Source organism: Chloroflexota bacterium (genome assembly GCA_026710945.1).
In the GTDB taxonomy this organism is placed as follows: domain Bacteria; phylum Chloroflexota; class UBA11872; order VXOZ01; family VXOZ01; genus VXOZ01.
On the sequence record JAPOQA010000022.1, the window covers coordinates 1 to 47,587 of the forward strand.

Genomic DNA, 47,587 nt, shown 5'->3' on the forward strand with positions numbered 1-47,587 from the left:
AGACGGCTCCGTGTGGGCAGGGCCTTCACCCACCAACAGGTCGCCCTTAGACCCACCCCAACCGACGGCGTTTGGAATGTATACTTCTCAATACAACGCATAAAATCCATAGACCTCAGAGAACAAAATGTGTAACCTATCTACCCGAACACCTGTTACCTATGTCCCCGGTCTGTACACTCCCAAGGAGAGGGAGAATTTCTCGCGCCGTTTGCCAACGTTAAGCCGTTGGCAAACGTTTCAAGGAAGTCGCCTGGGGAGTAGGATTGGGTAAGAGGTGATTCCTTGTCGATGCTGCCTGTCCCGCCAGCTTGGCGGAATTGCGCACAGGCCACATATCTTTGGGAGAAGCTAACAAATGTCCATAGCCAAGACTACGGCAGAGAAAGTCGAGACCGGTCACTTCCGCATCCTCGAGCGCCCGATCACGGCTGACGAACTCATCCCCCATGTGCTCACCGACGCCTACGGCGCCGTGGCGACGTTCTCCGGCACGGTGCGCAACCACGCCCGCGGCAAGCATGTCACCTGCCTGACCTACGAGGCCTATCCGGAGATGGCAGAGGCCGAGATGCGCAAGATCGCGGTGGAGGTCTATGCGCAGTGGCCGGAATGCAAAGTGGCCATGCTGCATCGCATCGGCAAGCTGGAGATCGGCGACGTCTCGGTTGCGATCGCGGTGGCAACACCTCACCGCAAGGAGTCGTTTGAGGCTTGTGAATTTGCCATCAACCGGCTCAAAGAGACCGTACCCATCTGGAAGAAAGAGGCCTACGCCGACGGCGAGGTGTGGGTGGAAGGCGTCTCCCCCGGCGCAGACGGCAACGCGGGCTAAGTCTCACGCGCCTTAAACTACTGCATTGCGGAACTAAATCATCAACGCCTTGGCGTGCACACCCACGCTACGCTTCTGCCGCACGTTACGAGCCTACCGCGCTTGGCTCCCGCATCGGGACCATGTTTTCCTTGTGCGGCGCGATATCCGCGTAGGCGCGGGCGTAGAGATCGGCGCGATTCTGGCGCAGCATGGTTCGCCGGTGGTCGTACTTCGTGCACCAGCTCGTCCAGCGCTCTTCGTCCAGGTCGAGCGTCGCGGTCGCGTGGCCGGCGCGGTGTCCGGTCTCAGCCAGGGTAAAGCCGTTGTAGTCATAGATCGTCGCATGACTCTGGCGGTACTGCCACCCGAGCGGCCTGTCCTGGAGAAACGTAGACGTGACCAAGAAGCAGGAGGCATCGTGGGCACGGGTGCGCAGCATCTCCGAGCGAATGGTCTCGGTCGGCCCGGCAGCTTGGGTGGGATGGAGCAGCACGTCCGTGCCCTTCAAGCCGTAAATCTGGCAAACCTCCGGGAATGCTTGATCGTTGCAGATGAAGACGCCGTAGCGGACGCCGTCCACTTCGATGGGCTCGATCGCGTCCCCAGGCGTGATTCCCTTCACTTCGTACTCGTTCTCGGTGGGTTGTACCTTCCGATAGCGTCCCAGGATGTGGCCCTGCCTGCCGTAGAAGGTCGCCTGGTTGTACAGGGCTGCGCCATCTCGGGTCAGATTGTTTGAGACCACAGTAACATTGTGGCGCGCGGCAAACTCCAGGAAGCGCGCCGCAACCGGACCATCTTCCGTCATGGCGAGTTCAAGCGCCCCGGCGAAGCGCGCCTCCGGTTCGCTCCGCTCCTGAATGTGCCGCCACTCCATGCACCCCATGGTCTCGAACATTTCCGGCAGGAGGATCACGTCGGGTTGGTCTGCCAACGCCGCTTCCAGGTAGCGAAACGCCTGATCGTAGCGAGCGGCCTGGGTAGCCGCTTCGCTGCCGAGAAGAAAGGAAATGGTGGAAATTCTCACGCGCCGCGCCATGGCTGCCTCACTTTCCCAAGTTAACAGAATCCATCGTTTGCCAATGCTCTTGCAGCTTCTACCTTCCCCGGGGAGAACTTTGCAAAACCCTCGTCGGAATCGCAAGATCGACCCACTCTCCTAAAGGCTTTCCCCTGCTCCTAAGACTTTCTCCTTCTCCCTGGGAGGCCTTTGCGTACCTAGAACCTGAGGGAAATGCAGTACTCCCTCTCCTCGGGGTGAGGGGAATCTTCGCCAATTCTACCCAGTCCCGCCAGTTTGGTCGGGCTTATCCGCAGTCCCCAGCCACGTGAAATCCGTGGCGCAACGTTCGCCTAGAGTACCGCGAGGTGGGCGTCCTGCAGGTCCGTCAGAAACATGTGACCCGCCGCGTGGGTGATCATCAGGGGCGGTTTGCTAGCCAGCGCCACTGCCTGCGGGGTGACGCCGCAGGCCCAGAAGACGGGCACTTCGCCGTCGTGCACGTCGGTGCGCGCCCCCCACTGCGGTTCGTCGAGGTCTGTGATGCCGATTTCCCCTGGGTCGCCGATGTGTACCGGCGCGCCGTGGACGCCTGGAAAGCGCGAGGTCGTCTGTACCGCGCGCACGACTTGCGTGTGGTGGATCGGGCGCATGCTCACTACCAGCGGCCCGGAGAAGGCTCCCGCAGGCGTCGTGTCTCGATTGGTCACGTACACGGGCACGTCGTTGCCCGCCTGCAAGTGGCGCAGCGGTATGCCGGCGGCGAGCATGGCGGATTCGAAACTAAAGCTGCACCCGAGCAGGAACGAGACGAAATCATCCTGCCAACGGTCCGCGATATCTGTGACTTCAGCCGCGAGCTCGCCGTTCTCATAGATGCGGTAGCGGGGCACGTCGGTGCGAATGTCCGCGCCGGGCGCCGTCTCGCGGGGCTCATAGGAGCCCGGTTCCATGACCTCCAACACCGGACACGGCTGGGAATTGCGCTGGCAGAAGAGGAGAAAGTCAAACGCCAGATCTTTAGGCACAATGGCGAGATTCGCCTGCACGTAGCCGGGCGCCAGACCCTCCGTCGTGGTCTGCCACTCTCCGGCGCGTATGATCTCCCGTAACGCGTGCGGCTGTTTCGGTAACGCTGCTCTATCCATGTTCTGTTTCCTTACCTCGCGATTCTCAGCAGCCTTACGGCAAAGTTTACTAGAATCCTTTTGGATGCAGTGTAGCAGAACCCAATTGGTAAGAGGCTATCCACCCACGGACGTCAGCGCCAAGCTCTCTGGTCTGCATCAAACCTCGTTTGCGCTCCACTCTTGCAGCACGTCTATGGCCGTGAGCAACGACTCGCATGCGGCATCGGCTGCCGCGATCATCGTTTCGCCTTCCGGCACGGCGATACACCGCATGCCGGCCGCTTTCGCCGACCTCACGCCGCGGGGGCTATCTTCCAGCGCCACACACTCGCCCGGCTCCACACCCAACCGCGCCGCCGCCAGCAGATAGAGCGCCGGGTCCGGCTTACCCTCTACGACCTCATCTCCTGTCGCCACAGCCTGGAAATAGGTGCGGATACCCAGCACCTCGAGCACCACGTCAATGTAGACCTTGTCTCCGGATGAGGCCGACCCGCAGCACCATCCCCGGTCGCGCACCCACTCCAAGGCCTCTCGGAGACCGGGCTTCGGCCCCAGACGTTCTCGGATGAGCGCGATCAGGATTGCGTGGTAGCGGTCCAGCATCTCCTCCGGCTCTGCGGCAAACCGGCCCCGCGCATGATGCAGCCGGAAGATATCGATGCTGCGCTTCCCCAGGCTCTCTGCCGCGTCGGTAGGATAGGTTGGAAAGCCGCACTCGCGGCCGAGCTCATGCCACGCGGCGCGGTGGAGCGGTTCGCTGTCTGCCATGAGACCGTCTACGTCGAAGATGACGCCAGCAATATTCATCGGCAGCCTAGAAGTGGTCAAGGTTCCACATGTACGGATGTCCTCCTGGAAAGAGTATGTCGACAATAGCAACATCTTGCTCCGCAACACAGGACGGGAACTCCAAGCGCAACTCCCCAAGGGTGCGGTAGCCCATCAAGAGCTGCAGTAGATTTTCCTGTGGCAGGTTAATTGTGATTGTGCAGCCAGCGCCGATTTCCATCTCCGCCCGCTCGGCATCGCAGACGAATGCCACCTTGCCGAAACTACCCTCCAAACCCGATGATCGCATGCGCTCTCCCAAAGTTTCTTTGAGCGCCACGGCGAGGCCGCCCAGATCCACGATGCGGCCCATGCCTCCCTGATTGTGCGAGTACTCGATTTCCTGGCGAAAGCCGATTGACCGCAAAACTGCCAACATCGGCGCATCCGGCGGCATCTCAAGGTCGATCCACTCCGCTCGCTGCCGGACTGCCTCAGCTACAAGCGCTCGGATGAGACTTGATCCGGCAGTTGCCGCAGCTATCCCAGGCGCCACGAACTCATACGGGCGTGTATACCACATAGATGCCGAGCGCCATCCATGCTCACCCAAGGCGTATGCGACCGGTTGACCATTCTCTTCTGCGACCAGAATGCGGCTCGGCTCTTGAAACCACTCTTCCGTGGCATCACGCCAGGGCAGGAATGCACTTTCTGACCGCTTGGCGGCCCCGTTTCGCCCGCGAGTCTCCTCAGTGTAGATAGCCAGGAGCGCTTTCTCGTCAGCTTGCCTGGCTTCACGCACCGGCGACAACTCGCCTAATGCTTCAGCCGCTTGCGTTCTTACTCGTATGAGACTTTTCGCCGGCAGCACGGTTGCGTAGCCAATGCGGTGGTAGAAGCCAGGGATTCCAAAAAGAATCGAGACCAGATACCCTTCCCGGCGCATATACGCAACGGTATCTTCCATGAGCCGCCGCCCATAGCCTCTGCCACGGTGCGCAGGACTAACCCGGACGCTTGCCACTCCTCCCATGCGCACCCACGTTGATCCCAAGCGCATTTCCCGGTCCTCGATGGTTAGCCGGGCTACCTCTTCACCGTCTGCAACCAGGGCTAATTTCTGGCGATTCCCCTCTGGCGTAGACCGCAGTGACGTCTCCATGTGAGTCCTCCCAAACCTCTCCCGACCTGCGCCGGCAGCTATCTCAGCGGGAACCTCTTGGGGCAGTGCTGTCTCATGCCGGCATGCTGAGGGCACACCATAATCTCTGTACGCGGACCCTTTGCCGTATTGGACCTTGCCCTTTACGGTGCCAAGACATTTTACCCGCCTGGAAGCAAGGTTACTAGCAGGAGATTGACTTGGATTCTGGCTGAGAAAAGATAAATTAAAAGACTATAATCATCATCTTCATAAGGCCTGTTGAGAGTGGGGAAAAGGCCAGAAATCGCTGCGCTGGGGCGCTGTGGCAGGCAGGATAAGTTCATGGGAAAACAGTCTGAATTGCTGGGAAAAACCGCGAATCCAGGAGAGAGTATGGGGTATCTTTCGCAGGTGGGGAAAAGCCCCAAACTTCTCCCCAAGGTTTAGTACGGCACAGGGCGCGATTAGCGCCTTTTAACCGGAGATTGTCAGTGTTTAACTCACCAAACGGTCAAGTAGTCTGGAAGGCGGATTCTTGGCTCTAGACCTAGGATATCCCCATTTCGGCTAATTTATCCACTGGTTTAGGGCGAGTTATCCACAGCAGGGCGTTCTTGGGCGCTCATCGGCAAAGAACATTGGATTATGTAGAGGCAGTAGTCCACTTATGTCAGCACTTTCTAATTAAGTGCTGAATTCGGAGTGGGGATTGCGGACTCTTCGAAGGATTCCAGGTGGCGATACTTCTCTATATACGCATTGACGGTCATTACGACGGTAGCGTGGCTCCAGGTAAGCGGAGAGACACTGAGAGGCGCGTTTGTAAAGGGATGAACCTGTTCGGCGAGACAGCCGCTCTCAAGGCGTCGTTGCTCCACCCAAAGCAGGACTTCCTTTGCAGGCTGTAGTTCTTCAAGTGAGGTCGCTTTCGCGATGTACCACTCCGCCAGCCAGAGGGTACAAATGAACCACGGGTTCCCAGGAACGACGGCAATATTGTTGCTAATTTGATGGTAGTAGTCGTTCTCGTACCGCGCGATGCCACCCACATCGGTCTTCACCCACAAGCGCTCTCGTACCGTCTCCATCATCTTGACCACCAGCGGATCGTCAGGCTCGAGCATGCCGAAATACCAGAGGGCGTAGGTCGCGCTGTCGATGGTCGTGTCATGGCGAACGGTACCGTCGGGCAGAGGCGTTACCATGCGGGAGAAGAGGCCGGTGTCGGGATTTATCATGTGCGTGAGAGCCGCTAGCTTAAGTTCCTCCGCGGTACGGCGGTAACTGTCGGTATAGGTGCTCTCGCCAAACGCCTCCGTAAAGTTAGCCGCTGCCTGGAGACCGGCATAGACGGTGGCTACCGTATGCGCGTGAACCCCGTGGCGTTCTTCCCAGAGATCGTACGACGGTACCGGCAGGCCGGTGGTAAGGTCGCGGTAGAGGCTCATGAACTGGGCGGCGGGCTTAATGAAGGACGCATAGAACGGCTTTACAAACTCTACGTCCCAGTACTTCTCAAAGTGCTGCCACAGCGCCCAGATAACCAGGGCGGTCTCGTCCTCCTGGATCGGGTGCTGGCGGGAACCGTCCGGCGCCGCCCAGGGATGCCAGGAGGAACCGACCGATCCATCCGGATTATACTTGTGCATCATGTAGCCCTGGGGCGTGATGGTGCGCAAGCAGAAGCTGAAGAAGCGGCGCGAAATCTCGCCATAACCGGCGCGGCTCAGCGCGTACGCAACCAGCGCGCCGTCGCGCGGCCACATGTAGGAGTAGGTGTCGCGGCCGAACTGGGCAATGTCGTTATCGTTGGCGGCCAGAATCGCGCCCTCGTGGTCCGTTTGGGTCTGGATCGTGAGGAGACTCCGATTGAAGAGCGCGCCAATTTCGGGCGGCAGGTCGGCTAACGAAAAACCCTCTTTGCGCACCCAATGCCGCCAGTACTCCTGCGTGCGGTAGAGCACCGCCGCGGGCCCCACCTGGCGGATGTGGCGCTCGATGTCTTCCACAGCCATAGCATCAGAGCCGACTGCCATCCAGTAGTAGACGGTAGCGGATTCGCGCGCGGGAACGGTAACGCATATCGCGCCGGTACTATCCACAGAGCCTTGCGCGATTGGGTTTCCTTCCAGGCGGCCGTCCTCGGCATCGCGCCAGGTGCCTTCCAGCCCGCCAACGTTCTTGGTGCCGGTCGCGTATGAATCCAGGCCGATGTCGGTCCCACTCATCGCGTTCATCCAGAAGAAGGTCTTGCCCTTATAGTGAATGAGCGCACGGTGGCGCGGATCGTAATATGCCGTGTCCCCAATGCTGATACCGCCGAGAGAGAAGTTATGGTGGAAGAAGAGGCGCACCTCGCGCTCGGAATCCGCCTGGTTCTCCACCGTTATGCGCCGCAGGAAGACATTCCGGCTATAGTCAACGGCATCGTTGAGGTTGAGCTTTATGCGGAGGCGGTCGTTCTGCGCCGTGACGTCGGTGACGAGCGTATCTTCCTTGTACCGCAGCGACTTCTGCCAGGACCGGTCGTGGATCCACGCGAAAAGTCCATCCACCCAGACGCCGAATTGGAAAGGGTGCCCCTGTGCGTGGTCCTCTTGCCCGACGTGGGGGTAGTACACGTCACGGATACGGTAATCGCTATCGAAGCAGACGAGCAGGCGGCCGTTTCCTACTGGTAAGTCACGTGGCATGTTCTACAGCCTAAGCAACAGATGATGAGGCGATACCAACAAATCAAGGGTTTTCACGCAATGCCCGCGCGCCACCGTGAACGCGCCGGCAAACCCCGCCGGGAAAACGCGACTGCACCGGCGGTGAATTCGCAGAATTCGGATAGAGCGATTCTTGCCGGGGTGTTCCCAGCCTGACGACTCCCATTGTACAGACCAATGCGCCACACGCAACCTTGGCGCGTCTGCAAATGACCTGCAACCGAAATACCTCTTGCGCCATGCTATCATGGGATGGTGTTGCGTCTCGCCGGGGCGCATGGTGCGGCGCGAAACGAGGCGGGACGCGAAGAGGGCGACAGCCCTGCCTTCACCTGCGTATTCACGCAATCGACAGCCGTCGGAGCCTTGGTAGGCGGGCTAAGCGATGCTGGCAGCGCAGGCTCTGCAGCCTGCAAGCGGGATACCCTCTGGGACAAATGTACACGAAGAGAGAAGATGAATACGAGTATGGAAGCGTCCGTGCGCGGTACAAGCGTAGTGCAAGATCTCGTAGATGCGCCGGTTCTGCGCGCCCTGGCGGCGCATTTTGCGGAAGCCGGGTACGAGCTCTACCTGGTCGGCGGCTCGGTGCGGGACGCGCTGCTGCACCGCCCGACCCACGACCTGGACCTGGCTACCGATGCCCATCCTCCCGAAATTAAGCGGCTGCTTGCGCTTGCGGGGCCGGACTCCCGTTACGACGTGGGGGAGAAGTTCGGCACCATCGGCGCGACCTTTGGCGAATGGGTGGTGGAGATTACAACCTACCGCAGCGAACAATATGCCTTCGCCAGCCGCAAGCCCGCCGTTACCTTCGGCACGAATTTGGAGGACGACCTGTCGCGGCGCGACTTCACCATCAACGCGATTGCCCAGGAACCGGCTGCCGGCGGCATGCTCGATCCCTTTCACGGGCTACAGGACTTGCAGCGGGGCCTTATCCGCGCCGTGGGAGATCCTGCGGAGCGATTTCAGGAAGACCCGTTGCGCATGTTGCGGGCGGTGCGGTTTGCGGCAGAACTCGATTTTCGCATCGATCCGGCTACCCGCGAGGCACTGCAACAGCAGGCTGGCGCGCTGGAGCACGTGAGCACGGAACGTATCGCCGCCGAGATGACCCGCATGCTCACGGCGGACCAAACAGTGGTTGGACTCGAAATCCTGTGCGACTCCGGCCTGGCGTCATACGTTATCCCTGAGCTGCTGCCGCTGCGCAGTACTGGCCAGGACGGGCGCCACAAGGACGTGTTCGGCCATACACTCAAAGTCGTGGAGAACGTGCCCGCCACGCCGGTGCTGCGCTGGGCGGCGCTGCTGCACGACATCGGTAAGCCGAAGACGAAGACGGTGCAGGACGGCAAGGTGCACTTCTTCCGGCACGAGATGGTGGGCGCGCGCATGGCGCGGCGCATTCTGCGGCGGTTGCGCTTCGACCGGGAAAGCAGCGAGCGCATTCAACGTCTGGTGGCCGAACACCTGCGTCCAAACCTCTACACGCCGGAGTGGACCGACGGTGCGGTGCGCCGCTTCCTGCGGGAAACGGAAGGCGTCACGGACGATCTCTTCGCCCTCTCCCGCGCCGACATTACCAGCTACCGCCGCTCCCGCGTGGAGGCGGGCGTGGCGCGCGTTAACCACCTGGAAGCCCGCTGCCGCGAGCTCCAGGCCCAGGAAGACGTGGCGCAACTCAAGAGCCCGCTGGACGGCAACGACCTCATGACCATGTTCGATCGCAGCCCGGGGCCTTGGATCAAGCCGATCAAAGATCATCTCCTCAACCACGTCATCGACGGCGACCTGGGTCAGGACGATACGGAAACTGCTGCCAGACTAGCGAAGGAGTTCGCGGAAAAGCACCCGGAAGTACTTGCGGAATGAGGCGGTACTGCAGGCGCGTGGTAGCGTCAATGAGCACATAGCCTCCCTGGCGTGGCAACATGTACAAGCGTGTGATACATTGTACAAAGTAGTATACACACTAGGAGGGGAATGGTGGCAAGTCTCCGCACAGTCAAGGCGTCTGAAGCGCGACAAAATCTCAGTGGTCTGATCAATGAAGTCTTCGACCGGAAGAACCGGGTTATTATCGAACGAAGCGGCATCCCAGTGGCCGCTGTCGTTTCTCCAGCCGACCTTGCCTATCTTGAGAAGATGGAGGCAGAAAGAGAAGAACGATTCAGGGTGCTCTCCGAGATGCGAGAGCCTTTCGAAGGTGTGCCTAGCGAGGAGATCGAGAGTGAAGTTGAGCGCGCGATTGCGGAAGTGCGCCGAGAGAAACGGGCCAAGGCGAGTGCTGGCGAGAGCACGTGATTCTTGCCACGTTGGATACGAATGTCCTAGCGTCTGGTGCGCTTGACACACGTAGTGCCGTGGCGCAGGTAATCGAAGCGTGGTTTCGCGCTGAGTTCGTCGCCGTTCTCTCTCCTTACATACTCGGCGAGCTAGACAGCGCGCTGATGAAACCCTACTTTGCGCGACGCTTGCGCGCAGAATCTATTGCGAGATACATTGCGCTTGTGCGCCAATTTGCCAGGGAAGTTCCCGTTACAGATTCCTTTCCCAAGGTCGCTTCCCACCCAGAAGATGACCGTGTGCTTGCAACGGCGGTGAATGGGATGGTTGACTACTTGGTTACCGGCGATAAGGGCCTGCAGGTGCTAGGCAAATGTCAGGAAGTTACCGTTCTCAGCCCGCGAGAATTCCTGCGTGTCCTCATTGGGCAATCGTTGCGTTGAGATAGAGAAGCAATGGCGACTGAGTATCGAAATAGTACGACAATCGCTGTAGCAGGTATTCGGGAGAAAGTTCTGCCCGTGCTGCGCCGGCACGGCATAAAGCGCGCGGGTATCTTCGGGTCTGTCGTGCGGGGTGAGGCTACGCCGGAAAGTGACGTCGATATCCTAGTAGAGCTTGACAGTCAGGCAAGCTTATTCGACTTTATCGGGATTAAGCTTGAACTTGAAGAGGTCTTAGAACGACGGGTTGATCTAGTGCAGTACGCTGCCATAAAGCCGCTCCTGCGCGACCGCATACTTAGCGAAGAGGTGCCTCTCGTATGAGTGAGGAGCGGGACGTCGGTCTATTCGTGCAGGACATGCTGACGAGCATTGAAAAGGTAGAGAGTTACCTTGCCGGCGTGGACGCAAATGGCTTTGAAGGGGACTCTCTTCTGCAGGATGCGGTGTTCCGTCGTTTAGAGATAGTGGGTGAGGCCGCAAAGCACATTCCTCCAGCAGTCCGCGAAAGGCATCCTGACATTCCTTGGCAAAAGGTCGCTGGCTTGCGTGACGTGCTGATTCACAGGTATCACGGGATTATCGTGGCACAGGTATGGAAGATAGTCACTGTAGATCTGCCTGCTGTGAAAAAGCAGCTGGTGCAAGTGCAGACTGACTTGGAGCATTCAGAATAGAGGGTTTTGCGGGAAGCTGCCCGCGTGGCGCTTCCAGGGTACAAGTGTTGCGGGGTAAACAAAGAGTGAAGGCTTAACCGCAATGATCGCTCCGCGTTCGCGTGTCACCCCACCGTTCGTTCTCGCCGCTGTTGTGGCGCTGGTGGGGGTATGGGCGTTAGCGGCGATACTGGTTGGCAATCCGATCTTGCCGGTGCCGTGGGTGGTGGCGGAGGCCTTCTGGCGCGAGTGGACGAACGGCTTGTGGGAAGACCTGCTCGTCAGTGCCTACCGCGTGGTGCTGAGCATCATCATTGCCGTGATCCTGGCGGCGCCGGCGGGCATGGCCGTGGGCCAAGCGCCCATGATAGACCGCATTGCCAGCCCGCTCATCTACCTCATCTACCCCGTGCCCAAGATCGTGCTGCTGCCCATCATCATGCTCTTCCTGGGTATCGGCGAGACCTCCAAGATATTCATTATCAGCCTCATCCTGTACTTTCAGATTCTCGTGCTCACCCGTGACGCCGCCTACGCCGTGCGGCCCGAGCTCGTGCTCTCGGTGCGTTCGCTGGGCGCGCGCCGCCGCCATCTGCTGCGCTACGTCTACTTCCCGGCGGTGCTGCCGTCTATCCTCAGCGCGCTGCGCATCACTAGCGGTACGGCCATAGCTGTGCTGTTCTTCACCGAAACTTTCGCCACACAGAGCGGACTGGGGTACTTCATCGTGGTGCAGTCATGGGGACGCGTGGACTACCCCGCCATGTACGCGGGGATTGTGGCGATGGCCGCGCTCGGTCTCAGCCTGTACGCCGTCATCGAGTTCCTCGACCGCCGCTTCTGCGCCTGGGTGCAAGCAGGGGTATAGGGCTAACGTGGTGGGCGACGGCAAAGTATGCGGATAGTTCCTACAGAACGCCGATCGGTACTAACATTCCTGTAAGTGTTGAATAATTCGTTGACAGAATCCGCTTTCCCGTAGAAAGCGCTACAAGGCCTTGTCATTCCGAGCGTAGCGTCGAACAGGGTTCGCGGAATCTAGGGTCCCTGCTCAACGCACTTTCACGGCCTCAGCACTCTAGATTCCGCGCTAAGAGCGACACTCCGCTACGCTCCGTTCGGAATGACGTGCATGCAGGCAAGCACAGAGTTCTGCTTCCATGATTCTTCTACCAAGTCTGTCAACAAATTACCTGACATTTACAATTCAGAACGGAGCGTCGAACAGGGTTCGCTGACTTCGTCAAAGACGCGGAGTCTGGGGTCCACGCGGCATGTCGCCTAATAGGCTCAGCATCTTAGATTCCGCGCTCTTAGCGACACTTCGCTGCGCTCCGTTCGGAATGACATATGTACCAGTCTTGCATAGTACTGCGTTCAGTTACTTTTGTTTTCAATCAATCCCGGCGCAAGCCGGAATCCAGCGCCTGCGGCCGCATGATGAACAATGACGCCACCGTGCGCCTAAGCTCACTTCCTGATGATAAAGACTTCGGCCACCAGATAGGGGCGCATCGTTTCGAGCGTTTCTTCACCCGCAGGCTGCGCGCGCACCCACGTCTGAACCTCTGCCAAGATGTGGTCATACGCTCGGTCAGGCACCGCCCAGAACTCCGAATGGAGCTTTAGCCGCAGGTGTTCTAGCGCTGTCCCGTACGTGATGGTCTTTTCCCAAGTCAGGTCGTGGGTGTCGACGGCGAGCGACGTCGCACTCTTTGCAAGCAGATATTCGCCGAGTTCACTGCGGTCTTTGATACCTACGTAGAGATCGGTATAGCCCCGCTCCCGACAGCGGGTGGAAAACTGCCTTCTTACCGCATGTTTGAAGGCGCCTTTTTCGTTGATGTGCATGAACAGGCCGCCATTCCTCGTCACCCGGATAAGCTCATCAACGGCCGATTGCCAGTTGCCGACGTGTTGAAAGAGCTTGGAAACCACAACCGCATCATAGGAATCTCGTGGGTCTTCTAGTGCACGCACGTCGCCCAGCCTGAACTCTGCACTGTCACCGGGTTCCAGTTTCTGCCGGGCGATTTCCAGCATGGCCGGCGACACGTCCACACCTACCACGCTATGGCCAGTCTTTATCAGCGGAAGGGAGACTTGTGCGGTGCCGCAGCCGGCATCGAGTATGCGGCCCAGATCGGGGAAGCCAGCTTTCACGAAAATGCGTTCGAAACACGTGTGTAAGAGCCCAAAGGGAATGGTGCGCGTTGCATCATAGTGCGACGCGACCGAAGTGTAATCAGAGGTGTCTTGAAATCCCACGTGATGCCTTTCGCCGGCCTAAGCGCCTAGGCTGAGCTAGTGGTTTCTTTGGGCACCAAGAGCGGGGGACAAGCCCCCGCGCTACGACTGAGCTGCTGGCAGCGGGCGTGCAAGTTGTAAGTGAACAGCGGAGTAGCGTGGCGAACAGAATGTCGCTGCTCGCACTCACCGGGCGCCTTTTCGGACAAATATCAAATGCGGGACGATATCGCAATACGAGAAGGAGGAGCAAGGCCAAATACAGAAGGGAGAGTCTGTTCCAAGGCGGGAGCAAGAAAGGGATGAATCCCCCTGCCCTTGTTCTAGAAAGGTATGATCTCGAAAACTCTCCCTACGATCAGGAGGTTGAGGGCGAATAGGAGACCAAGTACCCACCTGTGAATGCGGAACTCACCGCGCATTTCATTAGCAATCGCGTTCACGATGCCTTCGAGCGCGCTCACTCTTGCTTCAACAGCTATCACTTTGCCCTCTACAGCAATCACTTTGCCTTGAAGCGCGACAATTTCATTCTTTGTGCCCGCTATATCTGCCTTTGTCGCTAGGTGATCGTAAACGCCTGCAAGGCGAGATAGCCGCTCCTCAGTCGTTGCCACTGCCCTCCTCCTTCTCCCTAGACTATAGCACGAATGAAACAATTACGGCAGAATGAAGTATTCGCGATACAGCGCATGGTCAGGGACTCCCTCATGGAGTTGCGTCGTGGGCGCAATGGTGCTGTTGCTAGTCTGTTTCGCCAGCACGTACGGTCAGCACCGGTTCCCACACGCCGCCTTGGCGCTCATTACCCGCGGCGTCGCGGTGGGCTTGCGGCGCGTCGTGCCAGCGGAGCACGGCCAGGTCGGCACAGGCGCCGGGCGTCAGCGCCCCAATCTCGTGCTCCAAGCCGAGGAGCGCGGCGGGACGCGATGTCACGCGGGGCCAGATGTCGGCCTCCTGCATGCCGGCGGCGCGGAGCTTGGACATCACCAGCGGCAGGTGGTGGCGCGGATTTGCGCCCACATGACGGACGTAGACGTCGCTGGAGATCGTGTCCGGCAGAAAGCCCTCGGCAATTGCGGCTGCGGCAATATCAAAGCTAAACGAGTCATAGCCGTGGCCGAGATCGAAGAGGATACCGCGCTCGCGAGCCTCCCACACGCAGTCGAGCACGCGGCCGTCAGCCACAGGACTCCCACCCCGCGCGTGAAAGCAGTAGGTCACCACGTCGCCGGGACGCAGTAAAGCGAACTGCTCCTCCAGCGACCAGTCGTCGTGGCGGCCCTGGCCGACAAGGAGGGGTTTGCCCGTGCGTTCGGCTGCCTCGAGAGCGCGGGCCATGATCTCGCGGGGATCGTTGCCGCCGCAGTTGGTGGGGCCAACATTCAGAGCAATGCCCCAGATGTTATCGGGGTCCCCAAGCACGGTCTCCACGCAGGCGTCCACGTCGGCGTCGGCCAGATCGGCAAAGCAGCCTTCTTCGTTGGATTCGCCGGAGGCCGAGAGATTGAGGGCCATGAGAATGCGGGTGCGGCTGCCGGCAATGGTCTCTTCTTTGTAACGTGCCCAGTTGTTCGCTCCCGCGTCACCCTGCGAGAGCAGCGTGGTGGAACCATACGGCAAAATGTGCGTATCGGGCGCGATTCCGTACTTGGAGCCCGAGAGCGCCGGATGCGCGTGGGCGTCCACGAGGCCAGGCAGCAAGATGCCATCGGGCAAGGAGAGCGTCTGGAGCGCCGAGTCGAGCGGCAGAGCAGCGCCCTCCGCGGCGTCCGGTGACGAAGTCGGCGTCTGCGACGAAGTCGGCGTCTGCGAGAGTAGCGATACCGCCGCGATGCGGTCGCCGCGCACCGCCACGGCGCCGGGGCCATCCCGTCCCGTGGCAGGACATAGAACGCGCCCGGCGTGGATTACCAGATCGTACGGAGTGGCGGAAGGTGTGCTCATGTTTCTCCTTGGGACCAGTGGGTGGGTGACGTGCACCCTTGAAGCTACCTGTATGATGCCGCCGCCCGGCGGAGCGGTCAATTTACGCCCTCGCCTCCATCTCAAGAATCGGGATTGCGGATTAATCTCCTTCAATCTACCCCGTTTTCACCGGTCTGGTACAGGTAGTTGCTCCCAGGGAGGGCGACAGAAGGAGCAGGGTGCCCCCTCAGCCCCGTGTAGAAATTCCAACTGATGAATAAACTAAGTCCCCGCACACCTGTAAAGTCTGTGTCAGGTCAATCAACCCTCTCCCTGGAGAGGGCGTAATTCCCGCACATTCGGCCTAAGGTATGTAGAGGTCTCCTAGCAAGAGGGATTGATTGCTGTGCCGCCGGCTGAAGTAGCGTAATGGTCTCAAGGGGAGAGGGGGCAATTGCTGCGCTGCCGGCCGAGGCTATGAAGTGGACTCATTTGGGGGAGATGGCTAGTGCCAGCCCCGTGCCCCGGAGGGCGGGGATTCCCTCTCCGGGGCATCCTCAGCGATTTGGCAATGTTTGAAAGGGTCCAACAGGCAAGAAGAGGGCAGTATAGGCAGGAATCCCCTCACCCCGGCCCTCTCCCCAGGGAGAGGGAGTAATCGGCGGGCTGCTGGTCGAATTTCCACAGCATACGCTTGGGGGAGAGGGTGTAATCGGTGGGCTGCTGGTCGAAGTTTCACAGTAGACTCTCGGGGGAGAGAGAGTAAGTGCTGCGCTGCTGGTCGAGATAATGTAGAGGTGACCGTGAGGACTCCCTGCACGTCACGCAGGGCGCGCGTCACGAGAGGTTGTTTGCAGGCTGCATGCCGCCGGCTGGAGGAAAAGCACGTTTGGAGGTGCGTGACGAATCACAGAGCACCCCGCCTGACCGACCAGTTTAGATGAAGGACCGAGCATATTCGCAGGGCGCCTTCTTTGGGATTCCCGGCAGGCCGGTCAACCTCGCTCTTGCGGGAGGTGGGCGCAGTCCGCGAACTCTGCGACGGACCGTTGGTTTTCGCAAGCTGCGAGGACATTTGAGAGAAACAATAAGGAGGAGGGTGACGGCTTCGTCATCCTCCTCCTTACGGAGTGAGAGGGTAAGAGACAGCAGGTAAAATTCTGCTTAGCGTACGCCGAACGTTCAGCGTGCGCTCTTGGCTCAACGTGCCCCGAACCAGGCGCGCTCGCGCCGGGTCTGGCACGCGACGCACAACGTAGCTTCCGGCACAAACTCCAGGCGTTCCGCAGATATGCCCTCTCCGCAGTCTTCGCAGACGCCGTAGGTGCCGGCCTCGGCTTTCTGCCAGGCCTGATCGAAGGCCCTCAGGTCGCGCCGCAGCACATCAAGCACTGCTTCACGATCCTCTTGGATGGCGACTTCCTGCGCCAAGTCCACAAAATCATCATCGTCTGCCGAAGCATCACTGCCACGTTCACGTTCCCGCAAGTCGGTTGCGATTGAGTTTGCAAGGAGCGCTGCCAGGGCGTCCCTCGCCTCTTGCAACCGCTGCACGCGGTCTACTCTATGCTCTAGCTCTCTGGCCATGGTGTACCTCCTTCACTGCACTCCGGCGGCCTTGTGGGCGGCGCCGGTGCCGTGCCACGATGTGGGCTAGGTGGGACGCGATGTAACTCCTTTGTTACGTTTCTGCGGCCCACCGGGTCGCTACGAGCTATTTCTGCCAGCATACCACCGGATTTCAAGACTGTGAAGCGATTCTAAGGAACTTCTTAGGATATTTGCCAATTATTAAGGATATTCTAAGAATCAAGCTTCTATTCTAATAACTATAGTCTTTATAGTAACGGATGTGGGGCATGGATTTGAAAGATTCTCTTAAGTTGCCACTAAAAGGGTTGCAGTCCTGATGAAGAAGGATTAAGAAAAGTGACGTTTGGCAGGAGACAAATCTCACCCACTCTGATCTTACATTCCCCGGCAGGAACACCAATCTGCGCTCGCAGGGCACTATCAGCAATGCCGTTTGGCGGCACAGAACGCAACATGGCACAATGACGTATACATAGCGAGGAGATCACCTTCAATGAGGACGCATCGGATTGCCGTTGCCGGTCTGGGTTCCTTTACGCAACGCGTCCTGCTGCCCGGCCTCTTGAGTTGTGACCGCGTACACGTGGTTGGCGCCTTCACGCGGAGTCAGGAGCGCGCCGCAGAAATGCAGTCGCAGCACTCGAGTTTGCCGATACACACAGACTTCTCGCGGATGTTGGCTGTTGCCGAGCCGGACATCGTATTAGTCGGCACCCCAAATGCCGCACACGCGCCCATGACCATCGAGGCCGCCCAACGGGGCTGTCACGTCATCTGCGAGAAACCCCTTGCGCCAACACTGCAGGGAGCCGAGGCGATGGCGGCGGCTGTAGCCAAGGCCGGCGTGCGCACGGCGGTCAACTTTACCTTTCGTTCAATTGGCGCCGCGCGCTACGCCAAGCACCTGTTGGACGAAGGTCGCGTGGGGCGGATTTCTCATGTTACCGTACTGTACCTGCAAGACATTCGGCATGGCGCGGACCGCCCCAAAGTATGGCGCATGGATGGTGAAGTAGCCGGGGCCGGCGCGCTCGGCGACGTGGGCAGCCACGCTATCGATCTGGTGCGGTGGTGGTGCGGTGAGTTTGCTAGTGTAACAGGTCACACCTTCACACACAACGTGGAGCGCGACGGCGGCGCGGTTAGCAACGACGATACGGCAGTCTCGCTCGCGCGGCTGGAATCGGGTGTGCCGGTCACGCTGCACATCAGTCAGGCGGCGGCCGGTCGCTCAAACTCGCTGCGCGTGGAAGTCTACGGCGAGGAAGGAAGTTTGATCTTCACGGCAGAACGCGGCGTGGAGCCCACGGTGCGGGTGGCTGAACCGGGTGAAATTGGCTTTATGCAGTTGCCGGTTCCTATGGAATTCACCGTGGCGTATGAGGACTTCCCTGCGTATCACGCCGCGCGGCTGGTGGGCACCATTCTCGGTACGGACTTTGTGGCAGACTTTGCCGACGGTCTGGCGGCACAGCGCGTGATTGATGCAGTGCAAAGAGCGGCCGCCGACAACACCTGGACCGATCTCCTCCTAGCCTAGTGTACGGTGCAAGACGGCTAGGTCCGTGAGGTCTTGGGATCGGATGCAGGTGTCTCTGGGGCTTCGTGGGCGGGCGCAGATTCGTCTACAGCGCTCCCTTGGCTTCTTGGTAACCCATCCCCAGTTGCATGTGTCTTCGGGTCATCTTCTGTAGCCATTTGTGCGATGAGCCAAGGCAACGCGAGGCGCATGACGAGCACCTGCATCGCTGCCACGAGCGGTACGGCAATCACAATGCCGAGTATCCCGTACAGCACGCCTCCCGCCAACACGCCAACCATTACGAGAATGGGGTGCAGACCCACGGCGCGCTCCATCACTTTGGGGACGAGTATATTGTTCTCCAACTGTTGAATGATCACGTACAGGATTGCCGTGGCCAACGCCAGCCAGGGGGAGATTATGAGCGCAACGAGTACTGCCGGAATGGCCCCCAGAAACGGTCCGATGATGGGGATGATCTCCATGAGGCTGGCCCATGTCGCCAGGGCAAGCGGATACGGCACTCCTAGCACAAAGAGGCCGACAAACGTCACGGTGCCGATGAATACCATGAGAATGACCTGGCCGCGCACCCACCCGCCGGCGCGTTGGGAGAGTTCGGCGGCCAGGTTGCGGACCGCCGTCGCGCGCTTTGGCGGCAAGAGCGCGATCACCGAACGATTGAGCCGTTCCGTGGCGCTCATCCAGAAAAAGCCAATCACGAGCACAGACACCACACCGAACAAGAACCCTAAGACCTGAAACGGTACAACAGCCAAGGTACCGATGAGCTGCGTGATTGTGCTGGTGAGATCCGAGCCAAGTTCCCGCACTTCGTCGTCGAAACCAAAGTCTACCGATATCTGGTAGAGCCTTGGGACTTCGTCCCGCGCCCAGTCGGCAAGCTCCAATGTTATGTCGTCTACTTCACGTACCTGCACCACAAGTGGAGGGACGAGAATCAGGCCCAGTCCTGTTAGTACTAACGCCAACAGGAAATAGACGATCATAACAGCAGCGCCGCGGGGGATCTTCCAGGTCCGCAGCTTGTTGGCGATCGGCCGAATTGATTCCGCCAGGAGGATGCCGAGAAACAGCAGCACCAGCACGCTGACGATGCGCGTGGCAATGATGGCGATGAAAACCACAATTAAAACCACGCCTGCGCCAAGCACAAAGCTCATAGGCGTGATGCGGATATCGCGTGATTCGGGAAGGTTGTCCATAGCAGTGAAATACAGCATAGCACGCCGCCAACTCTGTTAGCAAAGCGGCTTGTCCGGTTCTAGGGGACACTACGACGATATCCGCTTGTGTCGCCTTTAACGCTGGCCGTTAGCTTCACGGAGGGCCGCGGCTTGTCGTGAGCCGGTCGTGACGCGTAATGACCCCAAAACAATCTGATTCCAGAGGATCACTAAAGGCTATCTCATGAACAGATTCGAAATGCCGTTTCATGCTTCGACCCTTCGTCACAGCCTGTCGAAGTGCTCAGGACAGGCAAGGGTCTCGCGCAGCACTCAGCACGAGCGGATCTTTCGCTTTCCCGTTCGCCCCCGTATCAAGTACGGGGCAGGCTCTGAGCCTGTCTAAGGGCGGGTCTGCGCAGAACTATACATTTACGGACTTATGCGATGTGGGCTTATAGTGCTCCAGTTATTGCGTGTGGGACGAGTTCTTTGTATTCTTTCTTAGGGATCGTCGGTTCACTTAGCAGCGCGCCGGCGATCTCCTCTTATTGCAGTTGAATAGGCCAACACTTGTTATGCTATGGGAAGCTTTGGCTGCGCATCATGCCTACCAGCCGCGATATTAGGCGTGCTAAACCTCTTGCCTTCTAATATCTCTTCAACAGTCAATATTTGCATGCGCGGGTAATGAATCCCGTGTACATCAATGCTACCCGCTTGCGCCATTTCGCGATTGAAATTGCGCTCTTTTGCTGCACTTAGTGGTGCCATGATGATAAGCCCGGCCATGAGTGCATCATCCCTCTCAAGCACTCCCCTGAGATCACGAATGATACTGACATTAATATTCTTGCCACCTTTGACTTCCAATACCATGCTCTGAATATTGAGGTTATTTGGCAAGTAAAAGTAAAGCCGCCCATCAATTCCTCCGTCGTTAGTTCGTCGCGTGGTCACAAATCCTTCGATTTGCTCAACTGCCCACTTCTGGAAGTGATATTTGTCCCGCTCCCACAAGTCTTGAGCGCCCTCCAAGTTGCGCGGCACTCCTTCCACAGTGTAATCTCTTCCTTCTATCAGCCCGCAACGGTCGCCAAGACGGACCTGGGCAACTCGCTTGACAGCGTGTATCGCTATATCAATTCCAATCCACTGTCTTTCTAGTCTATGGGCAGCCTCAAGTGTCGTCGCGCAGCCCGCAAATGGGTCTAGTACGAGATCTCCAGGATTGCTTGACGCCTTGATTATGCGAGTCAGCAAGGCAATAGGCTTCTGCGTTGTATAACCAAGCCGTTCTTTCGATGTTCGCCCGATAGCATTGATTTCCCAAATGTCACGCATTGTTGCCATTGTGTACCAATTTCCATTTTCGTCTTGATACTCTTTTACACCCTTGAAGCGGTATGGTTTACAGTCTCGATTGTACGATTTCTCTTTTTCAACATGAAACGTCGCATGCTTGGATGCTTTCACGTAGAAGAGTATTACGTCATGTTTTCTGCCAAACCAGCGCTTGCTGACACCACCAGTACGGTACCCCCAAATGACTTCATTTCTAAAATTCCCGTGACCAAATACAGCATCCATAATCACTTTTATGTAGTGGCTCGCTGTGGGGTCGCAGTGGAAATAGATGCTCCCTGTTGGCTTCAGAATGCGTTGCATAACAATCAATCGCTCCGTCATATAAGACAGGTATGCAAGCAAGCGGGGTTGTGTATTTCGCAATGCATTCATCCAAAGTTGCCAAAGCCTTGCAGCAGAGTCATCAATCCCGGCTTCACGCATCAAGACGGGCATTGCCCGTATAACGCGCTCGCGCTCTTCATCTAGTTCCCACGCGTCACAGAACGCCTCTATTTGGTCGGGAAGAGGGTTGCCCGTTTCGTCTTTGTAAATGGCATTGTAGGTTCGATTAGAGTTGAAGGGAGGGTCAAGGTATATGAGGTCTACGCTACCTAGAGGCATGTCCTGCATGATGGTCAAGCAATCGCCATAGTAGAGCTTGTTCATGAGACTGTCGCCTGAATGAAGTCGCCAAACGCATTCTCATTGCGCCGGATATTGTACTTGTAGCAGGCTTCGGCAACGTACGCTGCGGCATGGCGCGTGGTGTAGTGGTGATGCTGTCCGAACAATGCCCGCTTGAGCAATGCCCAAAAGCCTTCAATGGTGTTGACGTGGGTTATGCCTTCAACGTAACACTTGCCGTGATCAACTGTAGCATGGCGTATCCAGTCACCCATGCGGCCATAGGCGGGGAGTTGGTCGGTCATTAGCAATGCGTCGGAACTTACGCGGCGTGTGAGAAAAGCCTTAAGCGTCTTAGCAGTCACACGTGGCGTGGGCTGTGCTGACACTTTGCCGCCGCGCTCTACTGCACCAAGCACGGGTAGCTTCTTGGTACCGCGCCCACGAGGATTTTTGCCTCTAGGCTTGGTGTTGTTGCCCTTACGTGGCTTGCCGCCTATGTAGGTTTCGTCGGCTTCAACGATGCCGGTTAGCAATGCGCTATCGGTGACCATGCCGTTGCGGATTTTCATTGCCAAACGCCATGCCGTTGACTGAACCATGTCTAGGTCACGCGCTAGTTGACAACTACTGAGAGACTTCTTAGCATTCAGCACTATGGAGATAGCTAGAAACCACTTTTGCAGCGGTACCTTAGTGCCTTGAAAAATCGTACCGTGCAGTACGTTGTAGCTATTGTGGCAAGCATGGCAATTCCAGCGGCCTACGCGCTCACCGTCAGCTTTACGCGCTACCTGTGTACTCCGGCAAAACGGGCATTCGGGATCATCAGCCCAGCGCACCTTTTCAAGATGCTCGATGCAAGACTCGTGGTCGGGAAATCGTTGAAAGACTTTGATTATATCCATTTCACTACCTCCTACAAATATGGTAGCAAAAGGCTAATCAGAAGTCAAGCCCAAATCGCATAACTGCGTACATTTATGAGATGAGTACTACTCACGCTGTTGGAGCGACTTGGCGCCAATGGTTCGGAAACCGGTAAGGTGGCAGGGAGAGTACATATGTGCTGCTAGTGAAGTATTATATTACTGTTATCTTTATTGTGTAGTGTTGATATGAGTAGCCTCAATCCGTGTGCACGAGACTTTCAGCATGAAACGCGAGCGGGCCGGCGGGAACGTCTTTTCCCAAGCGTGGAAACTCTCGGGCTACCGGCGCGGCAGCCCGGCATGGCTGAACATCCAGTCGCTATAGATTGCGCCGCAGCTCTCGCCGTGTATACGGGGCAAGCGCTTTGCATTTCGCTCTCGATGCAAGGCAAAGTCAACATACCGGCCGCGCCCGATACCAGAGGTTGAAACGGTGATCGACGGCGAGCAACAGCCAATTCCGGGACAAGGCGCTGGGGATTCCGGCGGTTCGCTCCAATGGCTGGAACGAAACCGCTTGAGCATTGTGCTCTTGCTGGTCGTGCTCACTGCTGTTGCGCTGGGCCTGTACGCCTTGCAGTTGCGCAATACCGCGCCGATTACGGTGACGCCGGTGCAGACGGAGTTGCGCGATGTCAAGGTGTACATCACGGGCGCCGTGGCGCAACCGGGCGTCTACCCTGCCACGTCCGGCGAACGGGTTGGCGACGTGGTGGCGCGCGCCGGGGGTTTTACGACGGAAGCCGATCCCGTAGCGATCAATCTGGCGCGGCGCATACGGGACGAGTTGCACGTTCACGTTCCCGCTAAGGGAGATACGGCGCAATTAAGCGTGTCCGGCACGGACCCGTCCACCCTCAGGCCGATTAACATTAATACGGCAACGCAAAGGGAACTTGAAGCGCTGCCCGGCATCGGCGAGGTGACCGCCCGCCGCATCCTCGCCTCCCGCGAGGCCGACGGTCCGTTTGCCAACGTGGACGATCTGCGCCGCGCGGGCGTGCGCGAATCCGTGATCGAGCAGATTCGTAGTTTGGTGGTCGCCGAGTAAGCCGGTGTGAGGGCTTGGGTGTTGCCCCCGGGCACGGGACTGTTCATTGGCGCTGCGAGGGAACGAACTCGACCGCAGAACCCACTTGGTGGGCACAGGTTCCAATCCTGTGCTACCCTCTCCAATCAAGGAGACTCTGGTACATCGCAGGCAAGTAGGCAACTAAAACGCTTGCCAGCAAGAGGGATGACCGCCGTCCATTACGAGTCCATCGCAAAACCCCAACCAGAATCCTAAGATAACTCCCTCTCCCTCGGGAGACCTTTGCGTAACTAGATCCAGAAGGAACTGTTTTGCCCCCTCTCCCTGGGGAGAGGGTTGGGGTGAGGGGGACATTCCCATGAGGCTAACCCTATCGCATTGCACTAACAATGTCGCGCAATAGGACCCTGTAGAGGCAGTATGCCCTGTAGGGAGGCGTACTAGGTGGGGAATGTCAGAATCGATATGTCTTGGCTCCACGAGTAAACGCCGGAAAAGCTCAGTGAAGAAACGAGAGTTTAGCCATGGATGACATACGCGTCGGTCTGGTCGGATTGGGGCATCGCGGGCTGCACTGGCTGCGCATGCTCGAGCGCATCGAGGGCTACCGCATTACGGCCCTATGCGATCCGATTGTGACTCTGCACGAGCGGGCGCTGGATGCCCTGGAATCGCGCGAGGGCGTGAAAGCCTACGCTAGCTATGAGGACATGCTGGGCGATTCCCAGGTGGACGCGGTGGCGGTGACGGTGCGCTGCAAAGAGCAGGGCGCGCTGGCGGCCATGGCGTTGGAAGCCGGCAAGCACGTGAATACAGAGGTGCCGGCGGCGCATACGTTGGAAGACTGCTGGCGCATCGTGCTGGCGCAGGAGCGGTCGGGGCTGGTCTACCAGCTTGGCGAGCAGACGCGCTTCTGGGGCTACATCGACGCCTGGCGCGACGTGGTGCAGTCGGGAAAGTTGGGACAGATCACGTTCTGCGAAGGACAATACATCGGTTACTACGGCACGCGGCAGTTCTTTCAGGATCCGGCTTCCGGTGAATTCGCGTCGGTGGATGAGCTATATGAAAAACCGGGGGCGCAGCCGACGTGGCTGCACACCATGCCGCCGATTCACTATCTGCCTCACGAGCTGAGCCCGCTTTTGAAAGTGCTCGACGACCGGGTGGTAAACGTGACCGCCATGAGCACCGGCGCGCCCAGCTACTCGCACCCCGAGATCGGCCAGCCGGATATCCAGGTAGCGCTGATGAAGACGGAGAAGGACGCTATCCTGCGGCTGGCCTGCGGCTTCACGCAGCCGGTCTCCCACGGCATGGGCCACCACTGGTTTCACATCAGCGGTACCGGCGGCGTGCTGGAGTGGAAGCGCAGCGGCAGCGGCAAACCGCTCATGTGGCTGGCCGACGGCCAGATGCACGACTTGGCGCAGATGGACTGGGGCCACGCCCGCACCGACGCGCCGGCCGCCGCCCGCGGCAGCGGTCACGGCGACGCCGACTACTACGTCCACGTCTCGTTCCGCGACGCCGTGCTCGGCACAACCCCCCTGGAATTCGACGTCTACCAAGCGATGGATACCGCCGCCCCCGCCATCCTCGCCGCCGACTCCATCGACCAAGGGACGGAACTGCTTGAAGTCCCCAACTTCCGCCCGGGATTAGAACGGCAGAAAGGCGAACCGACCACCTAAGTCAACATGCGGCAAGGAACTTCAAGCCAGTTAGGCCAGGTTGCCGTCCAATACTGCCAAGCAATATACTGACTTGGAAAGTGTGAAACTAGCAAAGAGAATGAATTTGATACCTTATGCGGTGGGAGCAGGTTCCTTGCCTAAGCAACAGCAGTCACCGACAATTCGAGAATTGATCAGGTCATTTCTTGCAAACAAGCAGGATTCTGCATCTTTTAGCGAGATCTGCGAGTTTGTAAACCAACGTGCATCATTATCATCTAAGAGGCCAAGGGCATCAATATTCTCAGTGCTAACTCGAATGCCAGATGTGCAAAGAGTAGCACGAGGCCGATATTCCCTTCTGACCAAACCTCAGCGGTGACCGTAGATTAGCTTGTTCCCTTAGGGATTTCTCCGGTTACGCCAGTGAGGAGATTTCTTGTGAGCGTCCCCCACCCCATACCGTATCAGGGCAGCAAGCGGTCAATCGCAAAGTTCATCTTGCCCTTCTTTCCTCCAAACGACTTGAGCGTGAGACTGATAGAGCCATTTGCGGGTTCAGCAGCTATTTCGTTGGCAGCGACGCACTACTGCAAGGCGCAAACAGTCGTACTCAATGATGTCAACAGTGCTCTTATGAGCCTGTGGGATGAGATATTGTTGCGCCCCAATGTCTTGGCAGATCGATATGAAGAATTGTGGAATGCCCAACTCGGACGCGAGAGAGAATACTACAACCTCATACGGGAAAGATTTAACAGGTCTCCAAGCCCGGAGTGCTTCCTGTACTTGCTCGCTCGTTGTGTGAAAGCCTCAATTCGCTATAACTCGAATGGCGAGTTCAACCAAAGCCCCGACAACCGCAGAAAAGGCGCTAATCCTACAACAATGAGACGACACCTAATAGGGGCTTCGTTGTTGCTGAGTGGCAGGACAACTGTTTCATGCGCTGATTATCGGGATGTACTTGACGGCGTACTGAGTTCGGATATTGTCTACATGGACCCTCCTTATCAGGGAGTGTGTAATGATCGTGACCCGCGTTACGTCGAGGGTATAGATAGAGATGAATTCGTAGAGACGTTGCAAAACCTCAATCAGCGAGAGATTTCGTACGTTGTCAGCTACGACGGTAGAAGCGACGAAAAGAGTTACGGCGAGGAACTGCCAGAACACTTGGATTTAAAACGCCTAGAGATCGATGCCGGCAGGTCATCTCAGGGGACTCTTCTAGGTAGAGCAACCAAGACATTCGAATCACTCTACCTATCATCGGCCTTGCTTGACAGAATCGATGTGATTGCGTCCGGTCAACAACAGGTTGTTTCTAAACAACTTTCTTTGTCAGGAAGTTCTGATGTCCGAACCCAACTACCCTAAAGAGTTTCTTGAACGGCTCAAGTCGGTCACGGGGAAACGTCCGAGAACCGTAATCGACCACATTCTTGAGCACGGATTCATTACAACGGAAGAGTTAGAGGTACTATACGGCTATAAGCATCCACCCAGAGCCGTTCGCGACGTGCGCGAGAGCGGTATCCCTATTGAGACGTTCCATGTGCAAAATTCAGAAGGACAACGAATAGCCGCATACCGATTTGGAGATCCAGAGCTCTTAGAAGGAGAAAGGTTTGGTGGCCGCAAGACCTTTTCGAAGGAGTTTAAGGACAGGCTTCTCAAACAATCGGACAATAGGTGCGGCATTTGTCTGGAGAGATACGAGTCAAGATACTTACAGATAGACCATCGAATTCCTTTTGAGGTTGCCGGAGATGCCGATGCTGAGCAGAGACGCGCAGACGCATACATGCTGGTGTGCGGCTCCTGCAACCGGGCAAAGTCATGGTCCTGTGAGCATTGCGATAACTGGCAAACTTTAAAAAAGCCAGAGAACTGCGCTTCTTGCTACTGGGCTAGCCCTGAATCATACTCTCACGTGGCGCTTGAAGCGGCTCGCAGGCTTGATATCGCTTGGAAGGGAGACGAGGTTGATGAAATCGATCGCACATCCCGCATTGCCGAGAAAGAGGGAGTCACGACGCCGGAATATGTAAAGAAGATAGTCAGAAAGCACGTCGGCAAGCGTGAAATGTGATCTCGGTCTTTCTGAATCGCGTCACACTTGTGCCACTATCGCCAAAAGTACCAGCCCTTTTCCCGTCCCAATTTCCGGGCCGGAGCGGAGAATGGGCGAGCCGCCGCGCAGTGCGTGAAACAAGTCAACATATATGGCCTAAGTAGACCGCGTTTATGGGGTCGAGTCAACGGTCACCCGCACTCCTGTAGTTCGCCGTTGCATCTGCTGAAGTGCTTCTTGCTCCTCAGTCTTGACGTACCGCCAAGACTGAGGCACAACAAAGTCGTCAAAGAGATTCCGCAGCGTATCTAGCCCGATCGGGACTTCATATTCCCAAACATCCTTAATTTCCAAGGCGTGCGCAATTGATGTTCCCCTAAAATAGATATCAAAGTCTAGTCTGTCAACCGCTGCAAGTTCGTGTACACTTCGCCAAACTTCCTCCGGCGGCCCCGACCACACCTGACCGATTTGGAACCCGCCTCTCAATTCCATAGTTGGACTGGACACGTAGACGAACACACAAGCATTCTCTGCCTGAGACACTATTCGCCGACGGAGTTCGACCGTCTTTAGACCTTCGAACACCAGATTGGCATATTCTGGCTTTAGGGATATGAAGAGTGGTTTCATAGTGTTCCTTAGTGAGCCGGAAATCCTATCTGATATATCCTGTGGAATATCTCCACTGGCACTCTGGTCGGCCCCCGCAAGACAACATCCAGCCCATCCTCTTTGTATACCGCCCTGAGTCTACTTAGTGGAATCCGCTCCCTGAAGAGGAAAGTGTGAGAAAACTGCAACGCCATCAGTTCCGCTGATATGTTGCGGTTACACATCTCATAGAGGTCTTCCCACCTAAGTACGCCGAATTTCCTGAATCTTCTTATGAGATTCTTGGGAGTATCAATGTCAACACTGTCGAGATGCGACACAGCAACGATCTGTTTTAGAGGATCGCTGACGTACCAGAGAAGACGTGCAGGAGGTTTGAGGAGCCTATTTCGTCTTTTCTTACGGTAGTACACGTTGTTCCAACGCAACAACACCTTAGGGTCGCCTCCAATGAGATCGTTAGCCGAACGCTGTCTATCAAACAGACTAAGCGCATAGCCTGGACGAATTGGGACGAGAAAGAAGCTTTGCTCAGCAGCTAAACTCAAGGGCGAGCAATGTTGCTCTAGCTCCAGGTCCGACATATCTTCATAGGCAGATATTATTTCTGGCGAGAGTTGGGCAATCCTGTCAAGAGCCTCTGAACGGCTGAGGACACTGGAAAAGCAGAACCTTACAAATCCATCGGGATGTGCTGTGAATCCCATATCCAAGAGAGCCGGTCTCAGGTAAGGAGAGATAGCGGTGGCTTTGATCTCTACAATGTCCTGATTCATGTCGACCGCTTTGGCAAGCGTGTCGGCGATCAAGAATCTCCCGTATAGTGTCCGGTTTGGTGAGTTTGCTACTCTAGCCAATGGCATGCTGATTGTCCCAGGTGAATCATTCCTAATGGTTCGGACAATAGCAACGTCATCACCGTCTTTTAGCAGGTCACAGGTATAAAGATTGGGACTCCCCAGGAATTGGCTTAGAGTCTGCCTGAACTTCTTTTGCCCCTCACCTTCATTGAGAAAAGCGTCGTGGGGAAAAACCGGAAAGTCTTCTTTGCTAAAGCGATGCCATCCGAGTTGGAGACCGGCAACCCGGTCAGCGCTATACAACTGGGCCTCAGAGAGTTGATGGACTTGGACTATCAGCTCGGTTGGAGACAGTACTTGAAGGCTTACGAGGTTGGCAATAGCTGGAGCCTTACTTAGCAAGCCTTGATCTCTGGTAACAAAGACGTTTACTTCGGAAGCCGCAGCCTTTGCCAAGTGCCTAATGTCGGACTCCTGACTGGTACTACTGCTAGGCAAGATCTGCTTCAATCGTTCGGCGCAGTCTTCGACCAATTTTGGGGATGGCTGAACTTGCGGAAACTTCTGAACACTTGCTCGGTTTTGCCTTCGTTGCTCATGATCATCGTTGCGATTTATCTCGTTGAGTAACTCGTCGGTAATCCAAATCTTAAGTGAATCGACCAGAAAGTCGGCAAGGAGAGCTTTGGATGCTTCAGTCTCAGTACTGTCCGGCTCAAAAAAATGGAAGAATACTTGGGCATCAATGACGACGTCAAGTGCTTCATCTGAGGTTTGGGCCTTGAACAACTCCAATTCCGGCTGATGATCCGAATGCAAGGCGAGATGCCAATGTGTCAAGAGATGCCCAGCTATGGAACGTCCTGGCTTCTCGCCAATAGGTACGAAGCCCAATTTCGGCCACATAGCATTGGCAGGAAAATCGCGGCGACAGTTAAGCTCTATGGAAGTTTGCGTAGTGGCGGAGTCCTTTAGCCTTTCAAGTAGTTGTCTGGCGACACCCTCACCTCTGAATCTTTCCGATACACAGAGTTGAGTAATGCGAAAGCGTTTAGGATTAGACCCATAAAGAAGGTAACCAACCAGACTATGACTAACCTTAGCTCCTAGTACGCCACCCCTAGCGAGGTGATCACGTAGAGCTTCAGTCGGCAGAAAGCCGAGAGTCTGGCTGTGTCGCTTCATCAGGGCATCTACTTCAACCAGATCAGTTATCTCTAGCAGTGATATTTCTATCTGCATACCTTGGATGCTTTCGTTCAATAGACTCCCGCCAAGTCATAGGTTGCAAGTATACGATGTCACTTAAGTCGACTGGCCGATCGTTCTGCGCTCAGAATTCGTCTGTACTGACATCAGGGGTTTCATACAAGATTACTCGCTTACCTTACCAAACTTCCGCTTGCCGACTTGGAAGACTTGGCCCGGTTTGGCGGAGTACGGCGTGTTGGTATCGGTGATGCGGGTGTTGTCCAGGCGGACGCCGCCTTGTTGGACGAGGCGGCGGGCTTCGGAACGGCTCTTGGCGAGGTTGGCGGCGATGAGCGCGTCGACGATGGTCTTTGCATCCCGTAGAGCGTCGTTCAGGGGGATTTCGGGGATGTTGCTGGGCAGCGCGCCCTGGCGGAACATGCGCACGAACTCGGTTTCGGCGGACTGCGCGGACGCCTCATCGTGGAACTGGGTTACGATCTCGCGGGCGAGGTGGGCTTTCACGTCGCGGGGATTGCGCTTTTCGGCTTCCATCTCCGTAAACATCTCTTCCAGTGTTGGCGTCGGAATGTCCGTGAGCGTTTCAAAGTAATCTCGCATAACGTCGTCGGAGAGCGACATGACCTTGCCGTACATGTCATTGGGCGCATCGGTGATGGCCACGTAGTTGTCGTAGCTCTTGCTCATCTTGCGCGTGCCGTCGGTGCCGACGAGCAGCGGCCAGGTGAGAAACTGTTGCGGCGGTTGGCCGTGGGCGGGCATGATGTCGCGGGCCACCTGGAAGTTGAAATACTGGTCGGTGCCGCCCAGCTCCACGTCGGCCTCGATCGCAACCGAATCGTACGCCTGCAACAGCGGATATAAGAATTCCACCACCGAGACGGCCTGACCGCCGCCGTAGCGGGTGGAAAAGTCGGCGCGGTCGAGCATGCGGTTCACGGTGTACTTGGCGCAGAGGCGCACCACGTCTTCCAGGGAAAAGTCCTCGAACCACGACGTCTGCCAGGCCACCTCGATCTTGTCCACGTCCACGATCTTGCCCATCTGGTCAAGGTACGTCTGGGCGTTGGCGTGCACTTCCGCGGCGCTGAGCATCTGGCGCGTGTCGGAGCGTCCCGATGGATCGCCGATGCGGGCGGTCCAATCGCCGATGATGATGATAACGTGGTGCCCTAACTCCTGGAACTGCCGGATTTTGCGAAAGCCGACGGCATGGCCCAGGTGCAGGTCGGGCCGGCTGGGGTCCACGCCGAACTTGATGCGCAGCCGCTTGCCAGACCGCAGCATGCGTTCCAGGTCGGCCCGCACCACCGCATCCACCACGCCGCGGTTTAGTAATGTTTCCAACGCCTCTTGTGACGTTTGCACCGTTGCCATCAATCTCTCCTCGGGTCTCGAAGTTTTCAAACTGGTTACAAGTCCTGTGAAGGTATTACGTGCGATTATATACCGTGCGCGGAGATTGGTTGTTGCCGGCACTAAGCCCCAAGCAGTGATGGCTACCTATACAATGCCGTAGCCAATTGGATTGCTCTGTCACCGTTAGTGGCAACCCCTGTTGAAGTACGTACGGCCATTCGCCAGCATAGTGTGGCCTCCTTTCACCCTTCGATCCATCGACAGGCTCAGGACAGGCAAGCTCAGAGCCTGCCCCGTACCCGATACAGCGTATCGCACGATACGGGGGCGAACGCTGCGCGCCCAGGCAAGAAGATTGTAAACAGGCTCAAAGGCGTATTCGGTGAGCGGCACGAAAATCGTCACTCCGGCGCAGGCCGGAGTCCAGGGGGCGTAGCGCGGATGGATTCCGGCGTACGCCGGAATTGTATGTGTTGAGTTTTTCGTTGACAGAAATCGATTTCCACCAGGAAACGTCGATCAAATATGTCATTCCGAGCGCAGCGTCGAACTGGGTTCGCGGAATCTGGGGAGCCTCGCAGCATGTAACCCATTAAGCTCAGGGCCTTAGGTTCCGCGAATAGGGTTTGACACTCCGCTGCGATTCGTTCGGATTGTAAATGTCAGGTAATTCGTTGACAGACTTGAGAACAAAAGCAGCTGAACGCAGTACTCTACATGAACAGTACACATGTCATTCCGAACGGAGCGCAGCGAAGAGAGGAATCTAAGATGTTGAGCCTATTGGGCGACACGTTGCATGGGCCCTAGATTCCGCGAACATCGTTCGACGCTCCGCTCGGAATGACATGATCTGTCAACACTGCCAATTTGGGAGAGAATTCTGTCAACGAATTACTCAACACTTACAGGAATGACATGTGAAGTCAACTATAGAATACATCCCCCTGTCAGGGAGTCCAGGGGGGTGTAGCGCAGATGGATTCCGGCGTGCGCCGGAATGACGGCGTTGAACGTCTTCTCATTGGAATGGCATTAGCCGGATTGACGAGTCTGCTTACGAATCTTTCAGAGCTTACATTTACGACAAGAGCGCTTGCAGGGGTATTCAGAAACTGCGCCGGTTCCTCTAGTTCAGTTCTTCCCTCCGCGACTTGCGTGCTGCAAGACCGCCAAGATAGGTGGAGGCCATAAACGCCACGAGCATCCCAATGGGGAACCACAGCCGCGCCGGATAGAAAACATAGAATGAATAGGCGGCCCAAATTGAAAGGAGCCCGCCGATGGCGCCGGTGACCGCGACGACTTTGCCGCGTGCAACTTTAGCCCCAACAAAGCCACCCACCAGTCCGCCCAGGGCGCCGGCAAGTATCACCAGCACCAGGCCGTTGGTCTCAGCGGAAGCCACGCGTAGCGCGGTGGCTTCAGGCGTTTCGGGGTCCATCAATTCCGCCGGCGTGGGATAGAACCGGTCTGCCGCCACGCTGCCCAGAAAGAAAACAACGTTGGCGACGATCACGCCGAGGACTACTGCAAGGATGTTACGCATGAGGGCCTCTTTTCCCGATGGAAGTAGCTTCCTCCATTATATCTGTTGCAGGCATCTCCCCTTTGAGACCCTAGCGTATCTAGCTCCTGAGGGAAATATGTTTATCCCGTAGCGGGTGCATCTCGAAGGTACCCTCGGACAGCCTGGTTGCCAAGCGGGGGACTAGACCCTAATACGGCACAATTCCCGTTACGAGACAGTGACCGGGTGGTGCTGCCACTTTCGCCAAAGCACCGGGCTCGGTGAGACAGAGCGGGGGGGGGGGGCAAGCCCCCGCGCTACAAGACAGAGAGGTCTTTGCGATGGTGTAGTCCTTCGACATGCAGGGTTCTTTGGCGCAGGTTGCAGACCTGCGCTACCCCGAATCGGACTGCCCGGAGCCACACGCGTACAACTGATGGAGCGCCTGAGCCAGTTATATCTATGAGAAGGACTGAAACTGCCATAGCTAGCGTACTGCGCCTGCACCGCATGACTTCAAGTTTAGGACAGAACCCTCCTCACACTTCGCGCAGCGCCTGCACCACAGCGTCGGTGACATCCTGGGTGGTGGCGGTCCCGCCCAGGTCGGGGGTGCGTACCGTGCCGTTGGCCGTAACCGCTTCCATGGCGTCCATCACGAGTTGTCCGGCTTCGTGCTCGCCCAGGAAGTCCAGCATCATCGCGCCCGCCCAGAATGCAGCGAGTGGATTGGCGATGTTCTGGCCGTGGATGTCCGGCGCGGAGCCGTGCACCGGCTCGAACATGGCCGGATAGCGCCGCGTGGGATCGATGTTCGCGCTGGGCGGCAGTCCCAGGCTCCCCTGCAGCGCACCGCCGAGGTCGGTGAGAATGTCGGCAAAGAGGTTCGAGGCGACCACCACGTCAAACGACTCAGGACTGGTCACGAACCGCGCTGCGGCAGCGTCCACATGGTACTTGCTCGTTGCGATATCGGGATACTCCTGGGCCACAGACGCAAAAACTTCGTCCCAGAAGACCATGTTGTACTGCATGGCGTTCGACTTCGTGATGCTCGTGACGCCGCTGCGCCCGTGGGACTGGGCGTAGTCGAAAGCGTAGCGGATGATGCGCTCCACCGCCGTGCGGGTAAAGACGATATTCTGCAACGCCACCTCGTGGTCGGTGCCCACGTGCACGCGCCCGCCCACGCCGGAATACTCGCCCTCGGTATTCTCCCGCACGCAGACGAAGTCCACTTCCTCCGGCCCCTTGTCCCGCAGCGGGCCGTCAATGCCCCGCAGCAGCTTGATCGGGCGCAGGTTGACGTATTGCCGAAAGGCCTTGCGGATTGGCAGCAACAGACCCCACAACGAGATGTGGTCGGGCACCGTGGGATAGCCCACCGCGCCGAGATAGATGGCTTGGAACTGTTCCAGTGTCTGTAGCGCGTCGGCAGGCATCATCAGGTCGTGCTGCAGGTAGTACTCGCAGCCCCAGGGGAAGTCGGTGTAGTTGAGCCGATAACTGCCGGTCACGTCACCGGCGGCAGCGAGCACCTGCTGGCCGGCCGCGATTACGTCCGGCCCAATGCCGTCGCCGCCGATGACGGCTATTTCGTACGTCTGCATACGGGGTAGTCCTCCTCATCAGGTTGTTGGACGGTACTCAGAATCGTTTCAAAAGCCATTGTCATTCCGTCGCAAGCGGGAATCCATCTTCGCCACGCACACTCTGGATTCCGGCGAAAGCCGGAATGACGTTCAGAAAGCTGACCACACACGAGGCAGCGCATAATTCCAGCGCACATCACTGCGTCGGTCAAATCAGTCCATGCTATTCTATACGAGACATTGAACCGCCCGATCACGTTAGGCCCATTTGCAGCCGCCCTATGGATAAACACACTCCCTATTATGAACTCTTGGAGGCCATCCGTGACTCCGGTTGTCCTATCTGTCGTTTGGCGATTCGCAGCGGCGACCGTTTCCTGGAGACGTACTCTTACGAACACGTCAACGACATAGAGATCCGGGACCTGGTGCGCGCGGCTAAGGGCTTCTGCCACAATCACACCTGGCGGCTCTTCCACGAACACAGCCCGCTGGGCACCGCATTGACCTACTATGACATTCTCGGCGAAGCCTCGCAGCAAATCGCCGCAGTGAAGGAACAGCAGGGCTTTCTAAGCAGCCTGGCCGGGCGCGTGCGCAAAGCGCTCACGCCGCAGGGCACGTGTCTCGGCTGCGACGCGCAGAGCAATGCCGAGCAACGGCACATGGGACTGCTGCTGGAAACGCTGCGCGGCGACCGGGAGGCCCAGGACACGTATGGGATGTCCGACGGCCTCTGCTTGCTCCACTTGCGGGCCGCTTTGCGGTCCCGCCCCCCGCGCGACGCGACGGAGATCCTACTGCGCGTGCAAGAGCAGCGCATCGCCGCCGTGCGTGAGCAAATGAGCGAGATCGTGCGCAAGGCCGATTATCGTGTGAAAGACCGCGTGACGCCGGAGGACATCGACAGCTTGCCCGCCGCTCTGGCGCAGGTAGTGGGTAAAGAAGCCTTGGAATAAAACCGCCCTGGCTTGCACCCACAAGAGAAAGGACCGCACCTTGAAATATGAACGGATGTTTCCCGCGGAAGTGGAGGAACAACTCAAGACGCGGCCTATCGCCATTCTGCCGTGGGGCGCCTTGGAGTGGCACGGCTACCACCTGGCGATCGGCCAGGACGCGCTCAAGGCACAGGGCATCGCCGACCGTTGCGCCGAGGCGGCCGGCGCCATCTCGCTGCCGGTCGTGTGGTGCGGCTTCCAGACCATGAAGCCCCACGCCGGTTTCAAACATACGCTGGAATTCCGCGATGAGACCGTGCGCACGCTGGCGCGGGAGTACCTGGAGCAACTGGACGATGAGGGTTTCAAGGTCATCGTCATCATCACGGGACACTACGGCGGGCTGCACGTGCGGGGATTGAAAGAGGTGAGCGAGTGGTACCAGCAACGACACCCGCACCTGAGAGTATGGGCCCTGCCGGAGCATGAGGTGGTGCACGACCTGGGTTACACCGGCGATCACGCCGGTAAATGGGAGACCTCGATCTTCTGGCACCTGCACCCCGAACTCACCGACGTTAGCCGCTACCGCACGGACCTTACCATGAAGGAGCAGGGCGTCGGCGGCGAAGACCCTTCCGTGCACGCGTCGCCTGAGCTTGGCGAGATGATCGTGAACGCAATCGCTGAGCGGGTGGCTGCCAGGTGCGGCGAGTTGCTGGCGGAAGTAGTGACCGACACATAGACGCGCTAGAACTCGCCGTTGCACGTCTCAGCGGCCCAGAGCCCGCGCCCCGCGGCGCGCGCCTCCGCCTCCGCCGCTTTGAACGTCGCCTGGTACCGATACGGCGCGCTGTAAGTAAACTCGCGCGCGTAACCCTGGCGGATTACCCACTCGTTGTAGAGCACGTCGTCCACCCACGCGTACGCCAGCAGACGGTCGAAACGATCACGCCGACCCTGCGACTCATCATATTCCAGCCGCACGGCCTTGCCGGCCAGCAAGTCCTTGGCTTTGGCGGTGGCTTCCTGTCCAAAGCACTGTACGGGCCGCCCCGGCGCATTCGTTTCCGGCGCGTCTATGCCGATGAGGCGCACGGACTCGAGCCTGCCGCTCATACGCACTTTGATGGTGTCGCCGTCTACGACGGAGACGACCGGGTAGCTGCCGTCGGCATCGCCCCACGTGGTGAATACCCTGCCAAGCAGAATCCCTGCGATGAGAACGAGGAGCAAGAACCGCCAGCCGAAGAGCCGTCCTTTGCTCCTTGGCGCAAAGCGCCGTCTGCGTGTCACTGGCACTCGCTACTCTTTCCACGACGTCATTTCACCTGCCAATACTAGCAGCACTCCCCCCTGAAGACGTGACTTCGCCGCGATAGCTCCAGCTTAGAATCCGGCATAGCCCGGATTGCGGGTATTTCCCCCTCACCCCGACCCTCTCCCGCCGGGAGAGGGAGTAATTCTTGCGCATCCGGCCCGGGGCTAGGCAAAGATCTCCTCCAGGAGAGGGAGGTTTACTCGCCTGCAGGTGAGTTATGCAAAGGTCTTCTGGGGAGACCTTTGCATAACTCTTCACCTTTGAGGGGGAAGGTTGGGAGGGGGGGTGAAATGACTTGACATCATGCTGTCTTTAGTAGTAAAGGCCCTCTGGATTCCGGCTTTCGCCGGAATGACGGAGTTTCGCAAGGGTCTCCCCAGGGAGAGGGAGGAAGACGTTTCCTTCAGGATATTGTCATACAAGGGTGGCCGAGGAGGCTGTCAGATGAGTTGACTCTATAGGTCGAATCTTGCTGCAACCGGGGCTTCGCGAAGCCCACCCAGCACGACCGGTAGATGAAACCCGGCAGATGCAACAGACCAGAAACTACAGACCTGAAGCAATTGGGCAGAAGCAACAGGGCGGAGTCAACAGGCCAGAACCAGCAGGACAAAACCAGCCGGGCAGAACTAATAGAGCAGAATCAGCAGGGCATTACCAACTCGGCAGAAACCGCACCGAACTGAAAGAGACCGTATCCGTTCGTCCTGAGCTTGTTGAAGTGCTCAAGTCAGGCAAACTCAGCACGAACGAATTTGGAAACCCGGCAGAAGCATCAGACCTGAAGCATTTGGGCGGAGTCAACAGAGCAGAAGCAACAGGCTAGAACCAGCAGGACGGAACCAACTGGCCAGAACTAATAAAGTAGAATCAGCAGGGCAATACCAACGCGGCAGAAACCGCACCGAACTGAAAGAAACTGTATCCGTTCGTCCTGAGCTTGTCGAAGGATGAACGGATACCCTTGGCGCAGCCCACTTAGGCCATCCGGTCGTACGTCTCCTCAGTAATGGGATAGCGCAGCGGTTCGTTATTGAGGGACCGCTCAAGCTCATCCACCATGGCGGCGCCCTGCCGCAGGCGCGTATCGTCGGACTGCCCGGCCATGTGCGGGGTCAAGAAGACGTTTTCCATCCCGCGCAGCGGGCTGTCCTCGGTCAGCGGTTCCGGGTTGAACACGTCGAGCACCGCGCGGATGCGGCCGGTAGCCAACTCAGCAATCATGTCATCCTGGTCCACGGCGCGTGCCCGCGCGTTATTGATGAACACGCCGCCATCCTGGAGCAGCTTGAAGTGCTTTGCCGTCACCATGCCGTCCGTTTCCGGCGTGGTGGGCGCGTGATTGGCGATGACGCGGCAGGTGCTGAAGAGTTCTTCGAGCGAGACGCGGGTTACGTTGAGCGCGGCGGCGCGTTCGTCCGGCAAGTAGGGGTCGTAGACCGCAATCGGCATGCCGAAGCCCTGCAGCTTCCGGATGACGCGTTGGGCTACATAGCCGCAGCCGATCAGTCCCACCCGTTGGGCTTCCAGCAGATTGCCGCCGGTGGCGCGGCACTCCGACCAGGGCTTTCCCGCGTGCATCCAGGCATTTTGCCGGTGCGGCCAGCGCAAGCCCAGCAGCATGCCAAACACCGTGAATTCCGCCACGGCTTCCGCAATCATCGGCGCGGCGTGGGTGACGGCGATACCTTGTTCCAGCGCGGCTTTTGGGATGAGTCTTCTAATACTTCCCGCGCTGTGGGTGATGATGCGCAATTCAGTAGCGGCAGCCAAGACCTCCGGTGTAATCTCCGGCGTTCCCCAGCCGGTAATCAGCGCCGTGCAGCCGCCAATCCGACCCGCTACATCCGCGCTCGTTAGCCTTTCGTCGTGATCGCCGCCACACACCGTGAAGAGTCCGTTGAGGCGCTCTTCACTCTCCGACGAGAAGAGACTCGAACGCAGTGTTTTGGTAATTGCGATGAAGAGTTCTGGTTTCGGCACAGGAAGTCTCCCTTTGCATTGCCTGGTCAACTATACCGTCAACTCTCCCGTATGCTACCAGACCCGATTGTGCGGTGCGGTTTGCCGGTGCTGCGGGGCTGAAAAAGGCTGCGTAAGTCTTGACGATACGAATGTACCTTTATAATATACGTCTAAGTTGGCTTCAAAGTGGAAACAAGGAGGAAGGGTCATGTCTCGAGTATTGCGAGCGTTGTTATTGTTCATTGTGGCTGGTGCACTTGTGCTGCTTGCATCAGCCTGCGCTACGGAGCCGGCCGCCGAACCGGAGATGGCCGAGAAGGAAGAGATGGCAGCCGCGCCCACGGTGAAGATCGGCGTGCTGTTGCCCTTTACCGGGCCTTTGGGCGAGTTTGGCGCGGCCTTTGAGAAGGCGGCAGCCCTCGCCGAAGAGCACCTGGCCGCAGGCGGCTATCCGGTAGAGATTGTCTACGGCGACACCGAGACGAATCCCACGGCGGCCGTCGAGGCGGCTCGCAAGCTGGTGGACGTCGACCAGGTGCACGCGGTCATTGGCGCCGCGGCGAGTAGTTCCAGCTTGGCCGTTGCCGAGTCGGTAACGATCCCCAAGGGCGTGCCGCAGATTTCGTACGCGTCCACGTCACCGCTGCTCACCATTCTGCCCGCTGACGAGGGCCAGGACTTCCTCTTCCGCACCGTCCCCTCGGATGCATTGCAAGGCGTGGTGCTGGCGGGCGTCGCTGTGGAGCAGGGCTACACAAACGTGGCCATCCTCTACGTCAACAACCCATACGGCCAGGGCCTGAAGGACAACTTCCAGGCCGCGTTCGAGGCTGCGGGCGGCACCGTGAGCGCCGCGGTCCCTCACGACGAAGCGGAAGCCACCACCTACGTGGCGGAGCTGCGCAAAGCGATTGAAGGCGAGCCGGAAGTGCTGCTGGCGCTGAGCTATGCCGGTCACGCCACTATCTACTTGCGTGAAGCCATCGAGAACGACTTCATCACGAAGTTCCTCTTCGTGGACGGCACGAGATCGGAAGAGATCATCAAGGCCGTAGGCGCTGAGAATCTCGAGGGCATGTTCGGCACGGCGCCGGGTTCTGCCGAAACCCCGTCGCTTGAGCTCTTCACGGCAGACTACCAGGCGAAATACGGCGAGTTACCGCCGCTGCCATTCATGACCAACGTCTATGACTCCATCATCATCGCGGCGTTGGCGGCACTGGCGGCAGAGGTCTCCGGCGCAGAGGTTACGCCGGCCGCGGTGCGTGACATGCTGCGCACGGTTGCCAATCCAGACGGTGACACGGCGGCAGCGGGCGCGGCCGGTGTGAAGGCCGCCATTGAAGCGCTGCGCGCGGGCGGCAGCATCAACTACGAAGGCGCCGCAGGCGCCCATGACTTCGACTCTGATGGCGACGTGGTCACGCCCATCGAAGTTTGGAAGTATGCCGGCGGCACCATCGAGAGTGTGCGCACGGAGGAGGTCACGATAGAGTAGTCTTCTCCACAGACCTTGTTGCAGAATGTTCACAGAGGGCTGGCACTACGCCGGCCCTCTGCCTTTTTTGCGGTGCACCAAACCAGCGCGGTTGGTCTCTAAAGTCCTGCAAGTTTGTATTGAACGGCAAGAGCTCCGGTAGCGCAGGTTTGCAACCTGCGACATCTTCCCGTGACATCGGGCGACAACGCCAATGCGTAGGATTGAGCACAGGGTGAGGGCTTCTGTGCGACTTTCTACTCTATTCACCAAGCAGAGGAGCCTTGCTACTCGTGCACGTCTGTTGCGAAAGCGTTCCTGCTGCGAACCTTCGCCTACCGCCACACTGTAGCGCGGGGGCTTGTCCCCCGCTCCGTATCGCGTGTGGGGCAGGTCGCGTGGTACAGCACTGAACACCCCGCAGAGTCTATAATCAAGCGCGGACGCCTGACCTTCGCCTACCGCCAATCCGTAGCGCGGAGGCTTTTCCCCCACGCCGACGACCCTTGCGCGACTTCGCATGCTCCCTCTCCCAAGACTGGGAGAGGGCTGGGGTGAGGGTTGAGAGTTGAAACTGCCCGTTGCGCGTGAGGGGCAAGCTATGTGGAGAGAGCAGCCAACACCCCGCAGAGTCTATAATCAAGGGAGGAATACGGGCCCGAAGCCATTTCACCAATTACGGCAGCGCTACGGAGGAGAGACCACCGCATGACGACCAAGTACCTGTACGGCAAGATGACGTGGCCGGAAATCAAGGAAGCGGCGGCGCAGGAGCGCGTAGCCCTGCTGCCTACGGGGTGCATCGAGGACCACGGCCCGCACTTGCCGCTGGACGTGGACGTGCTGCTCCCCACCACCATTTGCGAACGCGCGGCGGAATTGGTGCCGGACCAATGCGTGGTGGTGCCGGCGGTTGCCCATGGCTACGATCCGCACCACCTCGACTTTCCCGGCGTGATCCACGTGGATGGCGACGTGTTCGTGCGCTATCTCGTGGATATCTGCAAGTCGCTCATCCACCATGGCTTTACGCGCATCATCATGCTGAACGGCCATGGTAGCAATACGGCCTTTACCGAAGTGGCCGCCCGCCTGGCAGTGATTGAGACCGATGGCGTGGGGCTGGTCTATGCGCTGAATCACTGGGGCATCGCCGAAGTGCGCAAGGCGGTGGCCGAACTGCGAGACTCGCCCCACGGCGGCATGTCCCACGGCGGCGAATTGGAAACGAGCCTGTACCTCGCCATCGACCCCGACAATGTCTATATGGACAAGGCGGCGGCGGAGATTCCGCCGGACGTGCCCATGAGCCTGGGTGGCTGGAACGACCTGGTCGCTGGGCGGTCTGAAGAGGCCAACCACGCGGTGGCCATGCCCTATTGGAGCACGTTTTCCAAGACCGGCGTGCGCGGCGATCCGACGGTAGCCACCGCTGAAAAAGGCCGCAAATTCCTGGAGGCAGGGGCCCGCGGCCTGGCTCAAATGGTACGCGACTTGCGGCAGCTCGAAATCAACCCGCGCGTCGATCACCATTAGTGCCGCCTCAGTCCTGCTATGGCAAAGAGCAGGGCCCACTTCTTGTCCCCTCTCCCTCTGGGCTGACAGGGTATGTATTCTATAATCGACTTCACATGTCATTCCGAACGGAGCGTAGCGGAGTGAGGAATCTCAAATACACCCTTGCCGGGGCGCATCCGGAGCGGACTCTAGATTCCTCGCTGCGCTCGGAATGACAGTTACAAACTCCTGTCAGCTCCCTCTGGGTGAGGGCTAGGGTGAGGGGAAGACGATAGAACGAGACTAAGCTGAACAAGAACTACCGCCGTTGCCTGACATAGACCGTGCCTCCAACACGCGCATACAGCTAGAAGGAGAACCGCCACTTGAAGACCCCTGCTTCAACTGAGATCTCAGCAGAATCTGTGTCCCGTCATTCCACGGACCAGCCCTCAGTCCGTCATTCCGGCGAAGGGCCACAATCCCGTCATTCCCGCGAAAGCGGGAATCCATCTTCATCTTCCGCCAAGACCCGCCAGTGCGTCGTCGTTCTGGACTTCGGCTCCCAGTACAGCCCCCTCATCGTCCGCCGCATCCGCGAGTGCGGCGTCTACGCGGAACTCATGCCCTACGACGCAGACGAGGCAGCCGTGCGCGCCCTCAATCCCCGCGCCCTGGTGCTCTCCGGCGGACCGTCCAGCGCCTACGCGCCCGGCGCGCCGCACCCGCAGCCGTACGTCTGGCAGGGCGGGCTGCCGGTCCTGGGCATCTGCTACGGCATGCAACTCATGGCGCAGGCCTTGGGCGGCAGCGTGGAACCTGCTGACAGGCGCGAGTACGGCCATGCCATGATCCATGCGGAGGACGCCGCCGGTATTTTTACGGACCTGGCTTCCGACCAAGACGTTTGGATGAGCCACGGCGACCACATCACGGCGCTGCCGCCGGGCTTTGCGGTGCTGGCATCCTCGGCCAATGCGCCCATTGCCGCCATGGGCAATGCGCAGGGCATGATCGGCATTCAGTTCCACCCGGAGGTCGCCCACACGCCCCAAGGTATGGCGATCATGCGTAATTTCCTCTTTGAAGTCTGCGGCCTGCGCGGTGACTGGACGCCTGCCGCCTTCATCGATGAGGCCGTAGCGGAGATTCAGCGGCAGGTGGGCGAGCAGCGCGTCATCTTGGCCCTCTCCGGCGGCGTGGACTCCACCGTGGCGGCGGCGCTGCTCCATCGGGCTATTGGCGACCGCCTCATTAATGTGTTCGTGGACAACGGCTTGCTACGCCTCAACGAACCGGACTGGGTCGAAGAAAGCCTCACGCGCCTCGGCATTCCCGTGCGGCGGGTGGACGCCCGCGCCCGATTTTTAAATGCGTTGGCGGATGTTGCTGACCCTGAGAAAAAGAGGCGCATTATCGGCGAGACGTTCATTGACGTTTTCGAGGACGAGGCGCAGCGCCACGCGCCGGTGGACTTCCTCGCCCAGGGCACGATCTACTCCGACGTGATTGAGAGCCGCGCGCCGGATTCGAAAGCCGCCGCGCGCATCAAGAGTCACCACAACGTCGGCGGCCTGCCGGAAACCATGCGCCTCACCCTCGTCGAGCCGCTGCGCAAGCTCTTCAAGGACGAGGTCCGCACCGTCGGCGAGGAACTGGGACTGCCCCACGAGCTTGTGTGGCGGCATCCGTTTCCGGGGCCGGGTCTCGCCGTACGCGTGCTCGGCGCGGTGACGGAAGAAAAGCTACACATTGTGCGCCTGGCGGATGCCATTCTCACAGAGGAGCTCCGCGCCGCATCGCTCTATGAAAAATACTGGCAGGTGCTGGCCGTGCTGCCGGACGTGCAGAGTGTCGGCGTGATGGGCGACGAACGCACCTACGACCACCTGGTTGCCCTGCGCGCCATCGAAAGCCAGGACGCCATGACCGCCAACTGGGCCCGCATCCCCCACGACGTGCTGGCCAGCATCTCCAGCCGCATCGTCAACGAAGTCCCCCACGTCAACCGCGTGGTCTACGACATCACCAACAAACCCCCAGCGACCATCGAGTGGGAGTAGGCAGTTCCGTCGGTTACCGCTAGTGTTGTGAGACCTCCGTGCAGTGCTGAGATCCGCCTTTGCCCTAAGTCTTTCCGCAACAGTGAAATAGTCCTCCCGTAGGGGCACGACATGTCGTGCCCCAACTTTGCCCGTTGGAAAGTCCAGATCAACCCTCACCCCGGCCCTCTCCCAGTCTTGGGAGAGGGGGCTATAAGAGCGAAATGAGAGGGCTTTCGGAGTGGGCCGAAGGGGTCTCGGAGCGGAAGGTGAGAGATGTCGACGCGGGAAGAAGGACTGTGGAAATCTCCCGCCGGTTTCTAGGGAAAAAAGAGGAGAACACACCTCGCTATGGTGAACTGCGAGCAAAGAGGAGTGTGTATTCCAAGAATACGTACGTCTGGGCCGTATTACGTCGCAGCCAGGGTGGCTTCCATGCGGCGGCCGAGGGCGTACACTCCGAAGAGGAACACGGCGCAGATGGCGAAGCCGATGGCGAGTTCCACCCACACGTCGGCGAGGCCCGCGCCGCGGATGGCGATGTCGAATAGCGGGGAGAGGAAGTAGTAGGTGGGGAAGACTTTCGCGATCCATTGGGGCAGGTTGGGCCAGATGAAAAAGACGACGGGCACGAGCAGCACGATAGCGCCGGACTTCCAGATGGTATAGAGCGCTTTCGTATCTTTGGCGAAGGAGCCGAGCATCAGGCCGACCTCCACCGCCATGAGCGTGGCCAGCACGAGCACGAGCAGCAGCGCGGCGGTGTTGGTACCGAGCGCGCCGTTCAGCGCCAGGGTCACGACGCCGGTCGCCATGGCCAGGATGAAGCCCAGCGCGCCCTTGCCGAGCAGGACGTCACCCAGACTGGTCGGCGTCACGAGCAGTGCGGTGAGCGTCCGTTTTTCCTTTTCTTCCACGAGGCTTGTCGCCGGTGTCAAAGCCCCCGCGATGAGCACCGCCATGAGCACGATCAACGGCAGCAGGCGCGAGACGAGCGGCACGGACTCGCCATCGCCGACGGTGACGGTTTCCACCTCAATCGGCGCGGGAGAGCCCGCCACCTCACGGATGAGGTCGACCATGGTGACCCCCAGCACGACGCGGTTCGCGGCCAGGCTCTGACCGCCGAAAAAGAACTGCACGTTGGGCATCTGACCGGCCTGCAGCGCGCCGTCGAAGCCCGTGGGCAGCACGAAGCCGGCGTCCAGGTCGTTGTTCTCCACCATCTGCATTAAGACCGCAGCGGATTCCGGAAACTCTATATCAATACCTTCAACGTTGCGGGCACTCTGGACGATCTGCGATTCGCCTTCATCCACGATGCCGAGCCGGGGCGCGGGATCGAAGAGACTGCCGAACACGACGCGAATGAGGAGCGTGAGGATCACGGGCAGGGCGATGGCATAGAGAAAAATGGGCGAGCGCGGCCCGACGCCCAAGTCTTTGCGCAACACGTGCCACGCGTGTACTCCGACCATGATGTCTCCGCCTTTCGCTCTAATTCCTTGTAGCGCGGGGGACAAGACCCCGCTCCTATCCCTGTTTCCTATTGTTCCAGTTCGGCTTACGCCGTTCACCCTTCGACAGGCTCAGGGCGAACGGTAGGAGCAGCGTTTGACTATAGGCTTTGCTCTTCAGCTGATTCTGCGCTCTTTCCCTACGCCAAATTCAATCCCATACGGTGTCTTCTCCCCGTAGCGCGGGGGCTTGTCCCCCGCCTCTTCGCCTACAGCGTCTCCACTTTTCTCTTTAGCACAACCAGCCCCACCGCAAAAGCAATCACGCACCAGCCCAACGCCGTGCCAAGGTGCGGCAGAACCTCCGGCCAACCGGCATTGTAGGCGCTGGACTGCACCACTGCCTGCACCAGACCGTACGACGGCAAGATCTTCACCCACGCCGCGGCCGTACCGGGGAAGAGCACGGCAATCGCCGGAATCATGAGCGGAATCATGAATGCCATGCCGTAGAAGAGCGTCTCGATGAAGTCCTTGCCCGCTGAACCGGCAATCAGGCCGAAACCGGTCACCAGCACCGCCCCCAGCAGGATTGCGGCCAACAGGATGAGCGGCTGGTTGGCGAACGAGCCGATAATGAGCAGCAGGAGCACCGCTTGCACAAAGGCCATGCCCGTGCCCAGGATGCCCTTGGCCGCCAGGAAGTCCGAAACCCGCGTCGGCGAAACGAGCACAGCCGTCACCGTGCGCGCCTGAATCTCGGTGGCTATGAGCGCACTCAGGGCAAAAGTCTCGATGACGAGCGCCAGAACCGCAAATAGGGGGCGAATCTTCTCGCGAAACGGTACCTGATCGCCCACGCGATCTTCACCAAGCACGATCACCTCGCGGTCAGGATCCGCCACCGGCAGCGGGTTGCCCGACAGCGCATAGGCAATCTCGCGGACAAAGCTCTCCATGGCGCTGCGCAACTCTGCCGGCACGTTGGCGTCCACGTAGACGCGCACGGTGGTGTGCTCTCCGGCGGCGACGCGCTGCAGGAAGTCGTCGGGGAAGGCCAGTCCTATGGCGAGCGGCGCCTCCGGCTCCGCGCCGCCCATGCCGAGGGCAGCCTCCAACGCCGCCACGGACTCAAATTGCACGATCTCGATCCCAGCGCCCTGTTCTCCCATGGCCTCAGCGAAAACCGCGTCCATGCCCGTCTGGCGTATGCCCACGGTGAACGACTCGTCCACGCTGCTGGGCATGAGCCAGAACGCAATGCCGTAGATCACGACGCTAATGACGGTGATAACGACAAAGAACCGTTCGCGGCTGTACTCGCGCAGGTCCTTGCGGAGAATCGCCCAGATGATGGCGGCGCGCGATACCTGGGCGCTCATGCTAGACGTCCTCTGTTCATCCACGCTTGCCGTTCTGTACGCGTCACTTTTGCAGTCCCTTGCCTGTCATCCACGTAGTCCCCTGGCAAAGAATCTTCTTCTCTCAGTTCGTTATTCTTGCAACCCCCTGCCAGTGAGGGTGATGAACACGGCTTCCAGGGTGGCCTCTTCCGTATGGATCGTAAGCAGGCCTTCCGCGCCCACCACGGCTTTCAGTTGGTCGCCGGTGTCGCTGGCATCGAGCGGCACCACCTGCTCGCGGATTTTGCCATTCTCGCGGGTGCGCACCCGCACCGACCGCTGGCCGTGAGCGAGCTTGAGGTTCTCCGGCGTGTCCAAGGCAGCGATCTGGCCGTCGTTGATGAAGGCCACGCGGTCCGAGAGCTTGTCCGCCTCGTCCATGTCGTGGGTGGTGAGCAGTATCGCCGCGCCGCGCTCGGCTTCTTCCTCGATGACGCGCCGGATGGCCTGCGAGGAGACAGGATCGAGCCCGTCGGTGGGTTCGTCGAGGAAGAGGATATCGGGATTGTTCAGCAGGCACCGGGCGACCATGAGTCGCTGCTGCATGCCTTTGGAGTAGTCCTTCACGCGGTCGTCGGCGCGGTCGGCCAGTCCCACCCGCTGCAGGAGCGGCGTGGGATCGAAATCGCGTATGCCAAAGAGCCGGGCAAAGAATCGCAGATTCTCCTTGGCGGAGAGGTTGAGATAGAGGTTCTTTTCCTCAAAGCAGACGCCGATACGGCCCTGTATGGTGTCACGGTCCTTGGCAACATCCATGCCAAGTATGGCAATCTCGCCGCTCTGCGGGCGCATCTGGCCGGTGAGCAACTTAATCGTGGTGGACTTGCCCGCGCCGTTCGGTCCCAGGAAGCCCAAGACCTCACCTTGCGCGACGCTGAAGCTGATGTCATCCACCGCTTTCACGTCGCCATAGGCAAAACTGACGCCTGCCACGCGAATGGCTGCCTCACTCATGTGCTGTTTCTCCTTTGCCCCGACAAGGGCGGAGCATCCTTAGCCGCGGAGGGGCCCAAATCGCCTCGTCACTCACGCGCGAGCCACCCAACGTCCCGTCATTCGTATGTTGAAAGAGGCGGGCATATGGGCGAATGTAAGAAAGTAACGCAAGGGGCGCGTCGTCCGTCATTCCCGCGAAAGCGGGAAGGTGGATTCACATTTCAAGTGCAACACTTGGTTGATGAATATTTCTGCTGGCGTTTGGTAGCTGAGGCACTTGCGCGGGGTGTGATTGTACGCTTGTACCAGCTGCGCAAAGCGCTCATCGGGCATTTCCGCCA

At 58.5% G+C, this 47,587-nt stretch carries 40 protein-coding genes; 18 read left to right on the forward strand and 22 right to left on the reverse strand.

What is annotated here, in order from left to right:
• The first annotated feature begins 358 nt into the window (after window positions 1-358).
• Window positions 359-835 (forward strand): molybdenum cofactor biosynthesis protein MoaE, encoded by a 477-nt coding sequence (locus tag OXE05_04475; protein MCY4436570.1) that lies wholly within the window; start codon window positions 359-361, stop codon window positions 833-835.
• An 85-nt stretch (window positions 836-920) separates the two neighbouring features.
• Here OXE05_04475 and OXE05_04480 read toward each other — a convergent pair whose 3' ends face one another.
• The 5 genes from OXE05_04480 to OXE05_04500 form a co-directional block, all read right to left on the reverse strand.
• Window positions 921-1,844: a carbon-nitrogen hydrolase family protein gene (locus OXE05_04480; protein MCY4436571.1), complete on the reverse strand. Its 924-nt coding sequence runs from the start codon at window positions 1,842-1,844 to the stop codon at window positions 921-923.
• Window positions 1,845-2,170: 326 nt separating this feature from the next.
• Entirely contained in the window at window positions 2,171-2,965 is a 795-nt protein-coding gene (locus OXE05_04485) for a putative hydro-lyase (protein ID MCY4436572.1), read from the reverse strand.
• Window positions 2,966-3,103: 138 nt separating this feature from the next.
• On the reverse strand, window positions 3,104-3,757 hold the full coding sequence (locus tag OXE05_04490) for an HAD family phosphatase (GenBank protein MCY4436573.1): 654 nt from the start codon (window positions 3,755-3,757) through the stop codon (window positions 3,104-3,106).
• A 7-nt stretch (window positions 3,758-3,764) separates the two neighbouring features.
• Entirely contained in the window at window positions 3,765-4,883 is a 1,119-nt protein-coding gene (locus tag OXE05_04495; GenBank protein ID MCY4436574.1) for a GNAT family N-acetyltransferase, read from the reverse strand.
• Between the two features lie 662 nt (window positions 4,884-5,545).
• Complete coding sequence (locus tag OXE05_04500; protein MCY4436575.1) at window positions 5,546-7,558, reverse strand: glycoside hydrolase family 15 protein; 2,013 nt, start codon at window positions 7,556-7,558, stop codon at window positions 5,546-5,548.
• A gap of 477 nt (window positions 7,559-8,035) precedes the next feature.
• On the opposite strand from OXE05_04500, the gene OXE05_04505 reads away from it, so the two are divergent.
• From OXE05_04505 to OXE05_04530, 6 genes are all read left to right on the forward strand, one after another.
• Window positions 8,036-9,457, forward strand: a complete 1,422-nt coding sequence (locus OXE05_04505; GenBank protein MCY4436576.1) for an HD domain-containing protein — start codon at window positions 8,036-8,038, stop codon at window positions 9,455-9,457.
• Window positions 9,458-9,568: 111 nt separating this feature from the next.
• Entirely contained in the window at window positions 9,569-9,889 is a 321-nt protein-coding gene (locus OXE05_04510; protein ID MCY4436577.1) for a type II toxin-antitoxin system prevent-host-death family antitoxin, read from the forward strand.
• Window positions 9,886-10,314 carry a putative toxin-antitoxin system toxin component, PIN family gene (locus tag OXE05_04515; GenBank protein ID MCY4436578.1) on the forward strand — a complete coding sequence of 143 codons (429 nt, stop codon included), beginning with the start codon at window positions 9,886-9,888 and terminating at the stop codon, window positions 10,312-10,314. Before OXE05_04510 ends, OXE05_04515 begins: the two co-directional genes overlap by 4 nt.
• 12 nt (window positions 10,315-10,326) lie before the next feature.
• Window positions 10,327-10,638, forward strand: a complete 312-nt coding sequence (locus OXE05_04520) for a nucleotidyltransferase family protein (GenBank protein ID MCY4436579.1) — start codon at window positions 10,327-10,329, stop codon at window positions 10,636-10,638.
• Window positions 10,635-10,991 carry a DUF86 domain-containing protein gene (locus OXE05_04525; GenBank protein MCY4436580.1) on the forward strand — a complete coding sequence of 119 codons (357 nt, stop codon included), beginning with the start codon at window positions 10,635-10,637 and terminating at the stop codon, window positions 10,989-10,991. The genes OXE05_04520 and OXE05_04525 overlap by 4 nt, the downstream gene beginning before the upstream one ends.
• Before the next feature lie 82 nt (window positions 10,992-11,073).
• Window positions 11,074-11,838, forward strand: coding sequence for an ABC transporter permease (locus tag OXE05_04530; protein ID MCY4436581.1), 765 nt, complete (start codon window positions 11,074-11,076; stop codon window positions 11,836-11,838).
• A gap of 602 nt (window positions 11,839-12,440) precedes the next feature.
• Here OXE05_04530 and OXE05_04535 read toward each other — a convergent pair.
• The 4 genes from OXE05_04535 to OXE05_04550 form a co-directional block, all read right to left on the reverse strand.
• A complete protein-coding gene (locus OXE05_04535) occupies window positions 12,441-13,238 on the reverse strand; it encodes a class I SAM-dependent methyltransferase (protein ID MCY4436582.1) in 798 nt (265 codons plus the stop codon).
• A gap of 302 nt (window positions 13,239-13,540) precedes the next feature.
• On the reverse strand, window positions 13,541-13,834 hold the full coding sequence (locus OXE05_04540; protein ID MCY4436583.1) for a hypothetical protein: 294 nt from the start codon (window positions 13,832-13,834) through the stop codon (window positions 13,541-13,543).
• Window positions 13,835-13,961: 127 nt separating this feature from the next.
• Window positions 13,962-15,164 (reverse strand): hypothetical protein, encoded by a 1,203-nt coding sequence (locus tag OXE05_04545; protein MCY4436584.1) that lies wholly within the window; start codon window positions 15,162-15,164, stop codon window positions 13,962-13,964.
• Between the two features lie 1,161 nt (window positions 15,165-16,325).
• A complete protein-coding gene (locus OXE05_04550) occupies window positions 16,326-16,712 on the reverse strand; it encodes a TraR/DksA C4-type zinc finger protein (GenBank protein ID MCY4436585.1) in 387 nt (128 codons plus the stop codon).
• Window positions 16,713-17,211: 499 nt separating this feature from the next.
• Between OXE05_04550 and OXE05_04555 the strand changes: the two genes are divergently transcribed.
• Complete coding sequence (locus tag OXE05_04555; protein MCY4436586.1) at window positions 17,212-18,258, forward strand: Gfo/Idh/MocA family oxidoreductase; 1,047 nt, start codon at window positions 17,212-17,214, stop codon at window positions 18,256-18,258.
• 17 nt (window positions 18,259-18,275) lie between these two features.
• Here OXE05_04555 and OXE05_04560 read toward each other — a convergent pair whose 3' ends face one another.
• The 3 genes from OXE05_04560 to OXE05_04570 form a co-directional block, all read right to left on the reverse strand.
• Window positions 18,276-19,484 carry an AI-2E family transporter gene (locus tag OXE05_04560; protein MCY4436587.1) on the reverse strand — a complete coding sequence of 403 codons (1,209 nt, stop codon included), beginning with the start codon at window positions 19,482-19,484 and terminating at the stop codon, window positions 18,276-18,278.
• A gap of 519 nt (window positions 19,485-20,003) precedes the next feature.
• The gene (locus OXE05_04565; GenBank protein ID MCY4436588.1) at window positions 20,004-21,443 is read right to left on the reverse strand and encodes a DNA methyltransferase; all 1,440 of its coding nucleotides are present in this window, start codon (window positions 21,441-21,443) and stop codon (window positions 20,004-20,006) included.
• Entirely contained in the window at window positions 21,440-22,309 is an 870-nt protein-coding gene (locus tag OXE05_04570; GenBank protein ID MCY4436589.1) for an IS1595 family transposase, read from the reverse strand. The genes OXE05_04565 and OXE05_04570 overlap by 4 nt, the downstream gene beginning before the upstream one ends.
• Window positions 22,310-22,766: 457 nt before the next feature.
• Between OXE05_04570 and OXE05_04575 the strand changes: the two genes are divergently transcribed.
• From OXE05_04575 to OXE05_04590, 4 genes are all read left to right on the forward strand, one after another.
• Complete coding sequence (locus OXE05_04575; protein MCY4436590.1) at window positions 22,767-23,384, forward strand: ComEA family DNA-binding protein; 618 nt, start codon at window positions 22,767-22,769, stop codon at window positions 23,382-23,384.
• A 506-nt stretch (window positions 23,385-23,890) separates the two neighbouring features.
• Window positions 23,891-25,060 (forward strand): Gfo/Idh/MocA family oxidoreductase, encoded by a 1,170-nt coding sequence (locus OXE05_04580; protein MCY4436591.1) that lies wholly within the window; start codon window positions 23,891-23,893, stop codon window positions 25,058-25,060.
• Between the two features lie 423 nt (window positions 25,061-25,483).
• On the forward strand, window positions 25,484-26,422 hold the full coding sequence (locus tag OXE05_04585; GenBank protein MCY4436592.1) for a DNA adenine methylase: 939 nt from the start codon (window positions 25,484-25,486) through the stop codon (window positions 26,420-26,422).
• On the forward strand, window positions 26,400-27,137 hold the full coding sequence (locus OXE05_04590; GenBank protein ID MCY4436593.1) for an HNH endonuclease: 738 nt from the start codon (window positions 26,400-26,402) through the stop codon (window positions 27,135-27,137). Before OXE05_04585 ends, OXE05_04590 begins: the two co-directional genes overlap by 23 nt.
• 153 nt (window positions 27,138-27,290) lie before the next feature.
• Here the strand turns inward: OXE05_04590 and OXE05_04595 are convergent, their stop codons facing one another.
• From OXE05_04595 to OXE05_04615, 5 genes are all read right to left on the reverse strand, one after another.
• On the reverse strand, window positions 27,291-27,752 hold the full coding sequence (locus OXE05_04595; GenBank protein MCY4436594.1) for a hypothetical protein: 462 nt from the start codon (window positions 27,750-27,752) through the stop codon (window positions 27,291-27,293).
• An 8-nt stretch (window positions 27,753-27,760) separates the two neighbouring features.
• Window positions 27,761-29,797, reverse strand: coding sequence for a GNAT family N-acetyltransferase (locus OXE05_04600; protein MCY4436595.1), 2,037 nt, complete (start codon window positions 29,795-29,797; stop codon window positions 27,761-27,763).
• 111 nt (window positions 29,798-29,908) lie between these two features.
• Entirely contained in the window at window positions 29,909-31,123 is a 1,215-nt protein-coding gene (gene tyrS, locus OXE05_04605) for a tyrosine--tRNA ligase (protein ID MCY4436596.1), read from the reverse strand.
• Window positions 31,124-32,234: 1,111 nt separating this feature from the next.
• Complete coding sequence (locus OXE05_04610; GenBank protein MCY4436597.1) at window positions 32,235-32,654, reverse strand: hypothetical protein; 420 nt, start codon at window positions 32,652-32,654, stop codon at window positions 32,235-32,237.
• Window positions 32,655-33,154: 500 nt separating this feature from the next.
• Entirely contained in the window at window positions 33,155-34,225 is a 1,071-nt protein-coding gene (locus OXE05_04615; protein MCY4436598.1) for a tartrate dehydrogenase, read from the reverse strand.
• 263 nt (window positions 34,226-34,488) lie between these two features.
• On the opposite strand from OXE05_04615, the gene OXE05_04620 reads away from it, so the two are divergent.
• Both OXE05_04620 and OXE05_04625 read left to right on the forward strand, forming a co-directional pair.
• Window positions 34,489-35,166 (forward strand): DUF6062 family protein, encoded by a 678-nt coding sequence (locus OXE05_04620; GenBank protein ID MCY4436599.1) that lies wholly within the window; start codon window positions 34,489-34,491, stop codon window positions 35,164-35,166.
• A gap of 40 nt (window positions 35,167-35,206) precedes the next feature.
• A complete protein-coding gene (locus OXE05_04625) occupies window positions 35,207-35,893 on the forward strand; it encodes a creatininase family protein (GenBank protein ID MCY4436600.1) in 687 nt (228 codons plus the stop codon).
• Between the two features lie 5 nt (window positions 35,894-35,898).
• Here the strand turns inward: OXE05_04625 and OXE05_04630 are convergent, their stop codons facing one another.
• Window positions 35,899-36,444, reverse strand: a complete 546-nt coding sequence (locus tag OXE05_04630) for a thermonuclease family protein (protein MCY4436601.1) — start codon at window positions 36,442-36,444, stop codon at window positions 35,899-35,901.
• Window positions 36,445-36,998: 554 nt separating this feature from the next.
• On the opposite strand from OXE05_04630, the gene OXE05_04635 reads away from it, so the two are divergent.
• Complete coding sequence (locus OXE05_04635; protein MCY4436602.1) at window positions 36,999-37,295, forward strand: hypothetical protein; 297 nt, start codon at window positions 36,999-37,001, stop codon at window positions 37,293-37,295.
• Between the two features lie 152 nt (window positions 37,296-37,447).
• On the opposite strand, the gene OXE05_04640 is transcribed toward OXE05_04635, so the two are convergent.
• The gene (locus OXE05_04640) at window positions 37,448-38,452 is read right to left on the reverse strand and encodes a hydroxyacid dehydrogenase (protein MCY4436603.1); all 1,005 of its coding nucleotides are present in this window, start codon (window positions 38,450-38,452) and stop codon (window positions 37,448-37,450) included.
• A gap of 190 nt (window positions 38,453-38,642) precedes the next feature.
• On the opposite strand from OXE05_04640, the gene OXE05_04645 reads away from it, so the two are divergent.
• The 3 genes from OXE05_04645 (at window position 38,643) to guaA (ending at window position 43,471) form a co-directional block, all read left to right on the forward strand.
• Window positions 38,643-39,932 (forward strand): ABC transporter substrate-binding protein, encoded by a 1,290-nt coding sequence (locus tag OXE05_04645; GenBank protein MCY4436604.1) that lies wholly within the window; start codon window positions 38,643-38,645, stop codon window positions 39,930-39,932.
• A 687-nt stretch (window positions 39,933-40,619) separates the two neighbouring features.
• The gene (locus tag OXE05_04650; protein MCY4436605.1) at window positions 40,620-41,447 is read left to right on the forward strand and encodes a creatininase family protein; all 828 of its coding nucleotides are present in this window, start codon (window positions 40,620-40,622) and stop codon (window positions 41,445-41,447) included.
• Between the two features lie 512 nt (window positions 41,448-41,959).
• Window positions 41,960-43,471, forward strand: coding sequence for a glutamine-hydrolyzing GMP synthase (gene guaA, locus OXE05_04655; protein MCY4436606.1), 1,512 nt, complete (start codon window positions 41,960-41,962; stop codon window positions 43,469-43,471).
• Window positions 43,472-43,860: 389 nt separating this feature from the next.
• On the opposite strand, the gene OXE05_04660 is transcribed toward guaA, so the two are convergent.
• From OXE05_04660 to OXE05_04670, 3 genes are all read right to left on the reverse strand, one after another.
• Window positions 43,861-44,973, reverse strand: coding sequence for an ABC transporter permease (locus OXE05_04660; protein ID MCY4436607.1), 1,113 nt, complete (start codon window positions 44,971-44,973; stop codon window positions 43,861-43,863).
• A gap of 203 nt (window positions 44,974-45,176) precedes the next feature.
• Complete coding sequence (locus OXE05_04665; protein ID MCY4436608.1) at window positions 45,177-46,289, reverse strand: ABC transporter permease; 1,113 nt, start codon at window positions 46,287-46,289, stop codon at window positions 45,177-45,179.
• Window positions 46,290-46,400: 111 nt separating this feature from the next.
• A complete protein-coding gene (locus OXE05_04670; protein MCY4436609.1) occupies window positions 46,401-47,264 on the reverse strand; it encodes an ABC transporter ATP-binding protein in 864 nt (287 codons plus the stop codon).
• Between the last annotated feature and the right edge of the window lie 323 nt (window positions 47,265-47,587).

Excerpts from the sequence above, each read along its gene's own strand:
- OXE05_04525 (MCY4436580.1), top strand. The coding sequence starts at position 10,635 with ATGAGTGAGGAGCGGGACGTCGGTCTATTCGTGCAGGACATGCTGACG.
- OXE05_04670 (MCY4436609.1), bottom strand. The coding sequence starts at position 47,264 with ATGAGTGAGGCAGCCATTCGCGTGGCAGGCGTCAGTTTTGCCTATGGC.
- OXE05_04650 (MCY4436605.1), top strand. The coding sequence starts at position 40,620 with ATGACGACCAAGTACCTGTACGGCAAGATGACGTGGCCGGAAATCAAG.
- OXE05_04620 (MCY4436599.1), top strand. The coding sequence starts at position 34,489 with ATGGATAAACACACTCCCTATTATGAACTCTTGGAGGCCATCCGTGAC.
- OXE05_04520 (MCY4436579.1), top strand. The coding sequence starts at position 10,327 with ATGGCGACTGAGTATCGAAATAGTACGACAATCGCTGTAGCAGGTATT.
- OXE05_04490 (MCY4436573.1), bottom strand. The coding sequence starts at position 3,757 with ATGAATATTGCTGGCGTCATCTTCGACGTAGACGGTCTCATGGCAGAC.
- OXE05_04610 (MCY4436597.1), bottom strand. The coding sequence starts at position 32,654 with ATGCGTAACATCCTTGCAGTAGTCCTCGGCGTGATCGTCGCCAACGTT.
- OXE05_04560 (MCY4436587.1), bottom strand. The coding sequence starts at position 19,484 with ATGCTGTATTTCACTGCTATGGACAACCTTCCCGAATCACGCGATATC.
- OXE05_04645 (MCY4436604.1), top strand. The coding sequence starts at position 38,643 with ATGTCTCGAGTATTGCGAGCGTTGTTATTGTTCATTGTGGCTGGTGCA.
- OXE05_04510 (MCY4436577.1), top strand. The coding sequence starts at position 9,569 with ATGGTGGCAAGTCTCCGCACAGTCAAGGCGTCTGAAGCGCGACAAAAT.
- OXE05_04570 (MCY4436589.1), bottom strand. The coding sequence starts at position 22,309 with ATGGATATAATCAAAGTCTTTCAACGATTTCCCGACCACGAGTCTTGC.
- OXE05_04665 (MCY4436608.1), bottom strand. The coding sequence starts at position 46,289 with ATGAGCGCCCAGGTATCGCGCGCCGCCATCATCTGGGCGATTCTCCGC.
- OXE05_04485 (MCY4436572.1), bottom strand. The coding sequence starts at position 2,965 with ATGGATAGAGCAGCGTTACCGAAACAGCCGCACGCGTTACGGGAGATC.
- OXE05_04555 (MCY4436586.1), top strand. The coding sequence starts at position 17,212 with ATGAGGACGCATCGGATTGCCGTTGCCGGTCTGGGTTCCTTTACGCAA.
- OXE05_04500 (MCY4436575.1), bottom strand. The coding sequence starts at position 7,558 with ATGCCACGTGACTTACCAGTAGGAAACGGCCGCCTGCTCGTCTGCTTC.
- OXE05_04505 (MCY4436576.1), top strand. The coding sequence starts at position 8,036 with ATGAATACGAGTATGGAAGCGTCCGTGCGCGGTACAAGCGTAGTGCAA.
- OXE05_04595 (MCY4436594.1), bottom strand. The coding sequence starts at position 27,752 with ATGAAACCACTCTTCATATCCCTAAAGCCAGAATATGCCAATCTGGTG.
- OXE05_04565 (MCY4436588.1), bottom strand. The coding sequence starts at position 21,443 with ATGAACAAGCTCTACTATGGCGATTGCTTGACCATCATGCAGGACATG.
- OXE05_04545 (MCY4436584.1), bottom strand. The coding sequence starts at position 15,164 with ATGAGCACACCTTCCGCCACTCCGTACGATCTGGTAATCCACGCCGGG.
- OXE05_04580 (MCY4436591.1), top strand. The coding sequence starts at position 23,891 with ATGGATGACATACGCGTCGGTCTGGTCGGATTGGGGCATCGCGGGCTG.
- OXE05_04635 (MCY4436602.1), top strand. The coding sequence starts at position 36,999 with ATGCAACAGACCAGAAACTACAGACCTGAAGCAATTGGGCAGAAGCAA.
- OXE05_04550 (MCY4436585.1), bottom strand. The coding sequence starts at position 16,712 with ATGGCCAGAGAGCTAGAGCATAGAGTAGACCGCGTGCAGCGGTTGCAA.
- tyrS (MCY4436596.1), bottom strand. The coding sequence starts at position 31,123 with ATGGCAACGGTGCAAACGTCACAAGAGGCGTTGGAAACATTACTAAAC.
- OXE05_04475 (MCY4436570.1), top strand. The coding sequence starts at position 359 with ATGTCCATAGCCAAGACTACGGCAGAGAAAGTCGAGACCGGTCACTTC.
- OXE05_04615 (MCY4436598.1), bottom strand. The coding sequence starts at position 34,225 with ATGCAGACGTACGAAATAGCCGTCATCGGCGGCGACGGCATTGGGCCG.
- OXE05_04495 (MCY4436574.1), bottom strand. The coding sequence starts at position 4,883 with ATGGAGACGTCACTGCGGTCTACGCCAGAGGGGAATCGCCAGAAATTA.
- OXE05_04530 (MCY4436581.1), top strand. The coding sequence starts at position 11,074 with ATGATCGCTCCGCGTTCGCGTGTCACCCCACCGTTCGTTCTCGCCGCT.
- OXE05_04590 (MCY4436593.1), top strand. The coding sequence starts at position 26,400 with ATGTCCGAACCCAACTACCCTAAAGAGTTTCTTGAACGGCTCAAGTCG.